The sequence below is a fragment of the Streptomyces platensis genome (genome assembly GCF_008704855.1).
GTDB lineage: Bacteria > Actinomycetota > Actinomycetes > Streptomycetales > Streptomycetaceae > Streptomyces > Streptomyces platensis.
The window spans coordinates 8,067,579-8,125,249 of the sequence record NZ_CP023691.1 but is presented as its reverse complement, the minus strand read 5'-3'; the positions used below and the strand labels follow the sequence as shown (position 1 = coordinate 8,125,249).

At 70.9% G+C, this 57,671-nt stretch carries 49 protein-coding genes and 1 pseudogene (2 of these 50 cut by a window edge); 18 read left to right on the top strand and 32 right to left on the bottom strand.

Annotated features, from left to right (window positions below; all coding sequences use genetic code 11):
- On the bottom strand, window positions 1-12 hold the 5' portion of the coding sequence (locus CP981_RS35925) for a L,D-transpeptidase family protein (RefSeq protein WP_085926574.1). The gene continues 720 nt to the left of window position 1, outside the view; 12 of the gene's 732 nt are visible here — the first part of the coding sequence; it begins with the start codon at window positions 10-12; its stop codon lies off the left edge, out of view.
- A gap of 298 nt (window positions 13-310) precedes the next feature.
- Here CP981_RS35925 and CP981_RS35920 point away from each other — a divergent pair, with 298 nt between their 5' ends.
- From CP981_RS35920 to CP981_RS35910, 3 genes are all read left to right on the top strand, one after another.
- On the top strand, window positions 311-832 hold the full coding sequence (locus tag CP981_RS35920; RefSeq protein ID WP_085926573.1) for an EF-hand domain-containing protein: 522 nt from the start codon (window positions 311-313) through the stop codon (window positions 830-832).
- 31 nt (window positions 833-863) lie between these two features.
- A complete protein-coding gene (locus tag CP981_RS35915; protein WP_085926572.1) occupies window positions 864-1,745 on the top strand; it encodes an LLM class F420-dependent oxidoreductase in 882 nt (293 codons plus the stop codon).
- Window positions 1,746-1,838: 93 nt separating this feature from the next.
- On the top strand, window positions 1,839-2,495 hold the full coding sequence (locus CP981_RS35910; protein WP_085926571.1) for a histidine phosphatase family protein: 657 nt from the start codon (window positions 1,839-1,841) through the stop codon (window positions 2,493-2,495).
- A gap of 45 nt (window positions 2,496-2,540) precedes the next feature.
- Here the strand turns inward: CP981_RS35910 and CP981_RS35905 are convergent, their stop codons facing one another.
- The 4 genes from CP981_RS35905 to CP981_RS35890 form a co-directional block, all read right to left on the bottom strand.
- Window positions 2,541-3,902 carry an aldehyde dehydrogenase family protein gene (locus tag CP981_RS35905; protein WP_085926570.1) on the bottom strand — a complete coding sequence of 454 codons (1,362 nt, stop codon included), beginning with the start codon at window positions 3,900-3,902 and terminating at the stop codon, window positions 2,541-2,543.
- Entirely contained in the window at window positions 3,902-4,960 is a 1,059-nt protein-coding gene (locus CP981_RS35900; RefSeq protein ID WP_085926569.1) for an AMP-binding protein, read from the bottom strand. The genes CP981_RS35905 and CP981_RS35900 overlap by 1 nt, the downstream gene beginning before the upstream one ends.
- Window positions 4,961-5,223: 263 nt before the next feature.
- Window positions 5,224-6,336 carry an NAD(P)/FAD-dependent oxidoreductase gene (locus tag CP981_RS35895; RefSeq protein WP_085926568.1) on the bottom strand — a complete coding sequence of 371 codons (1,113 nt, stop codon included), beginning with the start codon at window positions 6,334-6,336 and terminating at the stop codon, window positions 5,224-5,226.
- A complete protein-coding gene (locus CP981_RS35890; protein ID WP_085926567.1) occupies window positions 6,333-7,301 on the bottom strand; it encodes a cucumopine synthase-related protein in 969 nt (322 codons plus the stop codon). The genes CP981_RS35895 and CP981_RS35890 overlap by 4 nt, the downstream gene beginning before the upstream one ends.
- Window positions 7,302-8,963: 1,662 nt before the next feature.
- Here CP981_RS35890 and CP981_RS35885 point away from each other — a divergent pair.
- Window positions 8,964-9,656: a LysM peptidoglycan-binding domain-containing protein gene (locus tag CP981_RS35885; RefSeq protein WP_085926566.1), complete on the top strand. Its 693-nt coding sequence runs from the start codon at window positions 8,964-8,966 to the stop codon at window positions 9,654-9,656.
- Window positions 9,657-9,991: 335 nt separating this feature from the next.
- On the opposite strand, the gene CP981_RS35880 is transcribed toward CP981_RS35885, so the two are convergent.
- Window positions 9,992-10,426, bottom strand: a complete 435-nt coding sequence (locus CP981_RS35880; RefSeq protein WP_085926565.1) for a CBS domain-containing protein — start codon at window positions 10,424-10,426, stop codon at window positions 9,992-9,994.
- A 169-nt stretch (window positions 10,427-10,595) separates the two neighbouring features.
- Here CP981_RS35880 and CP981_RS35875 point away from each other — a divergent pair, with 169 nt between their 5' ends.
- The gene (locus CP981_RS35875) at window positions 10,596-12,638 is read left to right on the top strand and encodes a M3 family metallopeptidase (protein WP_085926564.1); all 2,043 of its coding nucleotides are present in this window, start codon (window positions 10,596-10,598) and stop codon (window positions 12,636-12,638) included.
- A gap of 86 nt (window positions 12,639-12,724) precedes the next feature.
- On the opposite strand, the gene CP981_RS35870 is transcribed toward CP981_RS35875, so the two are convergent.
- A complete protein-coding gene (locus CP981_RS35870; protein ID WP_085926563.1) occupies window positions 12,725-13,342 on the bottom strand; it encodes a maleylpyruvate isomerase family mycothiol-dependent enzyme in 618 nt (205 codons plus the stop codon).
- Window positions 13,343-13,439: 97 nt separating this feature from the next.
- Here CP981_RS35870 and CP981_RS35865 point away from each other — a divergent pair, with 97 nt between their 5' ends.
- On the top strand, window positions 13,440-14,432 hold the full coding sequence (locus tag CP981_RS35865; RefSeq protein WP_085926562.1) for a LysR family transcriptional regulator: 993 nt from the start codon (window positions 13,440-13,442) through the stop codon (window positions 14,430-14,432).
- Here CP981_RS35865 and CP981_RS35860 read toward each other — a convergent pair.
- The 3 genes from CP981_RS35860 to CP981_RS35850 form a co-directional block, all read right to left on the bottom strand.
- Window positions 14,411-15,871 carry an SDR family NAD(P)-dependent oxidoreductase gene (locus CP981_RS35860; RefSeq protein ID WP_085926561.1) on the bottom strand — a complete coding sequence of 487 codons (1,461 nt, stop codon included), beginning with the start codon at window positions 15,869-15,871 and terminating at the stop codon, window positions 14,411-14,413. The genes CP981_RS35865 and CP981_RS35860 overlap by 22 nt on opposite strands.
- Window positions 15,872-16,077: 206 nt before the next feature.
- Window positions 16,078-18,735, bottom strand: a complete 2,658-nt coding sequence (locus CP981_RS35855) for an MFS transporter (protein ID WP_085926560.1) — start codon at window positions 18,733-18,735, stop codon at window positions 16,078-16,080.
- Entirely contained in the window at window positions 18,732-19,283 is a 552-nt protein-coding gene (locus tag CP981_RS35850; protein WP_085926559.1) for a MarR family winged helix-turn-helix transcriptional regulator, read from the bottom strand. Before CP981_RS35850 ends, CP981_RS35855 begins: the two co-directional genes overlap by 4 nt.
- Window positions 19,284-19,530: 247 nt before the next feature.
- Between CP981_RS35850 and CP981_RS35845 the strand changes: the two genes are divergently transcribed.
- Window positions 19,531-19,923: a PPOX class F420-dependent oxidoreductase gene (locus CP981_RS35845; protein ID WP_085926558.1), complete on the top strand. Its 393-nt coding sequence runs from the start codon at window positions 19,531-19,533 to the stop codon at window positions 19,921-19,923.
- A gap of 69 nt (window positions 19,924-19,992) precedes the next feature.
- On the opposite strand, the gene CP981_RS35840 is transcribed toward CP981_RS35845, so the two are convergent.
- From CP981_RS35840 to CP981_RS35825, 4 genes are read right to left on the bottom strand one after another with little or no spacing between them, the layout of a single operon-like run.
- A complete protein-coding gene (locus CP981_RS35840; RefSeq protein WP_085926557.1) occupies window positions 19,993-21,363 on the bottom strand; it encodes a nucleotidyl transferase AbiEii/AbiGii toxin family protein in 1,371 nt (456 codons plus the stop codon).
- Entirely contained in the window at window positions 21,360-22,088 is a 729-nt protein-coding gene (locus tag CP981_RS35835; RefSeq protein WP_244329947.1) for a hypothetical protein, read from the bottom strand. The genes CP981_RS35840 and CP981_RS35835 overlap by 4 nt, the downstream gene beginning before the upstream one ends.
- Before the next feature lie 19 nt (window positions 22,089-22,107).
- Entirely contained in the window at window positions 22,108-22,323 is a 216-nt protein-coding gene (locus CP981_RS35830; RefSeq protein ID WP_208853032.1) for a hypothetical protein, read from the bottom strand.
- Window positions 22,324-22,376: 53 nt separating this feature from the next.
- The gene (locus tag CP981_RS35825) at window positions 22,377-23,300 is read right to left on the bottom strand and encodes a DMT family transporter (RefSeq protein ID WP_085926556.1); all 924 of its coding nucleotides are present in this window, start codon (window positions 23,298-23,300) and stop codon (window positions 22,377-22,379) included.
- A gap of 466 nt (window positions 23,301-23,766) precedes the next feature.
- Here CP981_RS35825 and CP981_RS35820 point away from each other — a divergent pair, with 466 nt between their 5' ends.
- The 6 genes and pseudogenes from CP981_RS35820 (at window position 23,767) to CP981_RS35795 (ending at window position 30,485) form a co-directional block, all read left to right on the top strand.
- Entirely contained in the window at window positions 23,767-24,891 is a 1,125-nt protein-coding gene (locus CP981_RS35820) for a PP2C family protein-serine/threonine phosphatase (RefSeq protein ID WP_085926555.1), read from the top strand.
- Window positions 24,892-25,083: 192 nt separating this feature from the next.
- On the top strand, window positions 25,084-25,335 hold the full coding sequence (locus CP981_RS35815) for a hypothetical protein (RefSeq protein ID WP_042158299.1): 252 nt from the start codon (window positions 25,084-25,086) through the stop codon (window positions 25,333-25,335).
- Between the two features lie 239 nt (window positions 25,336-25,574).
- Complete coding sequence (locus tag CP981_RS35810) at window positions 25,575-25,865, top strand: hypothetical protein (protein WP_085926554.1); 291 nt, start codon at window positions 25,575-25,577, stop codon at window positions 25,863-25,865.
- Between the two features lie 44 nt (window positions 25,866-25,909).
- Window positions 25,910-26,739: pseudogene (locus tag CP981_RS35805) on the top strand (IS5 family transposase).
- Window positions 26,740-27,348: 609 nt separating this feature from the next.
- Window positions 27,349-29,154: a M4 family metallopeptidase gene (locus CP981_RS35800; RefSeq protein WP_085928711.1), complete on the top strand. Its 1,806-nt coding sequence runs from the start codon at window positions 27,349-27,351 to the stop codon at window positions 29,152-29,154.
- Window positions 29,155-29,285: 131 nt separating this feature from the next.
- Complete coding sequence (locus CP981_RS35795) at window positions 29,286-30,485, top strand: MFS transporter (RefSeq protein WP_085928710.1); 1,200 nt, start codon at window positions 29,286-29,288, stop codon at window positions 30,483-30,485.
- Between the two features lie 44 nt (window positions 30,486-30,529).
- Here CP981_RS35795 and CP981_RS35790 read toward each other — a convergent pair whose 3' ends face one another.
- Window positions 30,530-31,774 carry a cytochrome P450 gene (locus CP981_RS35790; protein WP_085928709.1) on the bottom strand — a complete coding sequence of 415 codons (1,245 nt, stop codon included), beginning with the start codon at window positions 31,772-31,774 and terminating at the stop codon, window positions 30,530-30,532.
- A gap of 166 nt (window positions 31,775-31,940) precedes the next feature.
- Entirely contained in the window at window positions 31,941-32,615 is a 675-nt protein-coding gene (locus tag CP981_RS35785) for a TIGR03086 family metal-binding protein (protein WP_085928708.1), read from the bottom strand.
- Between the two features lie 52 nt (window positions 32,616-32,667).
- On the opposite strand from CP981_RS35785, the gene CP981_RS35780 reads away from it, so the two are divergent.
- Window positions 32,668-33,168, top strand: coding sequence for a MarR family winged helix-turn-helix transcriptional regulator (locus tag CP981_RS35780; protein WP_085928707.1), 501 nt, complete (start codon window positions 32,668-32,670; stop codon window positions 33,166-33,168).
- 102 nt (window positions 33,169-33,270) lie between these two features.
- Here CP981_RS35780 and CP981_RS35775 read toward each other — a convergent pair whose 3' ends face one another.
- The 6 genes from CP981_RS35775 to CP981_RS35745 form a co-directional block, all read right to left on the bottom strand.
- Window positions 33,271-33,531: a hypothetical protein gene (locus CP981_RS35775; RefSeq protein WP_085927601.1), complete on the bottom strand. Its 261-nt coding sequence runs from the start codon at window positions 33,529-33,531 to the stop codon at window positions 33,271-33,273.
- A gap of 251 nt (window positions 33,532-33,782) precedes the next feature.
- Window positions 33,783-35,099, bottom strand: coding sequence for an MFS transporter (locus CP981_RS35770; RefSeq protein ID WP_085927600.1), 1,317 nt, complete (start codon window positions 35,097-35,099; stop codon window positions 33,783-33,785).
- Complete coding sequence (gene pdxA / locus CP981_RS39035; RefSeq protein ID WP_244329946.1) at window positions 35,096-37,516, bottom strand: 4-hydroxythreonine-4-phosphate dehydrogenase PdxA; 2,421 nt, start codon at window positions 37,514-37,516, stop codon at window positions 35,096-35,098. Before pdxA ends, CP981_RS35770 begins: the two co-directional genes overlap by 4 nt.
- Window positions 37,517-37,628: 112 nt before the next feature.
- Entirely contained in the window at window positions 37,629-38,441 is an 813-nt protein-coding gene (locus tag CP981_RS35755) for a DeoR/GlpR family DNA-binding transcription regulator (protein WP_167536186.1), read from the bottom strand.
- Between the two features lie 127 nt (window positions 38,442-38,568).
- Complete coding sequence (locus CP981_RS35750; protein ID WP_085927598.1) at window positions 38,569-38,967, bottom strand: SHOCT domain-containing protein; 399 nt, start codon at window positions 38,965-38,967, stop codon at window positions 38,569-38,571.
- Window positions 38,968-39,017: 50 nt separating this feature from the next.
- On the bottom strand, window positions 39,018-41,747 hold the full coding sequence (locus tag CP981_RS35745; RefSeq protein WP_085927597.1) for a SpoIIE family protein phosphatase: 2,730 nt from the start codon (window positions 41,745-41,747) through the stop codon (window positions 39,018-39,020).
- A gap of 461 nt (window positions 41,748-42,208) precedes the next feature.
- Here CP981_RS35745 and CP981_RS35740 point away from each other — a divergent pair, with 461 nt between their 5' ends.
- A complete protein-coding gene (locus CP981_RS35740; protein WP_085927607.1) occupies window positions 42,209-42,547 on the top strand; it encodes a hypothetical protein in 339 nt (112 codons plus the stop codon).
- A gap of 57 nt (window positions 42,548-42,604) precedes the next feature.
- On the opposite strand, the gene CP981_RS35735 is transcribed toward CP981_RS35740, so the two are convergent.
- Window positions 42,605-44,056, bottom strand: coding sequence for an APC family permease (locus tag CP981_RS35735; RefSeq protein ID WP_244329945.1), 1,452 nt, complete (start codon window positions 44,054-44,056; stop codon window positions 42,605-42,607).
- 341 nt (window positions 44,057-44,397) lie between these two features.
- Entirely contained in the window at window positions 44,398-46,482 is a 2,085-nt protein-coding gene (locus CP981_RS35730) for a SpoIIE family protein phosphatase (RefSeq protein ID WP_085927596.1), read from the bottom strand.
- A gap of 502 nt (window positions 46,483-46,984) precedes the next feature.
- Between CP981_RS35730 and CP981_RS35725 the strand changes: the two genes are divergently transcribed.
- The gene (locus tag CP981_RS35725) at window positions 46,985-48,532 is read left to right on the top strand and encodes an AMP-binding protein (protein WP_085927595.1); all 1,548 of its coding nucleotides are present in this window, start codon (window positions 46,985-46,987) and stop codon (window positions 48,530-48,532) included.
- Between the two features lie 55 nt (window positions 48,533-48,587).
- On the opposite strand, the gene CP981_RS38280 is transcribed toward CP981_RS35725, so the two are convergent.
- The 3 genes from CP981_RS38280 to ligD all read right to left on the bottom strand — a co-directional run bounded on the left by CP981_RS38280 (window position 48,588) and on the right by ligD (window position 50,231).
- Window positions 48,588-48,920 (bottom strand): hypothetical protein, encoded by a 333-nt coding sequence (locus tag CP981_RS38280; protein WP_190837276.1) that lies wholly within the window; start codon window positions 48,918-48,920, stop codon window positions 48,588-48,590.
- Window positions 48,921-49,022: 102 nt separating this feature from the next.
- Window positions 49,023-49,205, bottom strand: a complete 183-nt coding sequence (locus CP981_RS35715) for a hypothetical protein (RefSeq protein ID WP_143659026.1) — start codon at window positions 49,203-49,205, stop codon at window positions 49,023-49,025.
- A 12-nt stretch (window positions 49,206-49,217) separates the two neighbouring features.
- Complete coding sequence (ligD, locus tag CP981_RS35710) at window positions 49,218-50,231, bottom strand: non-homologous end-joining DNA ligase (RefSeq protein WP_208853031.1); 1,014 nt, start codon at window positions 50,229-50,231, stop codon at window positions 49,218-49,220.
- Between the two features lie 93 nt (window positions 50,232-50,324).
- Between ligD and CP981_RS35705 the strand changes: the two genes are divergently transcribed.
- The gene (locus CP981_RS35705; protein ID WP_085927593.1) at window positions 50,325-51,386 is read left to right on the top strand and encodes an ATP-dependent DNA ligase; all 1,062 of its coding nucleotides are present in this window, start codon (window positions 50,325-50,327) and stop codon (window positions 51,384-51,386) included.
- 17 nt (window positions 51,387-51,403) lie between these two features.
- Here the strand turns inward: CP981_RS35705 and CP981_RS35700 are convergent, their stop codons facing one another.
- From CP981_RS35700 to CP981_RS35685, 4 genes are all read right to left on the bottom strand, one after another.
- Window positions 51,404-52,390 carry an MASE1 domain-containing protein gene (locus CP981_RS35700; protein ID WP_167536270.1) on the bottom strand — a complete coding sequence of 329 codons (987 nt, stop codon included), beginning with the start codon at window positions 52,388-52,390 and terminating at the stop codon, window positions 51,404-51,406.
- A 63-nt stretch (window positions 52,391-52,453) separates the two neighbouring features.
- Window positions 52,454-53,287, bottom strand: coding sequence for a PP2C family protein-serine/threonine phosphatase (locus CP981_RS35695; protein WP_085927591.1), 834 nt, complete (start codon window positions 53,285-53,287; stop codon window positions 52,454-52,456).
- 196 nt (window positions 53,288-53,483) lie between these two features.
- Window positions 53,484-55,124 (bottom strand): APC family permease, encoded by a 1,641-nt coding sequence (locus CP981_RS35690; protein ID WP_425282193.1) that lies wholly within the window; start codon window positions 55,122-55,124, stop codon window positions 53,484-53,486.
- A 331-nt stretch (window positions 55,125-55,455) separates the two neighbouring features.
- On the bottom strand, window positions 55,456-55,935 hold the full coding sequence (locus CP981_RS35685; protein ID WP_085927590.1) for an acyl-CoA carboxylase epsilon subunit: 480 nt from the start codon (window positions 55,933-55,935) through the stop codon (window positions 55,456-55,458).
- Window positions 55,936-56,224: 289 nt separating this feature from the next.
- Between CP981_RS35685 and efeB the strand changes: the two genes are divergently transcribed.
- Window positions 56,225-57,478, top strand: a complete 1,254-nt coding sequence (gene efeB, locus CP981_RS35680) for an iron uptake transporter deferrochelatase/peroxidase subunit (protein ID WP_107429587.1) — start codon at window positions 56,225-56,227, stop codon at window positions 57,476-57,478.
- Window positions 57,479-57,538: 60 nt separating this feature from the next.
- Here the strand turns inward: efeB and hypE are convergent, their stop codons facing one another.
- Window positions 57,539-57,671, bottom strand: partial view of a hydrogenase expression/formation protein HypE gene (gene hypE / locus CP981_RS35675; RefSeq protein WP_085927603.1) — the end only. It continues 923 nt past the right edge of the window; only the last 133 of its 1,056 coding nucleotides appear in the window; its start codon lies beyond the right edge, outside the window; its stop codon occupies window positions 57,539-57,541.

Genomic DNA, 57,671 nt, shown 5'->3' with positions numbered 1-57,671 from the left:
TCGTCTTTTCATGCCCCGTAGGACTGTTTGCCCGACCCGCCGGTTGCAGGCGTGACCGACCCGAAATATCTGGTACGCGAAACCGTGCCCCTGGTGGACGGAGCGGCGTCCGGTCCACCAGGGAAGCGGGACCGCCTACAGCACCGAGCCCTTCTCGGGGCAACGGACCGAGACGCCGAACACACCCCTCCCGATAACCCTTCGCTGTCACATAACCACTTAATGTGCTCATGGCGGACGTCGCGGCACCCGCGGACGGCCGCCTTCCCGGGCTCCGTCAGGAGCCACCCCCGCCCAGAAGGGACGACGCATGATCACCGATCCAGTGCGCGCGGAGTACGAGCACCGCTTCGCCATGTACGACACCGACGGCGACGGCTATCTGACCGCCCAGGACTTCACCGACCGGGCCCGGCTGCTGACGGACGCCGTGGGTGAGCCGGCGGACTCCCCCAAGGCGCGGGCGCTGGATGCGGGGATGCGCCACACCTTCGAGCAGCTCGCCGCGCTGGCGCAGATCGACGCCACGGGGCGGCTGAACCGGGAGCAGTTCGTCGCGGCGTTCGCACGAGCGGGTACGTCGGGGACCCTCGGCCAGGTCGTGGGACCGTCGATCGCCGCGACCGTCGCCCTAGCCGACGCCGACGGGGACGGTGTGGTCAGTCGGGAGGACTTCGCGGTGGTGCACCTCGCGGCCGGGTACTCGGCCGCACAGGCGGCGGAGGCCTTCACGGCACTGGACCGGGACGGCGACGGGCGGCTGCTGGTCGAGGCCTGGGACGTAGATCAGCTGCCCCCGGAACGGGGCCACGGTCGCCACCTCGACCGATGACGGGAAGATCATCGTGTGGTAAACAGACACAATGCCTTTACAGCGCCCCTTCCGCTTCGGTGTCAACATGTTCGTTCCCGGTTCGCGACGCGAGTGGAGCGCGAAGTGCCGAAGAGCCGAGGAACTCGGTTTCGATGTTGTCGGAGTGGCCGATCACCTGGAATTCTCCGCTCCGTTTCCAGCAATGGTGCTCGCAGCCGAAGCGACCGAGCGGGTACGGCTGAGTACGTTCGTGTTGAACACGCCGTTCTACAACCCTGTCCTTCTCGCGCGTGATGTGGCGAGCACCGATCAATTCATCGACGGGCGTATGGAACTCGGGCTCGGCGCAGGCTATGTGAAGGCCGAGTTCGACACCGCGGGGATACCGTTCCCCAGCGGCGGAAGGCGAGTTGAGCAGCTGGAACAGACTGTCACCACGTTGCGTGGTCTGTTTGCGGACACGGAATATCAGCCGCGTCCAGCCCAACCATCCGGACCACCACTGCTGATTGCGGGCTGGGGCGACCGGCTGCTGCGGCTGGCCGCGGCACACGCCGACATCATCGCCTTCCCCGGAGGCTGGGCCAGCACCACCGGTGACGAACTCCATCTGGCCGGAGTCGCGCAGATGGAAGAACGTCTCGCCTACGTGCGCGGCCTGCTCGGTGACCGCGCCGACGCTGTGGAGCTGAATATCCTGGTGCAGCAGGTGATTCCGCCCGCCGAAGCCTCCGCAATGCCCGACAGGTTCGCGCCGCTGTCGCCCGACGCACCGCACAGCCCCGAGGAGCTGCCCAGTGTATTGATCGGCACCCCGGCGGAGATGGCGCAACAAATCAAGGAACGCAGCGAACGCTACGGCTTCACCTATTTCACGGTCATGGAATACAACATGGAGAACTTCGCGCCGGTCATCGCCGCGCTCCGCTGAACTGGCCGTGATCGAAAGGGGCGAAAGAATCGAAGGATCGAAAGGGGTGTCCCGATGCGTATCTGCTCCAGAGCCAGTCGTGAAACGGTCGGCGTGAATCTCGCGCTCGCCGACCAGGGCACCTCCACAACCCTTTTGCTGCTACGCCACGGTGAGACGGCGCTGACACCGGAGAAGCGGTTGTCCGGCAGCGGCGGCTTTGATCCGGCGCTGTCGGAGACCGGGGAGCGGCAGGCCGAGGCCGCCGGGAGGAGGCTCGTGGCACGCGGCGCGGTGCAGGCGGTGGTGTCCTCACCGATGCGCCGGGCCCAGCAGACGGCCGAGGCAGCGGCACGACGGCTGGGCCTGGAAGTCCACGTCGATGAAGGGCTCCGTGAAGCGGATTTCGGTGCCTGGGAGGGACTGACGTTCGCCGAGGTGCGCGAACGCTACCCGGACGAGATGGCAGCGTGGCTCGCCTCTCCGGCGGCGGTGCCGGGCGGAACCGGGGAGACCTTCACCGCGGTGGCGCGCCGGGCCGCGCGCTCGCGGGACCGGCTCCTGACGCGGTACGAGGGGCAGACGGTGCTGGTCGTTTCGCATGTCGGGGTGTTGCGGACGCTGGTTCGGCTGGCGCTGGGCGCACCGCCCGGGTCGCTGTTCCGGATGGAGCTGGCGGCCGCCTCGCTGTCGGCCGTGGCCTATGACGGGGAGGGGCATGCGTCGGTGCGACTGCTGAACGACACCTCGCACCTGGCGGACCACCGCTGACCTCATAAACCGTGGGGGCCGTGCTCGGCACGGCCCCCACGTCGGTCAGCATCGAATCGTCTTGGTGCGCATGAGGAATTCAGCGAGATAGCCGTCGTGCGGCAGTCCGTGCCCCATCCACGGTGTCGGATGGTCACCGACGTAGACGTTGGCGATGGTCGGCTCGGCCACCAACTCGTCGATCAGGTTCGCGTCGGTGGTGACGGCAGTGAGGACGAGGGTGTCGCGCAGCGGCCGGACTCCGGCGTCGCGGTCCCACGGTGCCACCCACGCACAGGGGAAGCCCAACTCCATCCCGAGCTGTTCGGCGAACGGGCTGTCGAGCTGGTGCACCGCCGGCCGGAGCACCGCGGAACCATCGCCGAGATCGTCGGCGATACCGTCACCGCCGAGCCACGCCTTGGCACCCGCTGCCCGCTGCCGCAGATGCTTGTCCCACCGGCGGGCGGGATCGACGGGCATCACGGGCAGAACTGCGCGTTCGTCCGTCGCGGGCAGGCTGGGCAGCGCGGCGAGGCGTTCGGCGATCGCCGCGGCCACGGGGGCGGGGTCGCCCTCGACCAGTACGCCGGTGGCGTTGACGCAACCGACGCCCGCACCACTGCTGATCGACTCCACGAGGGTGTCGACGATCGGCTCCCACTCGGTTTCGGCGGTGATGAGGACCTTGGAGCGCCCGGGGCCCTGCGGAAGAATGCGTGGATCGCCCGCGTACTTGGCCACGACATCCGCGCCGCCGTACACCATCCCGAAGTCGGCGTGCCGGAGGATGTCACCGGCCACGTGGTGGTCGGTGGGCAGCAACACGACTCCCTCGTCGCCGAAACCGGCCTCGCGCAGGGCAGTGACCAGCCGATGCGGGGTGAACGGCTCACGACGGGAGGGACGCACGGCAACGCGATAGCCGAGCGCGAGGGCATCGAGCCAACCCTGGTGCACCGCAGGGTGATTGCCCGCCGCATGGACGGCGAATACCTCACCACGCCGGGTCCAGACCGCCGCACCGTCCCGGGCCTTCGGATCGCGCCACGAGCGGACCGCACCGGCCGGCCGTGCGTTCTCCACGTTGAGGTGGATCCGCTCGGCGGCCCGCGCGATGTCGTCGGTGGCATTGCGCACCACCGTGATCGGTATCCCGGTGACCGCGCTGACGGTGTGCTGATACTCCTGCGCCGTCAGTCCCGCGATCGTCTGCGTGGCGAAAGCCCGGCCCGCCTGTGCGAGCGCCGCGATCCGTGTGTCGACGGGTAGCGCAGGCGCTCGGCGCAAGGCCTTTATCGCGCGGGTGACGTAGAGCGAGGGCGCGAGACTCAGTGTCGCGGCCGGCTTTCCGGCCAGATCTCGAATGGTCTCCTGGCGCCGGGACCGATAGGGGCCGCCGGGGCCGAGGACATCCAGGGACGGCATCAGTACACGCCCTCGACCACGGCCGTGTCGCCGAAGGACGCCACGGGTGCGACATCCGCGACCGCATCACCGAAGCCGCCGTCCACCGGTGCGATCCGGGTTGCGTAGTCCCGCTCGATGTTGTTGACCAGCAAGGCACTTCGGCTCATGTGATGCAGAACGATCTGCCCGCGCTCGCCGTACGGAACAACCCGTCCGGTGTCGGGGTCGACCACCCGGAACGTGGTGTACGGAGCGAAGGAGTCGAACACGCACGGCTCGTCGGCACCGAGGCCGGGTCGCTCCACCGATGTCCCCAGCATCATCGTGCCGCCGTACCCGCCGACGAACGTGGCGCTTGCGAACACCTCGTCGCGCAGCAGATCCCGGGTGTCGGCGTCCAGATGGGTGCCGCCCCAGATGATCGCGCGGACCTTCCGGTTCACCAACTCGACCAGGTCGTCGTGCTGCGCGAGGCGCTCCAGCATCGGCGGGGTGGCGAAGAGGACGCCCACATCCTGGCTGGCCAGGATGTAGCCGACCTGTTCGATGAGATGGTCGGTGTAGGCGCTGGCCATGTCCGTATTGCCTTGCCCGATCAGCTTCTTCACCCAACGCGGGTCCAGATCGATGCTGAAGTTCAGACCGCCCCGCAGCATCGCGGTGTCGACCGCCATCGCTCCGACATTGTGCGGCCCGGTGGGAACCGCACTGAGCCAGTCGACATTCCGGGGTACGCCGTGAGAATCCAGTCGCTCACTGAACCATTCGACGCTGCGCCGGTGCCACTCCGCGCTGTACATCACACGCTTGGGCTGTCCTGTGGTGCCGCCGCTTTCGTAGACGGACGCTCCGTGCTCGTCACCGTAGCCACGGGGAATCAGTTCACGGACGCCGACATCGCGCAGCTCGTCCACCACGTTGGGAAACAAGCCGAGATCGCCGAAATCCCGCACCTCGGTCAGCGGATCAAAACCGAGGGTCTCGGCCCGTTTCAGCCAGAACGATGACCCGGTCTCCGGACTGAAGTGCCACCGCATCATCTCCCGGACGAACTCTCCGTCAGTGTGCTCGACCATGGATTTTCCTCTCGAAGAATGGAACAAATGCCTGGAAACTGCTAGATCGATGACGTGATCCGCTCAGGCCCGGATCGGTGAACTCGATTCGCAGAACGCGGAGTTGAAGCGGCGCTCGCCGCACGATCGCGAGGCGGGCCGCACCGACAACCCCGCCCCGCCGCCACCGGGCGGAAGGAAACCTTCGCCCTCCGCCCGGTGGACCGGCTCACCCGGCGCCGCGACGATGTCCTGGCCTTTTCCCACGGCCTCGCGGAGCTTTCCTACCCGGCCTCGACCGACCCACTGAGGCAGCGGGCCGCGGAGAGGCCGGCCGTGTCGGTCCAGGATTTCTTGTCGAGCACGAGGTTGCGGATGATCTCTCCGGCGGCAGGTGCTTGGCACAGCCCCTGACCGGAGAATCCAGCCGCGTAGAGGAACGGGCGGGAGGGATCGCGGCCGATGAATGCCATCCCGTCCGGACTGACATCGAGGTCTCCGCTCCACCCGTATTCGAGGCCGTCGCCGGCGAGGGCCGGGAAGGTCGTGCCGAGGTGGTGTGACACCCGTTGCAGCCAGGACTGTCGGGTTTCGTCCGGAGCGGGGCGGCCCATTCCGACGAGGATGCGGTCTCCCCAGCTTCGAATCCGCAGGCTGGACGGGTGGATGGTCATCGGCAGAGCGCTGCGCGGGGCACTGTCGGGGGTGTCGGTCAGCAGCATGTCGACGGGGTAGGTGGTCACAGGAAGGTGCACGTCGGCCATGGCGGCGACCGTTCCCGCCCAGGGGCCTGCCGCGCAGACGATGGTGTCGGCGCGGATGCTGCCCGCAGGCGTGTGGACCCGCCCATCCGGGTCGATGCCGGTGACGGGTGTTTCCGTGCGCAGGATGGCGCCGGCCTGCTGGGCGGCTGTCGCATAGCCGCGCACGATCGCGGCGGGATCGCAGGCGTAGGCCTCGGGCGACCAGGCTGCCGCCAGGATGGTTCGCTCGTCGGCCAGCGGGTTGAGCCGCACCGCTTCAGCAGCGGTCACGAGTTCGACGTCCACTCCAGCTGCCTGCTGGGCAGCTTGGGTGTCTCGGAAGTCCTGCACCTGGTGCTCGTCGGTGAACAGCACGAGCAAGCCGATACGCCTCAAGCCGAGGTCGGTTCCGGTCCGTTCACTGAATGCGTGGTAAGCCGCCAGGCTCCGGACGGCAAGGCTGCTGATGAGAGGGTTGCCGGGAAAGTAGGTACGCACCACGCCCGCAGTGGTCCCGGACGATCCCGATCCGAGCGCACCACGCTCCAGCAGGACGGTCCCGACGCCTGCCTCGGCGAGCTGGCAGGCTATGGAGTTGCCGATGACGCCCCCGCCGATGACGACGACGTCCGTGCGTTCGGGGAGTTGGCTCACGACTGGCGGACCGTCTCGTTGGCGCACAGTTGGCGCAGGTGGTCTCCGGAGTCCCACGGGTACAGGTGGAGATTCCAACCGCCCAAACAGTTGACATAGAGGGCCAACTGGCTCACCACACTCAGGAAATCGTCGCGATCGAGCTGGTCGAGGCAGGACAGGAAGCGCTGGGTGAAACTCCAGAGCTGCTCCAGGCCGCAGTAGCCCAGAAACTCGGCCGGAAGACCGACCAGCAGGCGCGTCATGTGACGCAAGGAATCCATCGGCATGCCCTGGACCGCGGCCCGGACCAGACCACCGTAGGTGGCATACCCGAGCGGGCGGGTCTCACCGTTGACGAACAGCAGAGTGGGCAACACCGTCTCAAAACTGCCTGCCCCGGAAGGGATCACCCCCGCGTGGAGATCAGCGAGCTCCTGGGGTTCGGACAGCCAAGCCCGATCGGTCGCGGTGTACACATCGTGGATGAGGCGGTTCGCGTCGGGATCTGCGGCGGTCAAATGCGGAATACGGTGGCCGCCTTCGGTGCCCGCTTTGCGGACCTCCGCCAGGATCGGCTTCTTCGTCGAATAGACCGAATCCCAGACCGCCTGCCCGGCCTCCCGTAGCGCGGGTATATCACCCTGCCGGATCTGGCCCACCGGGGATGCCGGCATCGGTTCGGTTAACGTGCCGTACTTGATGCCTAAATGCTGTAGCGCGGAGCAGAAGACGGTCCCATCGGGCGCCTCGCGTCGATCTGCGATCCGAGTGGACGCGGACAGATGCAGCAGCGACGGGATCGGTGCCGCGTGATAGAGATGCTGTCCCGCCACCAGCGCGTGTCCCTGCAAGCTCTGGTACGGCAACGCCTCCCACAGCGCGTCGGCAAGTTCAGCGTTGCGACCGTCGAGTTCCGCGGTCACGGTGATACCCAGGTCGGGCCAGGCGATCTCGATATGCCGACCGGAAAACGTTTCAGTCAAGACTTTCCCCTTCGTTCAGTGAGATGTCGCAGCCGCTGATTCTCTGCGAAAGAGTCACGGACGGAGTCGGTTTGTGTGTGCAATCCGCTCACGTCGGGGTTGAGGGCGAGGAGCGCGTGCAGCAGGACGGTGACCCGTCCGGGGCTGATGCGGATCTTGTGCAGCGCGCGCCGGCACTTGAGCTCGGCGAAGGGCCACTCTGCGGGGGTTCGCAGGCGTGCACTCCCCACGTCCTGCTCGGCGGCGGACTCGATGATGCCGTCGGTGCGAGAGGCGGTCAGGCCGTGCGAGAAGCCGGCCCGCGCCTCGCCCAGGAATGGCGCTGCACCAGCCTGGCCGCCGAGGCCACCCGGATCCGCTCTACCAGGCCAAATACCGCGAAAACGGCATGCTGCCGCTCTCCCCGGAGGCGGCGAGGGCGTCGGCCAGGTTATTCAAAGGCGCCGCCCATGGCGAGGAAGGCCAGCAGTGCGAGCGCGTGGTTTTAGTCCTGCATAAATGGCGGACTCTACAAAATTATTAGCAAAATCTTCAAGAAAATCATCGCGCATACCGGCATCGCAAATAGCGCCGAAATGCCCCTGCTCCAGATTATCTGGGCGTATCTTTAGGTGATCACCTCTCCGGCGCATCAAGGGAGGAGTAAGTAATTCAACAGCTACGCGGTAATGGGCGGACCCCCTGATGGAATCAGGTACCCCCCGAAGGCAAGCCTTGCTGTAGATATGTCCACTGACGGTGACTGGAACGCGAACTTGTAACTGCCGACCGAACCGGTCTAACAAGGATCCCTCCGAGATCTGCCGGGGTCTTCCTAATCGATGCCGTCTCTCAATTAGAGAATACATGCCAAGAACAACTGGTCAACCCTTCGCATCGGAATCGGCCTAAGGTGCTCATGCAGCGCTGGTGGATGTCCGGAAGCCGTCCGGCAGGCCGATGCCGTGACCGGGTCGGTGCAATCCAGTAGCGGGAGCACGCGGGGTCCGTAATGCTCCAGGAAGCGGTGGCGGTGGGTCTGCCGGGCGGGGGCGCCGTAGGGGTAGCTCGGCGGCCGTCTGATCAGGAACCGGTGGGCGATCAGTTCGCCGACCTTGGCGCAGACGGTGCGCGCATCGGCGTCCGGGGAGACCTCCGCAAGGTGGCGGGCCAGGTCCCGGTGGAGGACGGGGGGTGCCGGCCATCTCCAGGGCGGCGCGTACGGCTGGGGTGTGGCGCAGGGAGATCCGGGCCCGCCCCTCCCCCGACTGACGGGCCGTTACACCGCTCAGGACCCGTGCGCGGTGCATGCGTACCTGCGCAGCGCGTGCATCAAGTGCGCCGGTTGCGCTCGGCGGACACCCCTCGGCCGAGCAGGTGATCGCCATGCTTCTGAAGGTCATGCGCCCACGGCCTGAAGGGTGCGCCCCCGCCCGTCTGAACAGGTGCGCCGCGTGGAGGCACGGCCGCGCGCCGACGGCAAGGGGGCAGGCCGGTCCGCGGCGGCGCTACCGCGCGCTCTGCCGATAACAACTCGGGGCGTGGTTGTCTCTTCCCCGTCGAATTCATGGCGCCGTGCGGAAATCGCAGTTCGAGCACCATTCGAACGCGATACGCCGCACCGGCGCCAGGTTTCCTGAATGACTGCCAGGCAACTGCGCGGCGAGCGACGGGAGTAAAGGCATGCAATTTCCTCAGGTATCGGAATCGACGACCCGGAATGAATTCCGGGGCTATGGGGCTCGGGGCATCACGGCAGCAGCCGTCCTGCTGGCGGCCGGTGCGCTGAACGTGGTCACCGAGCAGCCCGCCGAGGCCCGGGCCGGCGGGACCTGGGACCGTCTGGCCGGCTGCGAGAGCGGCGGGAACTGGCGTATCGACACGGGGAACGGGTTCTCCGGAGGGCTTCAACTCGCCCACGGGACCTGGCACTCGTTCGGTGGCGGCGCCTATGCGTCACGGGCTGCGCGGGCGACCCGGTCCCAGCAGATCCAGGTGGCGGAGCGGGTGCTGGCCCGTCAGGGCTGGGGTGCGTGGCCGGCCTGCGCGGCCTCGCTGGGGCTCAACTCGGCCACCGCGCACCGCACTCCACGGAGCACCCCGGCCCGCCCCGCGCCGCAGCGGCACGCCGCTCCGTCGTCCCGCGACCGGGTCCGGCATCCCCAGTCCCATGAGAAGCGCTACAAAGTGGGGCGCCATAGGAGTACCGGCGGCTCGGTCGTCGTCAACGCCGGAGACACGGTGAGCGGAATCGCCTACGCACACGGTTGTGGCTGGCAGGAATTCTACCGGCTGAACCGCCGCGTGATCGGGGCGAATCCGCATCTGATTTTCCCCGGCACACGACTGGCCGTGCCGCACTCCGGCACCCGCTGAGCGCCTTCCCGAATTCCCGGCACGGCATGACGCAGGCCCCGGGGAATTCCGCTGAAACTCCTTACCCACACCGCGAGATGGCCCGCCGGAGGGGACGGGCCGGCGCGGAAAGGGGTGACGACGGCCGGGTGTGGTGATCCGCCGCCGGGAGTGCGGGGGTACGGTCCGTCCGCGGCACCGCGGACGGGCCTTCCGCATGCCGGACGCGTGGACGGTCCTTCTGCACGGCGGACGCGGGGACGGCGGTGACGCCTTCCGTGCCGTTGTGCGTCGTCACCGCCCGTCCGGCAGTGCGGTCCGGCGCAGGCAGACGGCTCCGCGTTCAGCCGCCCCCGCTACGCGGTCGCGTACACCTTGTTGGCGAACTCCGCGATCTCCGCGTCGCTGAGGTTCTTCGCGAGGTTGGCCTCGGTGATCATTCCCACCAGACGGTGGCCGCCCTTGACGTCGATCACCGGCAGCCGCTTGATGTGGTGCTGCTCCATGGTCTGGAGCACGTCACTGGCGCTCGCGTCCGCGTCGATCCAGTGCAGCGTCCCGCCCATGGAACCGGCCTGTACCGTCGCCGGGTCGATCCCTTCGGCACAGCAGGCGATGACGATGTCACGATCGGTGATAAGGCCCATGAGCCGGTTGTTGTCACCACAGATGGGCAGGCAGCCGACGTCCAGATCCCGCATCATCTTCGCCGCGTCGTGCAACGATTCGTGTGCACCCACACAGTGCGCTCCGCCGGACATGATGTCTCGGGCTCGCAACTTGGTGGCCATGATTCCTCCTGTCTCAGGAGTGTGCTTGCATGCCTCGCCTTCGATCACATCACGGATGACCCCGAGACGCTCACCGGGACGGCCCGGAACGCCGAGGTCGCGGCGGGGCGGGGCCGCCTCCTGCGACGACTGCCGGACCCGGCGCCTTCTCCGGGCGTAGTGTCAGTCCGTGACGACGTCGAATCCTTTCTTCGAGCCGAGTGACCTGCCGTACGAACTGCCGCCTTTCGCGCGGATCCGGAACGATCACTTTCTGCCCGCGTTCACCCGCGGCATGGCCGACCAGCGGGACGAGGTGGCCGCGATCGGCGCCGGTGTGGAGCCGGCGACCTTCGAGAACACCGTGGAGGCGCTGGAGCGCAGCGGTGCGGTGCTGGACCGGGTGCGCCGGGTGTTCTTCAACAAGGTGTCGGCGGACACCGATGAGGAGATCCAGGCGCTCGAGGTCGAGATCACGCCCCGGCTGGCCGCCCATGACGACCTGCTGCTGCTCGACCCCGCCCTGTTCGGCCGGCTGGACGCGCTGTACGAGCAGCGCGGGAAACTCGGGCTGGACGAGGAGCAACTGCGGCTGCTGGAACGCCACCACACCCACCGGGTACGGGCCGGTGCCCGGCTCGCCCCCGAGCAGCAGCGGCGGCTGCGTGAGCTGAATGCCGAAATCGCCGCGCTGTGCACCGAGTTCGGGCAGAACCTGCGGGTGGACACCGCGGCCGCCGCGCTGGTGCTGGACCGGGCCGAGGAGCTCGCCGGTCTGCCCGCGGACCAGATCGCGGCCGCCGCCGAGAACGCCCAGGCGCGCGGCCACCCCGGCAAGTTCGTGCTCGCCCTGAAGAACTTCTCCTGCCAGACCGAACTCGCCGCGCTGGAGGATCCGGCGCTGCGCGAGCGGCTGCTCGCCGCCTCCCTCGGGCGCGGTGTCGACAGCAACGGCCCGATCGCCGTGTCCCTGGCCGGGCTGCGGGCCGAGCGCGCCGCGCTGCTCGGCTACCCCAGCCACGCCGCCTGGGAGGTCGCGGACCGGACGGCCGGCACCACGGCGGCCGTCGAGGAGCTGTTCGGCCGGCTGGCCGCCCCCGCCGTCGCCAACGCCGAGCGGGAGGGCGCGGCGCTGGCCGAAGCGGCCGGGGTGACGGAGATCGGGGCGGCGGACTGGCAGTACTACTCGGAACGGGTGCGCAAGGAGCGGTTCGACCTCGACGCGGCGGAGCTGCGGCCCTACCTGGAGCTGGAGACCGTGCTGCACGACGGTGTCTTCCACGCCGCCGGGCTGGTCTACGGCATCACCTTCACCCGGCGCCCCGATCTGGTCTCGTACCACCCGGACGCCCGCATCTACGAGGTGCACGACGCCGACGGCAGCCCGCTCGGCCTGTATATCGGCGACTTCCACGCCCGCGAGTCCAAGCGGGGCGGCGCCTGGATGGACTCGCTGGTGGCGCAGTCGAAGCTGCTGGGGCAGCGGCCGGTGGTGGTCAACAACCTGAATGTCGCCAGGCCGCCGGCGGGCGAGCCGGTGCTGCTGACCTGGCGGGAGGTCAACACGCTGTTCCATGAGTTCGGGCATGCGCTGCACGGCCTGTTCTCCGATGTCCGCTACCCGCTGCTGTCCGGCACCCGCGTGCCCCGCGACTTCGTCGAGTTCCCCTCGCAGGTGAACGAGATGTGGGCGGACTGGCCCGAGGTGCTGGCGCATTACGCCCGGCACCACCTCACGGGTGAGCCCTTGCCGGCCGAACTCCCGGCCCGGCTGCGTGAGGCGGAGAACTTCGGCGCGGGCTTCCGGATGGTGGAGCACCAGGCCGCCGCGGTGCTGGACTGGGCCTGGCACACCCTTACCGACGGCGAGGTGCCGGATGCGGACGCGGCGGAGGAATTCGAGGCGGCCGCGCTGGAGCGCTACGGGCTGGCGATGGCCGCGATCCCGCCGCGCTACCGCACCGGCTATTTCGCCCACATCTTCAACTTCGGCTATGCGGCGGGGTACTACGGCTACCGCTGGGCCGAGGTGCTGGACGCCGACACCGTGCGGTGGTTCCGGGAGAACGGGCGCACCATCCGGGAGAGCGGGGAGATCTTCCGCCGGGAACTCCTCGGCAGGGGCGGCAGCGTCGACCCGCTCGCGGCGTTCCGCGCAGTGGTCGGCCGCGACGCGGAGATCGGGCCGCTGCTCGACCGGCACGGGCTGACGGCTGACGGACTGGCGGACTGAACCCCCGAGCTCCCTGGCGCCCGGCTGATCATGGAGGGCGGCGCGCTTCGTCGCCGGCTGAGCGGGCCGTCGTACCCCCGCCCCGCTCAGCCGGCGACGAAGCGCGGGTGCGGCTCCCCGTGGAGGCGGCCGGGCGGGAGCTTGCGGCCGTAGGCGACCAGCAGCAGGTCCTGGGTCGAGCCGTACAGCGGTGTGCCGGTGCCGAAGGACCAGTCGAGGTCGTCGGCGCGGAGCTGGATGCCGCGGACTTCGGCGCCGAAGAACCTGGCCGTCCCGGGGGTGATCTTCTCCAGGAGGAGGCGCACCCGGTCTTCGGGGACGCGCCGGTCGAGGCCCAGGGCGACGGTGATGTCCAGGCCGTGCACCACGTCGTGCCCCAGGGCCGCCGCGATGCCGCCGACCGGCGGCTTCCAGGGATGGTGCGCATGCTCGCGGAGGAAGCCGGCGAGTTCGCTGGTCGACGCGGCGGCCGCGTCCCTGCGGGCGCACCGGTCGGTCATCCGGTGGAGATTGCCTCCCGCGCGGACGAGTTCGGCGACCGTCTTGGGGAGCGAGTAGCGGAACCCCATCGACATATGCGCCACGACCTCCCGTACCCGCCACCCCGCGCACAGCGTCGGTGCGTCCCACTGCCCGGCCGGCAAGCCGTCCAGCATGGCTGCCAGTTCCCGGCGTTCGGCCGCGATCGCCGCCTTGATGTCCATCGGAGTTCTCCTCTCGAACCGCCCCTGGTTCCAAGGGTCTTGGCACCGTCGCCATAAGTCCAAGAGCTGGTGGTTCTGCTCTCTAGAATCAGCGGTTATGGAACTTCGACAGCTCCAGTACTTCGTCACGGTGGTGGAGGAGGCCAACTTCACCCGCGCCGCCGCCCGTCTGCATCTGGCGCAGCCCGGGGTGAGCGCCCAGATCCGGCAGCTGGAACGGGAGTTGGGGCAGCCGCTGCTCGACCGATCCGGCCGGTCGGTGACCGTGACGGAGGTGGGTGCGGCGGTCCTCGCCCATGCGCGGGCCGCGCTCGCCGCCGCCGAAGGGATTCGGCAGACCGTGGACCAGTTCAGCGGGCTGCTCCGCGGCCGGGTCAGAATCGGCCTGCTCTCGGGCGCCGCCAGTAACCGGTTCGACATGGCCTCCCTGCTGGCCGATTTCCACGACGCCCACCCGCAGGTCGAGATCTCGCTCACCGAGGACACCTCGGAGCGGATGCTCGGCGAGCTCCAGCACGGTGCGCTCGATATCGCCGTGATCGGCCTCAAGGACGAGGAGCCGCCGCCGGGTACGTCCTGCCAGATCGTGGTGGACGAGCCCCTGGTCGCCGCCGTCGCACCGGACGACGCCCTCCTGACGGCGGGCGCGGAGCGGACGGGCATCCCGCTGACCGCGCTCCGCGACCGTGCGTTGATCAGCCTGCCGCGCGGTACCGGACTGCGCGGGGTGCTCGAACGCGCCTGTGCGGAGGCGGGGTTCCGGCCCCGGGTCGCCTTCGAGGCGGCCGCCCCGCACGTCCTGGCCCGGCTCGCGGCCCGTGGCCTCGGGGTGGCCGTCGTCCCGGCGCTGCCGGCGGACGAGGCGGCCGCCGCGGGTCTGCGGACGCTGGAGATCACCGCACCGCGGCCGCGCGGCCGGGTCGCCCTGGCCTGGCGGGCGGCAGGCCCCTCAGGCCCCGCCGCCCGGGCCCTTCTGGGACGGTTGTGCGCCGCGCTGCCCGCGGTGGGGAGCGGTGGCGGGACAGCGGGCACCAGGAACGCCCGGCAGCCCGCCGCCACCGCCCCCGATCACCAAGCCGTCGGCGCGTAGTCCTTCAGGAAGCAGCCGAAAAGATCCTCACCGAGTTCGCCGCGGACGATCGGGTCGTACACCCGGGCCGCTCCGTCGACCAGGTCGAGCGGGGCGTGGAAGCCCTCGTCGGCCAGCCGCATCTTGTCGGGGTGCGGGCGCTCGTCGGTGATCCAGCCGGTGTCCACGGCGGTCATGAGGATGCCGTCGGTCTCCAGCATCTCCCGGGCGCTGGTGCGGGTGAGCATGTTCAGCGCCGCCTTGGCCATATTGGTGTGCGGGTGGCCGGCGCCCTTGTAGCCGCGGCTGAACTGGCCCTCCATGGCGGAGACGTTCACCACGTACTTGCGGCGCGCCGGGGCCGCCGCCATCGCCGGGCGCAGCTTGCTCACCAGCAGGAACGGAGCGGTCATATTGCAGAGCTGGACTTCCAGCAGCTCGACCGGGTCGACCTCGTCCACCTTCTGGATCCAGCTGTTGGTGGCGTGCAGATCCGGTACCAGCCCACCCGCGTCGATCGCGGTGCCCGCCTCGATCCGGGCGGGCGTGGCGGAGCCGGTGGTCAGGGCGAGGGCGGTGAGGTCGGCCGCGGTCAGCGCGCCGGACGTGCCCGCGGCGGCGGGGAGGGCCGCGGGGGCGCCGCTGCCGAAGTGCCCGAGGACGACGGAGGCGGGCAGTTCCCCGGCGGGCAGCGGGGCGGACTCGGCGGCGATCAGCTGCCCGTACGCCTCGGGTGACCGGCGGACGGTCTGCGCGGCGTTGTTGATCAGAATGTCGAGCGGGCCTTCGGCGCTCACCGTGTCGGCGAGCGCGATGACCTGGGCGGGGTCCCGCAGATCGATTCCGACGATCTTCAGCCGGTGCAGCCAGTCCGCGCTGTCCGGCATCGCCTTGAAGCGGCGGATGGCGTCGCTCGGGAAGCGGGTGGTGATGGTGGTGTGGGCGCCGTCGCGCAGCAGCCGGAGCGCGATATACATGCCGATCTTCGCCCGGCCGCCGGTGAGCAGCGCGCGCCGGCCGGCGAGGTCGGTGCGGGCCTCGCGGCGGGCCCGGTTCTCCTTGGCGCAGGGCGGGCAGAGCTGGTGGTAGAAGGCGTCGACCTCGACATAGCGGGACTTGCACGTGTAGCAGGACCGGGGCCGCTCCAGGATGCCGGCCAGCTCCGTGCTCACGGAGCTGGCGAGGGCCAGGCCCTGGGTCTCGTCGTCGATCCGGTCGGGCGCGCCGGTGGCCGTGGCCGCGGTCACCGCCTTGTCGTTGGCGCTCTTGGCCGCCCGGCGTTCCTGCCGCCGCCGCTGCTTCACCTTGCGGTAGATGCCGGCGGTGGCGCGCCGTATGGTGATCGCGTCCGGGTGGTCGACGGGCAGCTCGTCGAGCTCCTCCAGCACGCTCAGGCAGACCGCCATCCGCTCCGAGTCGATACCCGTGCCATCGGCCCGGCCTGTTTCGGTCACCGTCATCGCCGCTGCCGCTTTCCTGGGATCGTGTGTTCTATTCAAGCTTCGGCGGAACTGTACTGAGCCGCGGCTGTTGTTCCAAACCCGGTGGGGCGCACTCGCGCTGGTGAGCGTGGCCATGACCGGTGGAGCGGCGCCCCACCGGTCATTGGCCGAGGGCCCGGCGTCCGCGTGCGCCGGGCCCTCGGCCTGCCGTGTTCCCGCGGCCGTCAGCGCACCGGGTCGTGCCCCAGCTCGATGTCGAACTCGCCGTCTCCGGCGGCCGCCACGTGCAGCGGGGTGGCCACCGGCGGGTAGCCGCTGGCGATCAGGGTGTACTCACCGCTGTCGAGGTCGGTGAAGACATACTCCCCGTCGTGACCGCTGGTGGCGGTGCCCACCACGTTGCCCGCCGGGTCCAGCAGGGTCACCCGGGCGTCGTCGACCGGGCTGCCGTGCACCGTGCGGACCGTGCCGCGGACCTGGGCGCCGGGCGTCAGCCGGACCTCGTACCAGTTGCGGTCGCCGGTGGTGACCTCAACCGGGAGGGCGGACGGGCGGTGGCGGGCGGCGCTGACGGCCAGGGTGTAGCTGCCGGGGGCCAGTTCACCGAACGCGAAGCTGCCGTCCTGGCCGGCCACGCCGGACGCCACGACCTCGCCGGTGACATCGGTGGCCACGACGAGCGCGCCGGGCACCGGGTCGTCGCCCTTCTCGTCGCGGACCTCGCCCTCAAGACCGGCCGCGCCGCCGAGGGTCAGGTCGTACGAGACCGGCTCGCCGCCCACCACTACGGTGACGGCCTGCGGCTGCCGGGTCCCCGCGGAGCCGATCAGCACATAGCTGCCGGCGCCCGTCGTGGGCAGCGCGTAGCCGCCGTCGGCCGCGGTCGAGGTACGGCCGAGCTGCCGGCCGTCGACGCTGATCAGGGTGACCGCGGCCCGGTCCACCGGCCGGCCGTCACCGTCCCGTACGGTTCCCCGGATCTCCGGCCCGGTCGCGCCGATGCCACGGTCCACGGCGGGTGCGGAGGCCGCCGCCAGGGCCGGTACGGCGTCGGCACCCGGAGCACCGACGGGCTCGGACGGACTGGACGACTCGGACACCTCGGACGGCGGTGACGTGACCACCGCCTCCTCGGCACCGTTCGCCGCCCCGTCGACGGCGTCCACCGCGCCGCCGGTGGAATCCGCCGCGGCCGCGGCCTCGGCGTCGGCCTCCGCACGGGCCTGGAGGCCGGAGATCTGCCGCAGCGGGACCTCCTTGATGAACCACATCAGCAGGAAGGCCAGCGCGACGACGATCGCGCCCATGAGGAAGACCGTGTGCATCGACTCCGCGAAGCCTCGCTTGAACGGCTCGGCCAGCCGCGGGTCGAGGTGCTGAATGAACGACGAATCGCTCAGCACGCCCGAGGAGTTGCCGTTGCCGGGGTGCTTGAGCATGTCCAGCACGGGCTTGTTGGCGGGGTCGTGCAGCACCGCGGGGTCGCGCAGCGCGGCCTGGAAACGCTCGGTGGACGCCGCGTCCTTGAACGCCGCGGCGATCTTGTCACCGACCGTGCTGAACAGCACCGACAGGAAGATCGCGGTACCGGCGGTGGCGCCCATCTGACGGAAGAAGGTGGACGAGGCGGTGGCCACCCCCATGTCCCGCGGCGGCACCGCGTTCTGCACCGCCAGCACCAGGGTCTGCATACAGCCGCCCAGGCCGAGGCCGAAGACCAGCATGTAGATCATGGTTTCCCACAGCGGGGTGTCCCACTGGACCCGGAAATGGAAGAGCAGCATCGCCGCGATCATCAGCGCGGTGCCGATGATCGGGAAGATCTTGTAGCGGCCGGTCTTGGCGGTGATCTGGCCCGAGGCGATGGAGGCGATGAACATGCCCGCCATCAGCGGCAGCATTTCCAGACCCGAGGTGGTGGGGCTGGCGCCCTTCACGATCTGGAGGTACTGCGGGATCATCAGCATCCCGCCGAACATGCCCATACCGATCAGCACGGACAGCACACTGGTCTTGCTGAAGGTGCCGTTGCGGAACAGCCGCATCGGGATCAGCGCGTCATCACCGATCCACCGCTCGACGAAGATCCAGGCGATGATGCCGACGCCGCCGATCGCATAGCAGGCGATCGACCGGGAGGAGTCCCAGCCCCACTCCCGGCCCTGCTCCGCGACGAGCAGCAGCGGCACCACACCGACGGAGATGGTGAGCGCGCCCCACCAGTCGATGCGGTGGTCGCGCCGGGTGTGCGGAATGTTGAGGACCTTGGCGACCACGAACAGCGCGATGATCCCGATCGGGACGTTGACCAGGAAGACCCAGCGCCAGCCGGTGATGCCCAGCAGCTGGTCCTGCCCGGCGAGGGCCCCGCCGATCAGCGGCCCGGCCACACTGGAGGTCGCGAAGGTGCCCAGCATGTAGCCCTGGTAGCGGGCGCGTTCGCGGGGCGGGACGATGTCCCCGATGATCGCCAGCGCCAGCGACATCAGACCGCCGGCGCCCAGGCCCTGCACCGCCCGGAACGCGGCGAGTTCGGTCATCGAGGTGGAGAAGGTGCACAGCACCGAGCCCGCGACGAAGATGGTGATCGCGGCCAGGTAGTACGGCTTGCGGCCGTACAGGTCGGACAGCTTGCCGTAGAGCGGCGTGGCGATCGTCGAGGTGATCAGGTAGGCGGTGGTCGCCCAGGCCTGCTGGCTGAGGCCGTGCAGATCGTCGGAGATGGTCCGGATCGAGGTGCTGACGATGGTCTGGTCGAGCGCGGCGAGGAACATCCCCAGCATCAAACCGCTGAGGATGGTGAGGATCTGACGGTGACTCAGGACTCCCGGTCCGGGTATCTCCCCGGCTCCCGCCCCGGGCGGGGAGGTGGCGGTGCTCATGTACGTAGCTCTCCCTGCTCCACGGTGGCGCCCTGGTCTCCCCCGGGACCCAGCCGTGTGTGTTGTCGTTCTGCCATGTCCTCGTTGAGACGGCCGAGCAGCCGGATCAGGTCGGCCCGGTCCTGGGGCGACCACGGTTCGAGGAGGGCGGCCAGTTCCGCGTCGCGCTGACCGCGGTAGTGCGCGAACGCGGCACGCCCCGCCTCGGTCGCGGCCAGCAGCGACCCGCGGCGGTCCTCCGGGTCCGGGCGGCGGGTCACCAGGCCCCGCTCCACCAGCGAGCGCACCTGCCGGCTGACGGTCGACAGATCGAGGAACGCATCGGCGGCCAGATCGGTCGCCCGCTGATCCCCGCCGACCACCAGCCTGGCCAGCAGCACCCGGTCGGCGGCGCCGCCGTCACCCTTGGCCCGCTGCTTCCAGGCCGCGATCAGCCGTGAGAAGCGGACGATCTCCGTTCCCAGCCCGGCGGCGGCGTCCTCCAGCCCCGACGAGGCCGTGACCTCAGGGGCAGCCCGGTCGCAGTCATGGACCGTGCCCTTACTCATCGTCGTGATCCTTCGCGGTGCAGTCGTCGGCCCGTGGATACCTTGCTTGTATCCAGCAAGCATAGCGGCTGGAATCACCCGCTCCGCACCGCCCAACCCCGGGGTACGGGCGCGGTGATGGGGGTGCGGAGGCAAGGGTCCGGCCCATATATGCTCCGCCACGCCCCCTGTACGAGCGGCGCACGTACACCCAGTGGCGTACGGAAAGCGGACAGACCGCCGCCCATCCGACCGGCCGGAGACCGTTGTGCACCTTCCCCCTGAACTTCTCGCGCTGCTGCGCCGGCCGAGCCCCTGCTTTCTGGCCACCTCGATGCCCGACGGCTCCCCGCAGCTGACCCAGACCTGGGTCGACACCGACGGCGAGCATGTGCTGATCAACAGCGTCCGGACCCATGTGAAGACCCGGAACATCGCACGCGACCCCCGGGTGGCCGTCGCCGTCTCCGACCCGGACCACCCCGCGCGCTACTTCCAGGTGCGCGGCCGGGTGATCGCGACCACGACCGAGGGCGCGGCCGAGCACATCGAGCAGCTCGCCCAGAAGTACCTCGGTAAGCCCTATCCCTGGTACGGGGGCCGCGACGAGGAGCGGGTGCTCTTCGTCATCGCGCCGGAGAGCATCAGCGGCACGGGGTAGGGGAGGCCGGAGGAGGGACCCGGGGCCGGGCGGCGCGCGGGCCCCGCGCGGCGCGCGCCCTGCCCGGGGCTACGTCCCGGTCCCTTCCTCGCCGAGCTGCCGCACCGTCTCGTCCGGGTCGGCGAGCAGCCAGGGCCGCCGGTCGAGCGACGGATGGTCCCGGCGGAACGCCTCCACCACGGCCGCCGCGTCCCGCAGGGCACAGCGGTCACGGCCGGCCAGCTCCCGGGTGATGACGACCGCGTTCTCGAATGCCACCCAGCGCTCCACCAGCAGGTTCTGCACCGCCCCGATGCCCCGCTCGGCGCGGATCTCCGCGCACTCCGCGGTGAGCGACGCGAACCAGGCGGCCCGTTGCCGGTATGCGGCGGACTCGCCACTGCCGTCCTCCAGGGCGAAGGTGGGCGCCAGCGCCGTCACCAGACGCTGGATGTGCCGGTGCTCCACCCAGGGGTCCGGGTCGGCGATCCCGCCGCGGTCCGGGTACTCCTTGCGGAGCTCGGACCATTCGCCGCCGAACCCGTAAAGGCTCTCCAGCAGCACCGGATGCCGGTCGAAGGAGCCCCCGTCCACGCCCCGGAACACCTCGCGCAGCAGGGCGTGGGGCAGCTCGGTGGACTCCGCGAGCAGGACGGCGTCGTAGAGGTCCTTGGCCTCCGGGTGTGCGTCGCTGACCAGCCAGAGCACCTTCCAGGCGAGGGAGAGCGCACGGGTCGCCGCCTGGATCACCACCGGTGCGGTGCCCGGCGGCCCGCTGATCTCGGCCGGCTCCGCGGGCGCGGGCAGGCGCTCGGTGAAGACGAAGTCGAGCTGCACGCTTCCGCCCGGTACGCCCTCGGCCTCGGCGGTCCACGGGATGACCAGCCGCCGGCCCGGGACCCGGTCGTAGGACCAGATCTCGTCGCGGACCGCGGCCGGTGCGTCCAGCCGTACCGGACCGCCGCGGTGGGACAGTGCCCCGGCCGCGGCGGCGATCCCGTCCAGCATCTGCTCCGTACGCTCGTCGGTGAGCTGCCAGGTCTCCGGCACCACGACGAAGTCGAGATCGCCCGGCTCGCGCGCCGCGTCCCCGAACCACGACTTCAGCAGCATGCTGCCGCGCAGGACCAGATGCCCGGCCCACGGGGACTGCGCGAGGGCGGTCAGCACATGATGCAGGGCGTGCCGCCGTGCCTCGTACCAGCGCGCGCCGACCGACGGGTCCGCGAAGCTCGGCTCGCCCAGGCGCATCCCGAAGGCATGATGGGTGGCCGCGGGGTCGAACACCGGGCGCTGCACCACCCCGTCGTCCGGTACGGGCAGAAGGGTGGCCGGCAGATCCATGTCCGCGCGCGTCGCCTCATCGGGCCGGGCCCGGGGCACGACCACCGTGTCCTCCCACGGTCCGTAGCGGATCGCCCGCCACTGTGCCCCCGTATCCGTCTCCTCGGTTCCCGTCATGCGCCGCTGAGCTCCCCCGTCACCGTGTTCTGCTCGTCCAGCCAGCCCGCGTCCAGCGCGATGTTGCCGTCGTGGACCACGAACTCCCGTTCCACGGAGGCTATCCGGTGTCCGGCGCCCCGCAGCTCCGCCGACAGCGCGTCCAGCCGCCGGTCCGCGGTCGCCCGGCCCACCAGGCGGCACCGCTGGGTCACAAAGCGCTCCAGCCGGCCGTCGGACCGCACCCGGCGGGCGTTGCGCGAGAGGTGCGCACCATGCCCGGTGGCGAGCGTGAGCAGGGGGCCGACAGGAGCGGCGGGCGCCAGTACCAGCTTGAGGTGATGCTCGAAGTAGTAGTCGGGACCGAGCGCCACGGCCTCCCCGTCCGAGCCGGGTACGCCCGCGCTCCACGGGGTGGCCTCGATCTTCGTCCGCACCACGGAGAATCCCGCGGCCCGCAGCCCGTCCGCCGCCGCGGCGGCCTGCGACCGGATCTCCGCGTACGTGCCGGTCCCGTGCAGCGTCAGCATGGGCTGCGAGGGCACCGCCCCCTGTTCCAGCAGGATGTGGACATACTTCATGCGGTGCGCCGCCGCGTGGGCGGCGAGTTGTCCGGCCATCTCGGGGGCACCGTCGTCCCGGACGGTGAGATGTACCTCGAACTCCCCCGCGAAGGCCGGGCTCCTGGCCTCCGCCGTGCGGTCCTCGGTCTCCGCCGCCCCACTCCTCCTGCTCATCCTGCTCATCCGGAAATGATCACATGGTTCAGATCTCCGGGAAGCTGTCGGGGACGCCGAGCGTTCCCGCCACCGCCCGCCGGATGGCCGCTTGCGCGGCGGGGAGGTCGATCTTGGGGTCGCCCAGGATCAGCCGGATGCCGAAACCGTCGCTCAGGGCGAGCAGCAAGGTGCTGGTCGCCTCGTGCAGGAGGAGATCTTCGGTCCGGTTGGCACGGTGCAGAGGGCGGCGGCTCCCGGGCACGGGCGGGCCCGGGAGCCGCCGGGCCCGGGAGCTCCGGGCGGCGTGCGGCGTGCTCAGATGTCCGCCGGCCCGGGCCCCGTACCCTCGCGGACGGCTGTCGGCGCCTCGTCCTGAGTACCTGTCAGGTCCCGGGCCAGCGCCACACGGGAGAGCAGCATCGCGCCCCACAGGACCAGCGCGACGCCCACCGCCTCGGGCAGCAGCCACCAGCCGGTCCGTACCCGTTCGTCGAAGAGGGTGACGCCCAGCGACAGGCTCAGCAGCGCGTCGCCGAGCGTGAGGACCGGCTGCGAGGCGGTCAGCGGGCCCGACTGCATGGCGTTCTCCAGCAGGAAGATGGCCAGCACGCCGGTCAGGGCGAAGCCATAGGTCTGCCAGGTGCTGAAGAACGCGGCGGGGCCGCCGGTCTGCCAGGCATGCGTGGCGTCCTTCAGCATGGCCGCCGTGAGGGCGTAGCCGACCGCGGTCGCCCCGGCGAAGCAGGCGGCCCGTACACCGCCCGCCCCGCGCCGGATCGCGGCACCGACGGCCGTGACGATCACCGCGGCGCAGACCGCCAGCGCGGGCACCCAGCGGTCGAAGGGGGCGTGGGTGGTGCCGATGGTGGGCGCGGCGGCGGCGAGGGCGGAGCCGAGACCGACGACGAGCAGCGCCACCCCGACCCAGCCGGAGCGGGGGATCCGTCCGCCGAGGAGGACGCGTCCGATGAGCAGGGCGAGGGGCAGTTCGAGGACGAAGAGCGGCTGCACCACCGACAGCGCCCCCTGGGACAGCGCCAGCGCCTGGAAGCAGGCCGCGGCGACGACCGCGAGCATCCCGCCGAGCCAGACGGCCCGGTGCAGCAGGTCGACCAGCAGCCCCAGGCGCAGTCCGGCGGAGAGCGGGACCGTACGGGCGGCCCGGCGCTGGAGGACCGTGGCCAGCGCGTTGCTGGCCGCCGCGAGCAGTGCGAACAGTACGGCGGGCCACGTGGTCACGGCCTACCTCCTCGTCGGCCACCCGGCACCGGGGGCCCGCGCCGTGGTGGCCGGGCAGCGGCGGGGCGGCGCTGTACTGGGCTTCGACGCTATCCGGCGGCCAACGGGACGGCCCGGCGACACGGGCGCCGGAGGGCCTTATTCGCTGAGCCGGACGGATGCCTCCCGGGTGCCGGGGTGGCTGCATCCCGCTCGCCGACCTGCTGCGCCACCAGGTGCTCGGGGGCGATTCCCCGGCGGCGCCCTGCCGCACGAGGAGGTGACCGGCGCGGACCACGGCATGTCCCGCTGCCCCCGGCCCCCCGGCTCCTCGCCCCCCGCCTCCCACCTCCCCGCAACCCGTGTACCGCGGGTAGCCCACGCACCGGCCGCGACGGCGTGTGCCGACCACCGCACCCCCGGTATAAAACTTCCGAAAACAGGCATATTCCTGCTAGCCGACATGGACCGCTGGTCAGGAATGCCTATGCCCTCCCTCGCCCCCCGATGGCCCCGATACGTCGAGTTCGCTCCGAGCGTCCTGGTCGCCGGAGGGCTCGTCTGGGACGCGTTCTCACCGGCCGACTACTGGGGCGACCCGATGCTGACGGCCGCCAGCGTGATGGCCGGTGCGCTGCTCTCCCTGCGGCACACCCTCGCCATCGGCGCCGCCATCGTCGGCGGCGTCTTCGCGCTGACCGTGAAGGATGGCACAGCTGGCGACATCGTGGGCTATCTGGAGCTCATCAACACCCTCTTCGCCGCGCTCATGGGGGTCGGCGTCAACCGGGTGATCGCCCGCCACGGACGCCATCTGGACGTGGTGCGTTCGGTGGCGGAGGCCGCCCAGCGTGCCGTGCTGCCCGCACCGCCGGAACGTATCGGCCCGCTGGCCGTCGCCGCCCGCTACCAGGCCGCCCAGAGCGAGGCCCGGATCGGCGGCGACGCCTATGCCGTCCAGCGGACCCCGTTCGGCGTCCGGCTGCTGATCGCCGATGTGCGCGGCAAGGGGCTGGGCGCGGTGGGCGCGGTGTCGGTGCTGCTGGGCGCGTTCCGCGAGGCCGCCGAGGAGGAGCCGGACCTCGCGACGCTGGCCGACCGGATGGAGCGCGCCCTGCTGCGGGAGAGCGAGCACACCTCCGAGGAGGACCGGCTGGAGGGCTTCATCACGGCCCTGCTCTGCGAAGTCCTCCCGGGGGCCGCGGGCCTGCGGATGCTGAACTGCGGCCACCCCTCGCCCTACCTCTGCCACGACGACGAGGTACGCGTCCTGGAGGCCGGTGATCCGGGGCTGCCGCTGGGGATGGGCACGCTGGGCGTGGACCGGACCCTCCCGGCCGACCGGCCGTTCCCGGCGGGCAGCACCCTGCTGCTGATCACCGATGGCGTGACGGAGGCCCGCGACGCCACCGGCCGCTTCTACGATCCCGCGGCACAGCTGGCGGGCCACGGCCCGTTCCGGGGGCCACAGGACGTGATCGACCGCTTGGTGCGGGACGTCGAGCGCTGGACCGGCGGCCCGCGCGACGACGATATGGCGGTGCTCGCGGTCACCCGGCAGATGGCGGGCGGGATGCGGGCCCCGCACAGGGGGAGCAGCCCCGTCCGCTGATGTGGCGGCGCGACGGCGGGGCGCGACGCCGGGCGCAACCGGGCATCCATTCGCGGACGCAACCGCTCCACGGCGTCCGACGCCCGGCATAACTCCCCGTCATCACTCCCCGGCCGCCGCCACATCGCGGCTTTTCTCCATCCCTTGGGGAATTTCGTCGTGTGCTGCCGAAAATTCCGGAAGGGAGATGAGATGATCAGTCAGAGCATCAGCATCCGCACCGAGCGACCCTTCGCTCCCGCGCAGATCGGAGTTGATGTGTCCGACAACAGATCAACCCTGCTGAGTCAGCGCGCCGCCGTGATTTTCCTCCTCGGCGCCCTCACCGCTATCGCCGCCGGGGTGCTCACCTTCTTCAACGGCGGCACCCCGGCCTCCGCCACCCTCGTCGGCGGCGCCGCCTTCGGTGCCGCCGTCACCTTCTTCCATACGGTCATCGACTGATCTTCCCCACGGACCTGCCGGGTCTGCCGCTTGGCTCCGCCCGGCCGGACGCTCAGGCACCGGGCCCACACCTGCACGTTCTTCCTTCACATAGCTTGAGGTTTCCGGGCCCGGCCCGGTCTCGGCACCTCAGGCGGAATCCGTGGCACCGCATGCGGTGCGCTGCCGCACCTCAAGTGCCAAACTTGAGTCACCGCGCCCGGCCGCCGGCCGGGGCCCTTGTCGCCGAGGGGAACATCATGACCTGGGCATCTTGGACCACTGTGGGGATCCACGCCCTACCTGGCGCGGTTCACACCGCGGAGATCGGCGTGATCAACGGTGACCTGACCATTCACACGACTTGGTCGGAGAACCTGGCCCACGTAGCTGTGCAGTACACCGGGGCGTCGGAGTGGTACACCATGGCCGGCAGCCCCGTCCCATGCGCTTCCGAAGAGGCCAGCCGCACCTTCCATCAGGCCGTCGTCGAAGCCGTACGCGGCGGAGAACGAGCCGACGCCTCTCTCGAGGAGCTGTTTCACCCCTAGGGGGTGTCTTCAAATGATCTCGGGTGGTGGATCATGGTCGGGTGATACGTCGCCATGAACTGTCTGATGCTGAGTGGGAGTTCGTCCGACCGCTGCTGCCTGAATCGTTGCGGGGGCGGAAGCGGTTGGACGACCGCACCGTGCTCAACGGGATCGTGTGGAAGTTCCGGACCGGCACGGCCTGGCGGGACGTGCCCGAGCGATACGGCCCGTGGGCCACGCTGCACACCCGTTTCCGCCGGTGGGCCCTGGACGGCACCTTCGAGCGGATGCTGCAGGCCGCCCAGGCGAGGGCGGACGAGGCGGGGGACATCGACTGGCTCGTTTCCGTCGATTCCACCGTCGTCCGCGCCCACCAGCACGCCGCCGGGGCCCGAAAAGGGGGCTCCAAAGCTCCGGACTCGGACGCTCCCGAGGCGGTCTGACCAGCAAGATTCACCTCGCCTGTGACGCCGTGGGCCGCCCGCTCGCTTTCACCGTCACCGGCGGAAACAGCAACGACTGCACCCAGTTCACCGCTGTGATGGAGGCGATACGGGTGCCCCGCATCGGCCCAGGACGCCCGCGGGTCCGGCCCGCCCACGTACTGGGCGACAAGGGCTACAGCTCCAAGGCCATCCGCACCTGGCTGCGGCGACGGGGCATCGGCCACACCATTCCCGAACGGGCCGACCAGATCCGCAACCGGCTTCGCCGCGGCAGCTACGGCGGACGCCCGCCGGCCTTCGACAAGCAGCTCTACAAGCGGCGCAACGTGGTGGAGCGCTGCTTCAACCGTTTGAAACAGTGGCGCGGCATTGCCACCCGGTACGACAAGACTGCCGAGTCCTACCAAGCCGCCGTCACCCTCGCATCCCTGCTGATGTGGGCGTGACATTTGAAGACAACTCCTAGGGCATCGCCCTGGACCCGGCCGCCCCCTGACCCGGCCGTCCCCTGGCCCGACGAGCGGCGCCGGGCGGGACGGCCGCGCCGTGGCACCGAGCCTCCTCGCGCCACCTCTCCGTAGCCTGCCCCGCTCCTTTCCGTAGCCGGGCCCGCTTCTTTCCGTAGCCGGGCCCCGTCCCTCTCTTCAGTCGGCTCCGCCGCATCTCGGACCGGATCACGGCGCGGCCCAGATCGTCGCGATCTTCACGGAATGAGAGCGCTCCCCCATGCCAACGGCCCCGCACTGAGGGCCGTTTGACGCAGGCGAGACCGCCCCCGTAGCAGCCCGCAGTTTCACTCATCTTCCGAGCAACCATTTCGCGCCACCGCATGTCTCCTCAGGTGGACCACAGTTGGTCACCTGCTGGCTACTTAATGCTGACCAATTGTTAAATTTCGTCCACGAAACGCGATTCCTGATCATTTCTCTTTACATGCCCATGCCAGACATACCAGGGTTTGCGCGGGGCCTCTCGGCCCCCGTGGTGCACAACAGCACCGCGCGTACGGGCGGTTGGCGAGTCGACCGCCCCCGCAGCACTAAGGATCCACATCAGTGCGTAGACCCCACATACGCAGACACCGCCTGGCCATCGCGGTCGCCGTCACGACGGCCGCCACCCTGACAGCGGGTGTGGCGGGCAGTGCCTCCGCGACCCCGCCGGCCTCGCCGGTTGCTGCTTCCTCCGCAACTCCCGCTCTCCAGAAGGTCGTTGACGCGGCACGCAACGCCTCCTACGCGCACGCCTCGGCCACCGGAGTCAGCAAGAAGGACACTCTCAAGGCCACCGACACGCTCGTCGACCCGGACGGCCGGCAGCATGTCCGCTTCGTCCGGACCCACCGCGGGATGCCGGTGCTCGGCGGTGACCTCGTCGTCCACCTGACGGCCAAGTCGGCGTACGAGGGCGTGACCCGGGCCTACCGTCATCAGGTCGACATGACCGGCACGGACCCGAAGCTGTCGGCCGGCGAGGCGCGGACGAAGGCCGCCACCGTGGGCAAGGGCCAGGCCGGCGACGCCGAACTGGTCGTGGACGCCCGCAACGGCCGGACGACGCTGGCCTATCAGGTGCAGGTGACCGACAGCCGCAGCGCCGAGTCCGGTGGCGCCCGTACGGTCGTCCTCGACGCGGCGACCGGTGCGGTGCTCAGCAACGTGCAGGCCGACGACTCGTTCCTGTCGCCCGCCCTCCAGCGCAAGCTGCGCGCGCGGGGCGAGCGGCTGAACCCCTCGACCGGGCTGGCCACCCCCGCCCCGACCGCCGCGGGTCAGACGGCGACGTCCGCCGGATTCCCGGCCGCCGCCAAGGGCACCGGCGCGTCCTTCTTCGTCGGCAGTGTGCCGCTGTCCACGACCCAGACCGCGAAGAAGTCCTTCACCCTGAAGGACTCCACCCGCGGCAACACCGAGACCCGGGACGCCGGCGACAAGGAACTGGAGAAGTTCGCCGACGGCAAGGCGTTCACCAGCACCACCAACCGCTGGGGCAACGGCACCACGAGCAACCGGGCCACCGCCGCCGTCGACGCCCAGTACGGCGTCGCCAGCACCCTGGACTTCTACAAGAAGACCTTCGGCCGCAAGGGCATCAAGAACGACGGCCGTGGGGCCCGGGCCCTGGTGCACTTCGGCAAGAAGGTCGGCAACGCCTTCTGGTCCCCCAACTGCGGCTGCATGCTCTACGGCGACGGTGACGGCCGGACGTTCGCCAAGCCGCTGGTCGTCCTGGACGTCACCGGCCATGAGCTCTCCCATGGCGTGGTCGACGCGACCGCCAACCTCCAGCCCACCCGGGTGGACATCGAGGGCAACCAGTTCGGTGAGCCCGGCTCGCTCAACGAGTCGCTGGCGGACATCTTCGGCAGCGCGGTCGAGTTCGCGACCAACAACCCGAAGAACCCGCCGAACTACCTGATGGGCGAGAAGCTCGGTCTCGACCAGAAGTTCCTGCGCCGCCTGGACAAGCCGTCCCTCGACAAGCTCGAAGGCACGGTCGACTACTGGTCGAAGGCGTCCTACGACACCGAGGTGCACGCCGGTTCCGGCGTCTCCTCGCACGCCTACTACCTGCTCGCCGAGGGCAGCGGGAAGAAGACCATCGGCGGGGTCGCCTACAACTCCCCCACCGTGGACGGCTCCAAGGTGACCGGCATCGGCCGGACGAAGGCGACGGCGATCTTCTACCGGGCACTCACCCGGTACATGGTCTCCACGACCGACTTCCACGACGCCCGGACCGCGACCCTGCGCGCGGCCAAGGACATGTACGGCGCCAAGAGCACCGAGTACAAGACGGTGGACAAGGCCTGGGCGGCCGTGAATGTGAAGGCTTCCAACAAGCCTTCCGGCAAGCACTGATCCGTCCCGGACCGGGCCCTGCGTGGTGCCCCCGCCGACCGCGGGGGTACCACGCTCGGATTTTTCCCGCTCCCTGAGGTCCCTCCGGTGGGTCCTCGACGGGGTGGCGGCGGAAGCCTACGTTTGACGCCATGATCATCGATCGCACGAGCGGTACTCGGCGGCTCGGCTATCCGGCAGCGGCGGGTGTGTTCGCCGTCGGCATGGCCGGGACGACCCTGCCCACCTCGCTGTACGGGCTCTACCGCGCCCAGCTCGGCTTCTCCGAGCTGATCGTGACCGTGGTCTTCGCCGTGTACGCCCTCGGGGTGATCACGGTGCTGCTGCTCGCCGGCAATGTCTCCGACGAGGTGGGCCGGCGGCCGGTGTTGCTGTGCGCGCTGGCGCTGTCGGCGGCGAGCGCGCTGTGTTTCGTGTTCGAGGGCGGGCTGCCGATGCTGCTGCTCGGCCGGGTGCTGTCCGGCTTCGCCGCCGGGTTGTTCAGCGGCGCCGCCACCGCGGCCGTGCTGGAGCTCGCCCGGCCCGGCCAGGAAGCGCATGCGGGGTTCGCCGCCACCGCAGCGAACATGGGCGGCCTCGGCTGCGGCCCGTTGCTGTCCGGGCTGCTGGCCCAGTACGCGCCGTGGCCGCTGGTGCTGCCCTTTCTGGTGCATCTCCTCCTGGTGGCCGGGGCGGCCGGGGTGACCTGGTTCCTGCCGGAGACCGTCGGCACTCCGCACCGCCTCCACCGGCTGCGGCCCCAGGGCCTGCGGCTCCCGCCCGAGGTGCGGGGCGTCTTCACCCCCGCGGCCGTCGCCGCGTTCGCCGGCTTCGCCCTCCTGGGACTGTTCACCGCGGTCGCCCCGAGCTTCGTCGCCGATACTCTCGGGGACCACAATCTGGCCGTTGCCGGGTTGATCGTCTTCACGGTGTTCCTCGGCTCCACCGCCGGACAGTCGCTGACGGAACGGATCGGCGTCCGCCGAGCGCTGCCGGGCGGCTGCCTGGTGCTGGTGCTGGGCCTCCTGCTGGTGGCCACCTCGCTGGCGGTGACCTCCCTGCCGCTGCTGGTCATCGGCGCGGTGTGCGGCGGCGTCGGCCAGGGCCTGGCGTTCCGGGCCGGGCTGACCGCGGTGGGCCGCGCGGCGCCGCCCGCGCACCGCGGCGGCACCATCTCGGCCTTCTTCCTCGTCGCCTATCTCGGCATCTCGCTGCCCGTGGTCGGCGTCGGTGCCCTCACCCTGGTGCTCGGCCTGCGCGGCGCGGGCCTGACCTTCTCCGCCTGTCTCATCGTGCTCGCCGTCGCCGTCGGCCTCTACGTCCTGCGGCACCCGCCGGCCGACGAGAACTGACCGGCGCCGGGTACCGGAACCTCACCGCCCTTCCTGGCGGACCGTCAGCCCTCGCTCGCCCGGGCCCGGTCGTCCGCCGGCACCAGCCGCACCCGCAGCTGCTCCGGCCCGCGGGTGAAAACCCCCGCGTCGGTGGGCGGCGTACCGTCCGCGAAGTCCATCGCGGGGAACGCGTCGAGCAGCTGATTGACGGCGATCTCCACCTCGGCCCTGGCCAGGAGCGCACCCACGCAGAAGTGCCGGCCGAGGCCGAAGGCGACGTGCTGGGCGGCGGCGCTGAAGGCGGTGGTGGGCGTCAGATCGTCGCGGAGGACATGGAAGGTGTCCGGCGCGGTGTAGTGGCGCTCATCGCGGTTCGCGGAGCCGATCAGACAGGTGACGGTGGCGCCCGCGGGGATGGTGCCACCGCTGAGGGATACTTCGGCGGCGGTCTGACGCATGATCATCTGCACCGGTGGTGTGAAGCGCAGCGTTTCGGCGAAGGCCGCGGGGATCAGCGACCGGTCGGCGCGTACGGCGGCCAACTGGTCCGGGTGGCACAGCAGATTGCGGAACAGCGCGGCCAGGGCCTTGTCCGTGGTCTCGCCGCCGGCCGAGAGCAACAGGCTGACGAACGCCGTGATGTCCTGGTCGTTCATCCTGGTGCCCTCGACCTCGGCGGTGCAGAGCATGGAGAGCAGATCGTCGCCGGGGGCGGACCGCCGTTCGTGGATGACCGGGAGGAGGTAGTCGGCGAGCTCCCGGCCGGCGCGCAGGCCGGCCTCCGCGATCTCGGGGTCCTGGGCCAGATTGGCCAGGAAGCCGACGACGGAGCCGTACCAGTCGTGGATGCGGTCGTGGTCGGCCCGGTCCAGCCCCAGCATGTCGACGATGACGTTGATGGGGAAGCGGGTCGCGAACCGCGCCACGAGATCGGTCTCCGCCGCGTCGCGGAAGGTGTCGATCAGCTCCCGTGCATTGCGCTCGATGACCGGCAGAAACTTCTCCCGCAGCTCCCGGCCCCGGAAGGCGGGGGCCACCAGGGCCCGGCGTACGGCGTGCTCACGGCCGCTCATCTGGGGCAGCGTCCGGCCGCCGTGCGCCGGTTCGAGCTGCCATTCGTAGTTGTCGCCGGTGAACACCGGATCGCGGAAGGCCCGGGACACGTCCTCGTACCGCGAGAGCAGAAAACTGTCGGTGCCCGGGTCGTGAAAGACGGGGTAGTGCTCCCGCAGAACGCGGTACGCGGGGTAGGGGTCCGCCGCGAAGTGCGGTGACAGGATGTCGGGCGGCTGCGGGAGAGTGGTCACAACACGTCCTCGGCTTCTCTGAGCGGCGATCGGGCTCGGACGGTGGTGCACGGGGCCGGCGGTTGACGCTAGAGCACGGTCCGGTGCCCGTCCAGAGCGCACCGCCCGCCCGGCACCACCCGCACCGCCCGGATGCACGGCACCGCCGTTCGCCACTCGGTCGCCTTCAGTGGCGGCCGACGCCGTGAGCGACCTCTCCCCGCTCCGGGCCGCGCCAGCGCGGCGACCGGCCGAGTGCCGCCAGGATCTGCTCCAGCGTGTCCGCATCCTCGTCGGCGGTCAGCCCCGGCCGGAAGGCACTGCCCGGGGCGAGCCGGGAGTCGTCGTTGGGGACGGCGCGGGCTATCGGCAGGGCGGCCCGCAGGAGTTCCGGGGCCGGCGTGTACGCCAGGCCCAGGGTGCGGGCGACGTCCCAGCTGTGCACCACGTAGTCGATGAGGTGAAAGCCGATCGCGCGGGCGGCGCGGAAGGTCCGGCCGGCGCTGAATTCCGGGAGGGCGAACGCTTGGTCCGGGCCCTCCACGATCGCGAAGGCGGCAATGACTTTCCCTGCCGCGGCGGTGTACTCCCCTACGGGGTCCGTGCCGAGCGGCCGGACCGCCCAGTGCACCGACTCCCGCCCCTCTCCCCGCGCTGCCGCCGCGAAGCCGTGGTGCTGGGCGGTCATATGGGCGAGCAGATCGGCCAGCGTCCATGCCGAGCAGGGGGTCGGCCGGGACAGATCGCCAGAGGTCACCCGTTGGACCAGGGTCACGCTGTCCCGGACCGCCTGGGCGTGGAGCCGCCTGAGGTCGGCGAAGTCTGTGTGCGGTGCGGACGCACCCGCAGGATTCGTATGCATGTGCTTACGATCAGCTCAGGCACATGAATTGTCAACGGGTATTTTCGTGACCATGGCCGAGAACGCAGCCGACAAGGACGCCCCATCCGAAGGGCGGCCACCCCGTCCCGACCTGGCGGCGATGGTCGTGCCCTTGGGCCGTGCGCTGATGGCGGCCGAGCAGCCGGTCCTTGACGCACACGGTCTGACGATGTGGGCCTACGCGGTCCTGCTGCACCTCGACGAGACGCCGATCCGCACCCAAGCGGCGCTGGCCGAGGCCATCCGGGCGGACAAGACCCGCATCATCGCCGTCCTGGACGACCTGGAGCGCCGGGAGCTGATCCGGCGTCAGCCGGATCCGGCGGACCGCCGGGTGCGCCTGCTGTCCCTCACTGCGGAGGGCCGGCGGCTGCGGGACGCGACACAGGCCGCGATCCAGGAAGGCGAGGAACGACTGCTCGCCCAGCTTCCGCCCGCCGATCGCGCCGCCCTCCTGCGGGCGCTGCACACGCTCTACACATCGCCGGAGCTGACGGCGCGGAAGCCCGGCCGGGGGTCGTCCCGGACCTGACCCGCCGGGCGGGCGGCGCAGCGCGGCCCGCACATGCCGACGGTGCCGGCCGAACGGACTTGTGGGTCCGTTCGGCCGGCACCGGCCGGAAAAGCTCAGCGATCAGCGACGGCGGCCGTCGTCGCCGCCCCAGCCCCAGCCGCTGCGCTCGCAGCCCTCGCTGAAGACCGGCCCGACATGGTCGAGCACACCCGCGGAGAGCCAGCAGGACGCGTGGTGGCCGTGGCCGTGGTGGTGCTTGTAGTGGTGGTGGTGACGGTCCTTCTGCACCTTGCCCATGTTGCAGGCCAGGGCGGCGCTCGCACCGCCCATGACGATGGTGGTGGCCAGGGCGCTGGCTGCGATCGCGGCGCGGATGCGCATGTCTGCTCCTCGAGAGGATCAAAGGGGTATATCGACCTTTTCAGGATGCACCTTTACGGAATCTCCCAAAACCTGACACGTCGTGAATTGGGCGAGTTGGAGTAATTGATCAACCCGCCGCCCCTCCCTCCCGTGTACGGGTACCGCTGGCAACGGAGAGAAGGCAGCGCCCCCGCCGGCGATCCCGGCGGGGGCGTCGTACACGAGAAGCCTGAACAGACAGAACTGCTGAGAGGGCACGCGATGGTTCGTCAGGCCCCTTCCGCCGCCTGGTCGGACAGTCGGCGTACGGGGCGGGTGCCCGTGCGCAGGCCCAGCGTCACCAGTGCCACGGCCACGGCGAGGAAGCCGGAGAGTACGGCGAAGCCGGTCACGCTGGAGCCGGTGGCGTCGGTCAGCCAGCCGACCAGATACGGGCCGGCGAAGCCGCCGAGATTGCCCAGGGCGTTGATCAGGCCCATGGCGACGGCCACCACCTCGAAGCGCAGCAACTGGCCGGGGATCGCCCAGAACGGGCCGTACGGCGCGTAGACCGCCGCGGCCGTCACACACAACAGCAGCATCCGCGGCAGGGCGCCGTCCACGGCCTGCCCCAGCAGCAGGGCCACGATGCCCACGACGAGCGGGACGGCCACCGCCTGGCGGCGTTTGCCGGTGCGGTCGGACCAGGCGGCGTTGGCGATCATCACGCCGAGGGCGACGGTGAACGGGATCGCGGTGAGCAGCCCGACCTCGGTGGACGAGCCGTTGTGGGTCAGCTCCTTGATGACCGAGGGCAGCCACAGATTGAAGCCGTAGAAGCCGGTGATCCAGAAGAAGTAGACGCCGATGAGGACGAGTACGGACTTCTGCCTGACCGCGTCGAGGTACGAGCCGCTGCCCGCCGGTGGTTTCGCGGCCTCGTCGGCGGCGATCGAGCGCTCCACGTGGTCGGCCTCGGCGCGGGAGATCCACCGGGCCTGCGCCGGCCGGTCGGCGACCGCGAACCACCAGACCACCGCCCACACCAGAGGCGGCACCCCCTGGAGCACCAGCACCCAGCGCCAGCTCGCATGGTCGAGCATCCACCCCGACAGCGGCGCCATGAGCACCGAGGAGAGCGGCAGGCAGGCCATCCACAGGGCGTTGGCACGGGCCCGTTCGCGCAGCGGGAACCACGAGGCGAGCAGGATGAGTACGGCCGGCCAGACACCGCCTTCGAAGAAGCCGAGCACGAAACGGGCCGCGTAGAACTGCGACTTGGTCTGCACGAGACCGGACAGCGAGGCGGCCAGCCCCCACGCCACCATGAGGATGACGACGGTTTTCCGGGCACTCCAGCGCTGGGCGAGGATCGCGGCCGGGATCTGGAGGAAGACATAGCCGACGAAGAAGACGCCGCCGACCAGGCCCTTGTCGGCGTTGGACAGCTCCAGATCGCCGTGCATGTAGGGGAGGATGACGGAGACATTGTTCCGGTCGAGATACGCCAGCATGTACATGATCGCGGCGACCGGAATGACGTATGCCCAGCGCTTGGCGGGGGTCGCGGGGGAGGACGGCTGCGGGATCGGGCGGGCTTGCGTCACCGGGCGGCCGCCGTTCCGTATGCGGCCCGGATCCGGTCGGTGCAGCGGCTGAAGCCGGCGGCGGCGCGGAAGGCGGCGGCCATCGTGCCGTGCGAGGCGCGGCCGCTGCCCGCGATGTCGAAGGCGGTGCCGTGGTCGACGGAGGTCCGCAGGATCGGCAGCCCCACGGTGACGGACACGGTGCCGTCGAAGTCGACGGTTTTGGCGGGGATATGGCCCTGGTCGTGGAAGTGCGACAGCACGCCGTCGAAGCGCCCTTCGAGGCCCTGGTGGAAGACCGAGTCGGCGGGGATCGGTCCTACGACGCCGAGCCCCTCGGCGGCTGCTTTCTCCACCGCCGGGCGCAGGACGGTGATCTCCTCGTCGCCGAAGTGGCCGCCCTCGCCACCGTGCGGATTGATCGCGGCGACGGCGAGCCGGGGCTCGTCATGGCCGAAGACGCGCAGTGCGGTGGTGGCGTGCCGGATGCTCGACGCGACCCGCTCCTCGGTGATCTGGTCGAGGGCCTTGCGCAGGGCGAGATGGCGGGTGGTGAAGAAGATCTTGAGGCCACGGACCACGAACATGGTGTCGAAGTGGGCGGCACCGGTGAGTTCGCCGAGCATCTCGGTGTGGCCGAGGTGCTCCGAACCGGCCGCCCAGATGGCCTCCTTGTTGATCGGCGAGGTGACGATGCCGTCCACCTCACCGGCCAGCGCGGCGCGGGTCGCGGCCTCGATCGCGGCCACGGCGGAGCGGCCCGCCACCGCGTCGACGGTGCCCCAGGGCAGGTCGGCGGGGGCGATCCCGAGGTCGAGCACATCGATGGTGCCGGGCTCGAACCGTGCCTCGCCGGGCGCGCCGACGGCGTTGACCTCGACGTCCAGACCGCAGACGGCGATGGCGCGGCGCAGTACGGCGGCGTCACCGACGGCGAGTCCGCGGCCGAGTGCGGTGGTCGCGGGGTCGGCGAGGGTGCGCGCGGTGATCTCGGGGCCGATGCCGACGGGGTCGCCGAAGGTGACGGCCAGGAGCGGCAGCGGGCCGTCGGCATCCGGACGGTGACGGTCCGCCCGGGGGCCGGTCGCGGGCTGAGGGTCGGTCATGGGATCGCCTTTCGGGGTGCGGTGTTCACTTCGCGCTGAACGTGGGGCCGGGGGTGTGCCGGGCGCAGGCCGCGCGCAGGCCGCGCGCAGGTGTTCCAGGCAGTCGCGGGCGGCGTCGGGGCCGCCGATCAGGCCGCCCTTCGTGGCGAAGAGCAGTCCGTCGTGGGGGCCGCCCACCAGGTGTCCGGCGATGGCGAGCGGGAGCACCTCGGTCTCGATGGCGAAACCGTCGGCGCCCAGTGCGGAGGTGACCGCCGCGGCGACGTCGCCGCCGGAGGCGTACAGCCCGCCGGGGCGCAACTCGACGACCGCACGGTGGGCGACCTCGGCCAGCGCGCGCAGGAGGCGGGCCGCGGTCCGGGGATCTTGTACGGGGGCGGAACCCGCGGCGGTCGGCGGTTCGGAGGCGACCCGGACGCCGAGCACCGTGGCGCCCTCCCCCGCCGCCGCGCGCAGTGCCGTCAGCACCCGGTCGGGGTCCGGGGCGGCGGGATCGAGGTCCGCCCAGCGGGCACCGAGCGCGGTTTCCGTGCGGGCGAGCTGGGTGCGGGTGCGGTCCGTGACGCTGCCGACGACCGCCAGGACGGTGGCGGGGGCGCCGCCTTCGGTCCGCAGGCCCATCTCGGCGGCGAGGGCGGCGCCGAACGGTCCGGAGTCCAGCGCGACCCAGCGGATACGGTCCTCGGCGGCAAGGCGGGCCGCGGCGGTCGCGACGGTGCGCAGATGTGCGTTCTCGGTGGCGTCGCAGACCACGATGTCGGCCGGGCTCTCGCGCAATGCCGCGGCCACCGCGCCGGGGCCCCGTTCCACCACGTCCAGGGCCAGTTCGGCCGTGCTGCGCCCGCTCTGGGCGCCCAGTACGGACGCGACCCGGGCATGCCGGACCGGGTCGAACGGGTCGTGGGCCACGGCCGTACGGGTCAGCGGTACGCCGTCGACGAGATGCAGACCGCCCACCGTGGTCCGGCCGGCGTCGGGGAAGGCGGGGACGGCCAGGGTCCGGATCCGGGCCGCGGGCTCACGGGCGGCGAGGGCATCCACCACCGCGTCGAGTTCGCTGCCGGGATTGCCGCGCAGGGTGGTGTCGACGCGCTTGACGATCAGCGGCGCCGGACCCGCGGTTTCGGCGGCGGCCCGGACGGCCGCGTAGGCGCGGGCGGGGCTCCAGTGGCGCGAGGCGGTGTTGACGATGAGGACGTCCACCCGGTCCGCATAGTGCGTGACGCGGTCGAGGTCGCCGACGGTGACGGCCCGCAGGCCCTGTCGCGCATAGAGCGCACCGGTCGCATTGCTGCCGGTGAGGTCGTCTCCGATGACGAGCACCTGGGCCACCCGGTCTCCTCCCGTCGGCTCCGGTGTCGCCACCGACCCCGAAGTGACCGAACCACGCATTTTTTGTTGCGCGGTTCATGCAATTCAGAGTGGCGACTCGCCGAACGGGCTGTCAAGAGGTGTGCAGCGGGGCGCCCCCGGCGCCGTCCGCGGGGCTCACCGCGGACGGGTGCACCGACCATCCCGCGTCCGTGAACGCGGCCAGCTCCCGCTCCCCGCCCCCGGAGATCAGGCCGGTCCCCGCCGGCATCGGCGCCCAGTAGGGGAAGCCCCCTCCCCCGCCGAGCTTGGAGTGGTCGGCGAGCACCCAGGCGGCCCGGGCGCACCCGGCCATCGTCTCCTTCAGCGCGGCCTGCTCCGGGTCCGGGCAGTTGATGCCCCGCCCGGGGTCGAGACCGTCGACACCGAGGAAGGCGATGTCCGGCGTGAGCCGGCGCAGCGCCTGTTCGGTCCGGGTGCCCAGCAGCGACTCGTTGGGACGCCGCAGCCGGCCGCCGAGCACCACGACCTCCACCTCCGCGTCCGCCAGCTCGACCAGGGTGGACAGGCCGTTGGTGACGACGGTGAGGTCGCCGCGGTCCCGCAGTTCATGCGCCAGCCGGGCGACGGTGGTGCCCGCGTCGAGGAGGACGACATCGCCGCTGCGGACCAGCGCTGCCGCGGCGCGGGCGATGGCGTCCTTCTCGCCGCGCTGCTCGTGCTCCTTGTCGTGCCAGGACCGCTCGGCGGCCCGGTGATCGACCGCGCCGCCGTACGTGCGCGTGATCCGGCCGAGGGCGGCCAGTGTCGCCAGGTCGCGGCGGACGGTGGACAGTGAGACATCGAACTCCGCCGCGAGATCGTGCACGCTGATGTCGCCGGCGCCCAGCAGCTCCACCATCCGCTCGCGCCGTCGCCGGGTGGCCGAGCGTTCCCCACTGGTCACGTCACTGCCCGCCTCTGCCTGCCGTCGCTACCGGCGTCCCGAAGGACCTCTCAAGTTGCGTGTTTCGCGCAATTCGAGAGTAGCAGCCGCGCAGGCAGCGGCGGGCGCCACCTCAGGGGCTGGGCGGTCAGGCGAGAACCTTCGCCTTGGCCTTCTGGTACTCCTCCTCGGTGATGTCGCCGTGGTTCTTGAGCTCGGCGAGCTTCGCCAGGGAATCCGCATGCCGGCTCGCCTCGTCGTCACCGGTCGCCATGGTCTTCCGCAGATAGTCCTGCATCTGCTTCTGCTGCCGTTCGGCCTGGGCGATCTCCCGGTCGCTCATCCCGTGACCGCGGGCGATCACATAGACGAAGACGCCCAGGAAGGGCAGCAGGATCACCAGGACGAGCCAGCCGGTCTTGCCCCACCCCTTGAGGTCCTGGCTGCGGAAGATGTCACCGATGATGCGGAACAGCAGGATCAGCCACATAACCCACAAAAAGATCAGGCACATGGTCCAGAACGCGTTGAGCAGCGGGTAGTCCATCACGGCCTCCTATGGCGCTGGGAGCCCCCGAGCTCATCCATTCCGTCAGCTCAAGGATCCTCGCCGTCGGCCTCGACCGCGACCACATCCAGGCCGGTGAGGGCCTGTTCCGTCCAAATGACCTTGCCGCTGGTCGTGTAACGGGTCCCCCACCGTTCGGCCAATTGGGCGACGAGGAAGAGCCCGCGGCCGCCCTCGTCCGTGGTGGCGGCCTGCCGCAGATGCGGTGAGGTGCTGCTGCGGTCGGAGACCTCGCAGATCAGGGAGGTGTCCCGGATCAGGCGTACGCGGATGGGCCCGGCGGCGTACCGGATGGAGTTGGTGACCAGCTCGCTGAGGATCAGCTCGGCGGTGAACGCCTCCTCCGCCAGGCCCCACTCGATCAGCTTGCGGACCGCCGCGGCCCGTATCTGGCCCACCGCCGAGGGGTCGGGCGGCACGTCCCAGTCGGCGACATGCGCGGTGTCCAGCACCCGGGTGCGGGCGACGAGCAGCGCGATGTCGTCGCTGGGCCGGTCCGGGAGCAGCGCACCGAGCGCGGCCTCGCAGGTCTCGTCCGGTGTCCGGCCGGGGTGATCGGCCAGTGTGCGGCTCAGCAGCGCCATGCCCTCGTCGAGGTCCCGGTTCCGGTCCTCGACGAGGCCGTCGGTGAAGAGCACCAGACGGCTCTCCTCGGGCAGTTGCCGCTGCCAGGTCTCGAAGGGCAGACCGCCGAGCCCGAGCGGCGGGCCGCCTGGCACGTCGGCGACCTCGGCGGTGCCGTCAGGACGCAGCAGGACGGGCTGGACGTGCCCGGCGCGGGCCATGGTGCAGTGCCCGGACGCCGGGTCGTAGATGGCGTAGAGGCAGGTGGCCCCGGTGATCGAGCCCTCGGCCTCCTCGGCGCCCTCGTCCTGGTCGATGCGGGTGACGAGCTCGTCGAGGTGCCAGAGGATCTCGTCGGGCGGCAGGTCCAGGTTGGCGAAGTTGTGGACGGCGGTGCGCAGCCGGCCCATGGTGGCGGCGGCATGCAGTCCGTGGCCCACGACATCGCCGACGACGAGTGCCACCCGGGCGCCGGGCAGCGGGATGATGTCGAACCAGTCACCGCCGACGCCGCCGAGTCCGCCGCGGCCGGCCTGCGCGGGCAGATAGCGGTAGGCCGCCTCGACGGCGTTCTGTTCCGGCAGGGCGCGGGGCAGCAGGCTGCGCTGGAGGGTGACCGCCATGGTGTGCTCGCGGGTGTAGCGGCGGGCGTTGTCGATGCTCACCGCGGCGCGGGCGACCAGCTCCTCGGCGACCGAGAGATCCTCTTCCTCGAAGGGCTCGGGCTCGTTCGAGCGCCAGAAGATGGCCACGCCCAGGATGACGCCGCGGGCGCGCAGCGGCACCGAGATCCTGGAATGGATACCGTGCTGGACGATCTTCCTGGCGCGTTCGGGGCTCTGAAGATGCCAGCCGGCGAACGCCGAGAGATCCGCTTCCAGGGCCGCTTTGCCGGTGGTGAGGCCGGCGCCGAGGGCGGTGGCCGGCTCGAAGCGGATCAGCCTGCCGACGGGGTAGAGGCCGCTGTCCGGCGGGGCGCCTCTGGACGCTATCCGCCGCATCTCGACGGTCGCGCCGCCGGGCGACGTGGGTTCCTCTCCGATCAGCACGTCCTCGGCCAGGTCGACCGTGACGATATCGGCGAAGCGGGTGGCGCCGAACTGTGCGAGCTCCTCGCAGGTGTGCACCACGTCCAGAGTGGTGCCGATCTCGGTACCGGCGTCGTAGAGGAGCTTCAGACGGCCGCGGGCCACATCGGCGCGGCCGGTCAGCGCACGGAGCTCGGTGGTGTCGCGCAGCGTCGTGACGCTGCCGGGCGGCCCGCCGGCCTGGTCCGTCGAGCGCTGGTTGACGGCCAGCAGCCGGTCGCCGACCGGGTGGACCTCGTCGGTGACGACCCGGCCCGAGGCCAGCAGGTGGGCGGTGGCGGGGTCGAGCCCGAGATCGGCGACCTGGCGTCCTTCGACGTCCGGTGACAGGCCGAGCAGCCGGCGCGCCTCGTCGTTGGCGAGCAGCAGACAGCCGTCGCCGCCCACGATGATCACGCCTTCGCGTACGGCGTGCAGCACCGCGTCGTGGTGCTCATACATCCGGGTCATCTCGGCCGGGCCGAGGCCGTGGGTCTGACGCCGCAGTCGCCTGCTGACCAGCGCGGTGCCGCCGGTGGTCAGCGCGAGGACGCCGGCCGCGGCGCCGAACAGCAGCGGAAACTGGTCATCGACGACACCGCTCACGCGGTTGACGGTGATCCCGGCCGAGACCAGCCCGATGACCTTTCCCTTGTCCGGGCCGCTGTGGCTGAAGACCGGCACCACGGCCTGGACGAGCGGCCCGATGGTGCCGGTGATCTTCTCGGTGACCACCCCGCCGGCCAGCGCCGGTTGCAGTGTGCCGACGAACTTCTTGCCGATCCGGTTGGCGATGGGGTGGGTGTAGCGGATGCCCTGGGTGTTCATCACGACGATGAAGTCGACCTCGGAGCGCTTGCGGGCGGCCTCCGCCCGCGGCTGGAGCACGGTGGTCGGGTGGGCGCTCTTCAGCGCCGCCTCGATGCCGGGCGCGTTCGCGAAGGCCTCTGCGACGGCCACGGACCGGTTGCGGGCTTCACGGTCTCCGTCGGCCCGGGATTGCAGCACCAGTGCTGCGATGGCGGCGGCGACGAGCAACACCACGATCGCCACCTGCAGGAGAAAGACCTGACCTGCGACAGTTCGCATCCTGAGAACCGAACGCGGGCGGCCGTAGCGTCCGGCCATGTCCTCTTTCTACACCTCCCGCATACGGTGGGCGAGCCGCGCGATGCGGAGCGCAGCAGCCACCAGGGCATGTCCGCGAGGTCCCGTCCCGCCGGGTGGCCTCACGGCTTTTCCGAGGATGATCCCGTGATCCGTGGCGGGGCGCCAGAGGGCGGGAAGACCCCCGGGTAGGTTTTCCTGCTGCACACATGCGAACCTCTCCGACTAAGGGGACATACCCGGCCGCGGCCGGGCGCCACCACATCGGGAACAAATCGCCCAAGGCACCGGGGGTTCATGTAACTCTTGCCACAGGCCCGGCCGCTTGCCTGATCGGGCTCTGCCGGTCGGGTGAGCTCAGCGCCGGCGCAACATGCCTGGTCAGCATGGTTCACCAGGAACCCGGTGGCGGCCCGAGGACGGACCCGGGGGCACCCTTGCTCGCGCACTCGCCGTCGGGACGGTATGAGACGTTCGTGGGCATGCATGTTCCCGAGGAGATCCGAGCCGAGGCGGCCGCACTCATCGACCACCACGCGCTCGGACTGTGGAAGCCGAACGATGCCGACCGGCGTGCCGCCGTGGCGTTGTTCCACTTCCTCGAAACCGGTCTGCCGCTCACGAGCGAGCAGATCCGGTCCGCCCTTGCGCACACGGAACCGGCTGCCGACCTGACCGGGCGCCTGCTGGACCTGCTGCGGGGAACCGCCGGGCTGCTCGATGACGCCCCGGTGGCCGAGAGCCCCGCCGGGCGGGACGCCGTCGACCACGTATGCCTCCTCCTGGACGCGCTGGCGCTCTCCCGGCTCACCGGGCGGTAACAAGAAGGCCCGCCCGGGCACGAAGCTCCGGGCGGGCGGTTCTGCGGCTTCTACGTCCTATACGGGCAGCGAGGCGGGCTTCTCGGGCGGGGCCTGCTCATCCTCGGGTACCGAGATCACCCAGTGCGTCTCCTGGCGCGGGCGGAGATAGCACGCCCAGTACAGCGCGGCGGCGGCCACGATGCCGCCGGTGATCACCAGGCTCTTGACGCTCTGCTGGCAGAGCACCCACGCCAGCACCATGACCAGCAGCGCCGGAACCGCCGGCCACAGCGGCATCCGCCAGGCCGCCCGGTGCTTGTGCTTACCCCGGCGCGAGACCAGGGCTCCCAGGGCGACGAAGACATACATCGCGGCGACGGCGACACCGGTGACCTCGCTCAGGGTGTCGAGGTTGACGAAGCACAGCGCCGCGCCGGGGACGCCCACCGCGAGGGTGGCCGCCCAGGGGGAGCCGAAGCGCCGGCCCACATGCGAGAAGACGCGGTTGACGGCGGCCGGCCAGGCCGCGTCGCGCGCCGAGGAGAAGACCACGCGGGAGTTCTGGATCACCATCACGATCGCCGCGTTGATGATCGCCAGGGCGATGCAGAGGCTGACGAAGGTGCCGATGCCCGAGTTGCTCCAGTCCTGCACCATGCCGGCGACGTCACCGGCGCCGAGGGTCTTCAGGTCGGGGGCGCCGAGGGTGATCGCGACCACCGGGATCAGGACGACGGCCACGCCGATGCCGAGCGTCCACAGCACGGTGCGGGAGACATTGCGACGCGGGTTGTCCATCTCTTCGGCGAGGTACACGGCCGTGGAGAAGCCCTGGAGGATGAAGAGCGCGGTGGCCAGCCCGGTCACGATGAGCCCGGCGGTGACGGCGGTGCTGTGGCCGCCGCCGGCATCGATCACGGGGTGCACGAGGACGGACGCGGAGCGCTGGGTGTGGGTGAAGCCCAGGAAGGCGACGACCGCACAGGCCACGACCTCCAGCACCAGGAAGATGCCGGTGATCCAGGCGTTGGCGCGCAGGTCGAGCAGGCCCATCGCGGTGGCCAGCAGCATCACGGCTGCGGCGGTGTACTGCGGATCCAGGTGCACGATCGGCGCCAGATAGTCGGCGGTGCCCAGGGCGATGATGGGCGGCACGATCATGACGACGATCAGCGAAAGCACGAAAACCAGCCACCCGGCGAGGCGGCCCATGAGCGTGCCGACCATGGCGTACTCGCCGCCCGAGCTCGGGATCAGCGTGCCGAGTTCGGAGTAGGTGAAGGCCACTCCGATACACAGCAGGGCCGCGACGGCGATGGTCAGTGCGGTGCCCGTGCCCAGGCCGGCGAAGGAGTCCGGCACGATCACGAAGAGCGAGGACGCCGGGGTCAGACAGGACAGCGTGAGCAGGGTGCCGCCGACGACACCGATCGACCGGGTGAGTTTGGGGCCGGTGGAGGTGTCACCCTCGGTCGCGCTACGGGTGTCCCGCTCGGGTGCTGCGGGGGCAACAGGCGTGTAGGGCATATCGGTATCCGTATCCCATCGGTGCTGGCGGCATGAGGGGTGGCACTTCGGGGGACGAGCGCCGCAAAACGGTGCGGACCCGGATTCCCACAGGCCCCGCTTTGGTGACCGAATACAACCCCTGCCGACGACTCACGTCAAGGTCTCGTTAAGGCCCGCGGACAACGAAATCCGTAGCTAGAGGGGACTCCCGGAACGCTTATCCATGATCCATCATGGAATTCAAGCGGATTTCGCGGCCGGACGGAGGGTGCGGATTCCCGCGGGCCGCCGCCGGATCCGTTGCCGGTCTCGCGGCCCGGCGGCCGGTCCGGCCGGCCCCGCGCCGCCCGTCCGCCCCGTCAGTCCTTGTGCGTATGCGGGCGGGCGATGAGCAGCGCGACATCGTCGTGGTCGTGCTCATCGCGCAGGGAGCGCAGGAGGCGATCGCACAAGCCCTCCAGATCCTGCTGGGGCTCGGCCAGCAGCTCCAGCAGGGTGTCCAGGCGGGCGTCGATGGGCTGGTCCCGGGTCTCGATCAACCCATCGGTGTAGAGCACCAGTTGGTCGCCCTCGCGCAGCGCCACCGTGGTCTGCTCGAAGGGGACGCCACCGACCCCGAGCGGCGCCCCGGTGGGCAGATCGAGCAACTCGGGCGCCCGGTCCGGCCGTACGACGACGGGGGGCAGATGCCCGGCGACGGCGATCCGGCACTCCATGCGGTGCGGGTCGTACACGGCGTACAGGCAGGTGGCGAAGGCCGGGTCGAGGCCGACGGCGATGTGGTCGAGATGGCGGAGCACTTCGGCGGGGTCGAGGTCGAGGTCGGCCAGGGCGCGGGCGGTGGTGCGCAGCTGGCCCATGGTGGCGGCGGCGTTGATGCCGCTGCCCATCACGTCCCCGACCACCAGCGCGGTCTTGTCGCCGGCCACCGGGATGGCGTCGAACCAGTCGCCGCCGACCTCGCTGGCCGCCTGGGCGGGCTGGTAGCGGTAGGCGATCTCCATCGCCGTGGGCTGCGGCGGCCGGTGGTTCATCAGATGGCGCTGGAGGGTGAGCGCGGTGCGGCGTTCGCTCTGGTACGAACGGGCGTTGTCGATGCACACCGCCGCCCGGGCGGCCAGTTCGACGGCGAGCACCGCATCGTCCTCGTCGAACGGCTCCGGGTTGCGGACGCGGTACAGCGACAGCGCGCCGAGGACCTCACCGCGGGCGATCAGCGGCACGGCGAGGTAGGAGTGCAGTCCGGCCTTGCCGAGGAGCGCGGCGCCCTGCGGGTCGGCGGCGATGTGCGGCAGGTCGCCCTCGCTGACCTGGGGGACGAGCACCGGACGGGCCTCGGTCACACAGCGGGTGATCAGCCGGTCGGCCTCGTAGGAGGCGATCTGGCCGGTGGGGTCGGCGGCCCGGACGGCTTCGGTGGAGTAGGCCGCCGCTACGGCGAGCGCCCGGAAGCGGGCCGGGCCGCCACGGGAGAGCGAGGTCGGGCGCCGGCCGTTCAGTACGGCGTCGAGGACATCGACCGCGGCCAGGTCCGCCAGCTCGGGCACGATGACGTCGGCGAGTTCGTGCGCGGTCTGGTCGACATCGAGGGTGGTGCCGACGGTGGCGGAGGCGTCGGCGATGACGGCCAGCCGCCGGCGGGCGCGGGCCGCCTCGGTGGCGGACCGGTGCTGCTCGGTGACGTCCACGACGGAGGTGGCCAGCCCCAGCACCCGGCCGTGGGCATCCTCCAGCCGGTAGTACGACACCGACCAGGCCCGCTCGGCGTGCGGGTCGGCGGCGGTGCGGCCGACGGTGTACTGGTCGAGCAGTGGCGTGCCGGTGTCGAGGACCGCGCGCATGCTGGACACGATGGTGTCGGTGTCCAGGAACGACAGCGTCTCCCGGACATCGTGGCCGATGTGCTGGTCGGCGGGCAGATCGTTGATGCGCTCCAGCGCCGGGTTGACCATCACGAAGCGGAGCGAGGTGTCCAGGACAGCCAGGCCGATCGGCGACTGGGCCACCAGGCGGACGGACAGCGCCAGGTCCCGCTCGACCCGCCGCAGCACGGCCTGATCGGTGGCGATGCCCAGGGCGTAGGACTCACCGCGCTCGTCCAGCAGCCGCATATTGCGGAATTCCACCAGGCGGGTGCTGCCGTCCTTGTGCTGGACGGGGAAGACGCCGGCCCAGCTCTCGCCGCCCGCCATGACCTGGGAGAACAGGCCCAGGACCAGATCGAAGTGCTCCGGTCCGACCAGCAGCTGCGCGGCGGACCGGCCGAGCGCTTCCTCCGCGGTCCAGCCGAACAGCGACTCGGCCTGCGGGCTCCAGAGGGTTATCCGTCCGTCCGCGTCCAGCATCACCGCGGCGACGCCCAGCACGTCCAGCAGGCCGCCGGGTTGCCCGGGTGTGGCCCCCACCTGGGCAGCACCTTCGGGGAACGCGTCGGTCGCACCCATCCAGGCACTCCTTCCATCGGTCATCGCAGACCGACAGCCGTGGCGCTCTCCGTACATCGGCCGGTTCTCGCTGTGCTTCCGTTGCTCCCCATCATCCCTCGACACGGGACGGACCCGCAGGGAGAGCGAGATCCGCAGGGTGTCCGCGCCCCGTGCGCGAGGGAGCATTATCCGACGCGGGTTCCCAGGTCGGCGACCACGTTGACGATATTCGGGGCGATGATTCCGGACGGGTTCCGAGGGGGCAGCCGGGACGGTGACCGTCCGTCGTGCGGCCGACCGCAGTCAGTGATCACCGGGCGCCGGAGGCCCGCCGCGACCGGTGACCACCACGCACCGCAAGGCAGGCCGCGGCGGCCCGTGACCGGCGCTCGCCCCGTACCCGGCAGCCGACTTGGAGATGTCGATCTCCAGCGACTATTCTGACTTTGGTTGCCTCTAGCAACTAAACACCCCGGCGTACGTGCCCGCACCCGCCGGCGTCAGGAGGAAGCCCTACATCATGCCCATCGCCGCCCGGACATTCCGTACCTACGTGGAGGAGAACCTCGATGCGCTTAGCGCCGACCCGGCGCGCGAAGCCCTGGTCCACCAGGGCCGCCGCGTCACCGCGGGCGAACTCCGCTCACTCATCCACCGCTTGGCCCGCGCCCTGCGCGCCCGGGGCGTCGACCGCGGAGCGACCGTCACCCTGCTCAGCGGCAATCTCCCGGAGACCCTCGCCGCCCGCTACGCCGCCAACCTGATCGGCGCCCGGGTCAACCACCTCTACAACAAGCTGTCCGCCGAGTCTCAGGCCGCCATCGTCCGCGATGTCGAGACCCGGGCCCTGATCGTCGATCCGCGGTATGCCGAACGGGCCGCCGAGGTCACCGAGTTGGCGCCGGTGCCGGACGTCCTCACCCTCGGCCCCGCGAAGACGGGCGCGGATCTGCTGGAACTGGCGGCCGGACAGTCGGACGAGCCGTTCGCCAGCCGGGCCCGGCCCGGCGATGTGTGCACCATCCGCCACACCGGCGGCACCACCGGCCACCCGAAGGGCATCTGCACCACCTTCGAGCAGGCGCGCTGGTTCCACGGAGTGCTGCCGCAGCAGCCGGAGTTCGAGCGCCGGCAGCTGGTCTGCACCACCCTCGCGCACGCCGCCGGCGCGATGGCCGACAGGACTCTGCACGTGGGCGGCACGATCGTCCTGCTCGACGACTTCGAGCCCGGCACCGTGCTCGCCACGCTGGCACGGGAGCGCATCAGCGAACTGTTCCTGCTGCCGCCGCTGCTCTATCAGCTGATGGACCACCCGGACGCCCCGCACACCGACACCTCCAGTCTGCGGATGCTGACGTACGGCGGCTGCCAGGCCTCCCCGGCCCGGATAGCCGACGCGGTGCGGATGTTCGGGCCGGTGCTGATGCAGGGCTACGGACAGAACGAGGCCGGCGGCATCAGCGTGCTCACCCAGGAGGACCATGACCCGCAGCGCCCCGACCGGCTGCGTTCGGCGGGGAAGGTGCTGTCCGATGTCGAGGTGGAGATCCGCGACGAGTCGGGCCGTCCGCTGCCGGCCGGTGAGCACGGCGAGGTCTGTGTGCGCTCCGCCATGATCATGAAGGGGTACTGGAAGCAGCCCGAGCTGACCGCCGAGGTCCTGCGGGACGGCTGGCTGCACACGGGGGACATCGGATTCCTCGACGACGAGGGGTACTTGACCATCGTCGACCGGCTCAAGGACATGATCGTCGTGGTCGGCGGCCATGTGTACACCACGGAGCTGGAGGACCTGCTGAACTCGCACCCGCAGGTACTTCAGAGCGCGGTGTTCGGTGTCCGGGACGCCGACCGGATGGAGCGGGTGCACGCCGTGGTGGTGCGGGCGCCCGGCAGCGAGGTCGACGGGGAACAGCTGCGGGCGAAGGTCCGCGCGGAGCGCGGTGCGATGTACGAGCCGCACCGGATCACCTTCGTCGAGGCGCTGCCGCTGACCGATGTGGGCAAGCCGGACAAGAAGGAGCTGCGCCGGCAGGCCGAACAGGAGGCCGGCACCCTGGCATGACAGCGACGAGCCGCCGCAGCCAAGGGCTGCGGCGGCCTGTCAGTGCTACTGCCGGTCAGAGGATGCCCAGCAGGCCGAAGGGGAAGCCCCCGAAGCCGTAGCCGTAGTTGCCGTAGCCGCAGCCGCCGAAGCCGTTGTAACCGCCGAAGCCGTTGAAGCCGCCGAAGCCGCCGAAGCCGCCGAAGCCGTTGAAGCCGTTGTAGCCGCCGTGGTGGTGGCAGTGGTGCCCGTGGTGATGGTGACGACCATGGTGGTGACGACCGTGGTGGTCGCCGTTTGACGATGTGGCCGGCGCCTGCGGGGTGGCCGAAGCCATGCCGGCGAACGGGAGGACGGTAGCGGCGGCAAGGGCCGCGGTGGCCACGGAGCGGCCTATGTACTTGCGCATTGCGTTTCTCCTGTGTGGCAGGAAATCTGACATTCGATGAGTACCGCGCCTCACCCAAAACCCCGCAGACACGGCGGAGAGCCACTCCAACGGCCCCAAGAATTACTCCAGTCGCGGCAATGAATCAGTAAAGCGAGCTGGTGAACGGGCTGGGCGGCCGGTCGCCCGGTGCAGCGGTTCGGCGGTGCCGTCCGGGTGCGGCAGGACCGGGGGCAGCCACCGGACCACGAGCAGCACCGTCCAGGCGAGCAGCATCGCCACCGCGACCGGCAGAGTGCCGGACACCACCAGGGCTGGTCAGCGCTTACGGGCCCGGCTCGGCTGGACCCGGGACGGCTCGCCCGGCATCTTCGGGTGGTCGGGCGGATAGGGCAGATCGCCGAGCCCCTCGTCCACCGCCTGCCGGCTCGCGAGCTCCAGGACGGATTCCAGGCCGAAGGCGTGGTCCGCCATGTCCGCGTGCACATCACCGAGTTCCGCGAACCGCGGCGGGACCGTGCGCAGATCGAAGTCCTCGGGGGCGGCGTCGGACAGCTCGTCCCAGCGCAGCGGGGTGGAGACGGTCGCCCGGGGCCGGGCGCGCAGCGAGTAGGCGGAGGCGATGGTCCGGTCCCGGGCCATCTGGTTGTAGTCGACGAAGACCTTCTCGCCGCGTTCCTCCTTCCACCACGCCGAGGTCACCAGATCCGGCGTCCGGCGTTCCAGCGCCCGCGCCAGCGTGATCGCGGCCCGTCTGACCTCGGTGAAGGTCCAGCGGGGCCGGATCGGCACATAGACGTGCACTCCGCGGCCGCCGGACGTCTTGGGCCAGCCGCGCAGCCCGTGCTCGGCCAGCAGCTCGCGCAGGTCGAAGGCGACCTTGACGGCGTCCGCGAAGTCGGTGCCGGGCTGCGGGTCGAGGTCGATCCGCAGCTCGTCGGGGTGCTCGGTGTCACCGCGGCGGACGGGCCAGGGGTGGAACGTCAGACACCCCAGGTTGGCCGCCCAGAGCACGGCCGCCGGTTCGGTGGGGCACATCTCGTCGGCGAACCGTCCGCTCGGGAAGGCGATCCGGGCGGTGGGCAGCCAGTCCGGCATGCCCTTGGGCGCCCGCTTCTGGTAGAAGAACTCGCCCTCGATGCCGTCGGGAAAGCGCTGCATGGTGGTGGGCCGGTCGCGCAGGCCCCGCAGTACCCCGTCGGCGACGGCGAGGTAGTACTGCGCGACGTCCATCTTGGTGAAGCCGCGCTCCGGGTAATACGTCTTGTCGGGGTGCGACAGGCGCACCTTTCGCCCCGCGACATCCAGTTCCACAGCTCCCGCTCCGGCCATGGCTCCACGTTAAATACCGTGCGCCGCCGCCGCGCGCCGGAAGGGCCGCGGGCCCGGCGCGCGCGATGTGTCCGCAGCCCGCAGGATCGGGACATGGACCTGCCCGTCATGCCCCCGGTCTCCCCGATGCTCGCGAAGCTGGTGGCCGAGATTCCCGCCGGTATGCAGTACGAGGCCAAGTGGGACGGCTTCCGCGTCATCGTCTTCCGGGACGGCGAGGACATCGAGATCGCCAGCCGTACCACGAAGTCCCTCACCCGCTACTTCCCCGAAGTGGTCGAGGCGGCCCGTGCCGAGTTGCCCAGGCGGTGCGTCATCGACGGCGAGATCGTGATCGCCCATGACGGCCGGCTGCACTTCGAGGAGCTGCTGGAGCGCATCCACCCGGCGGACTCCCGGGTCCGTACGCTCGCCGAGCGGACGCCCGCCTCGCTCGTCGCCTTCGATCTGCTGGCCCTCGACTCCGCCGCACTGCTGCACGAGCCGCAGTCGGCGCGGCGGGAGGCCCTGGTCGAAGCACTGCGGCCGGCCCGTCCGCCGGTGTACACCGCGCCCGCGACGCGCGACCAGGAGCTGGCGCGCAGCTGGTTCACGCAGTTCGAAGGGGCGGGGCTGGACGGAGTGGTCGCCAAGCCGCTCGATCTCCCGTACCGGCCGGGCGACCGGGTCATGTACAAGATCAAACATGCCCGCACCGCCGACTGCGTCGTCGCGGGATACCGGCTGCACAAGAGCGGGCCGGTGGTCGGCTCCCTGCTGCTCGGTCTGCACGACGACGCCGGGCAGCTCCAGCACGTCGGAGTGTGCGCCTCGTTCCCGATGGCCAAGCGGCGCAAGCTGGTCGAGGAGCTGGCGCCGCTGCGGATGGAGGATGCCGCGGGCCATCCGTGGGGCGAGTGGACCGACGAGGCGGCGCATGCGGCGCGGCGGATGCCCGGCGGGCCCAGCCGCTGGAGCGGCGGCAAGGATCTGTCGTGGGTGCCGCTGCGCCCTGAGCGGGTGTGCGAGGTGGCCTATGACCACATGGAGGGCAGCCGCTTCCGGCACACCGCCCAGTTCCGCCACTGGCGTCCCGACCGTACGCCGGAGAGCTGCACCTATGCCCAGCTGGAGGAGCCGGTGGGCTACGACCTGGGGGAGCTGCTGCGGAGCTGACCGTACCGGGGGGCGGGTCAGCTCTGCTCCCCCTCCGGCGGCCAGCGGCGCCGGCTCTCCCCGGGAGCGAGCCGGTCCACCACGTCGGCCAGTTCGCGGCAGGCCTGCTCGACCTTGCGGCGGATGCTGTTCTGCTCGGTGACGACGGCCGACAGCAGCAGCGCGGTGAGCGCCGCGGATGCGTTGAGGGCCTGGAGGTTGACCATCGCCTCCAGCAGGCTCTGGCCCTCGAACGGCCCGGTGCGGCGGGTCGCCGCCGTGATGGCCAGGACGGACACCAGCAGCACACAGGGCGCCGCCCCCGCGAGCTGGAAGCGCAGCGCCGCCCACACGATCAGCGGAAAGACCAGGAACAGCAGGGAGAGCTCGCTGGTGACCGCCACCCACGCGACCACGACCGAGGCGACCAGCAGGACGGCGGCCTCGGCCCACCGGTAGGCGGGCACGCCCGTCGGCCACCGGAGCTTGCGGCAGGCGAGGAGCAGCGGGGTGACGACGAGAACCCCCATGGCGTCGCCCACCCACCACGCCGCCCAGGTCCGCCAGAAGCCGCCGGGCGGCAGCGCCCCGCTGAGCAGGAGCGTCGTGCTGCCCACCGTCGCGCTGACCAGCATTCCGGCGAACGCGCCCAGGGCGACCAGCGCCACCCCGTCGCGCAGCCGGTCCAGCCCGGCACGGAAGCCCATCCGACGGAGCATCAGGAAGGCGCACACCGGGGCCAGGGTGTTGCCCGCCATGATGCCGAGGACCGAGACATCGAGCGGGCTGAGGGAGGCGACGACCAGCAGGGTGCCGAGGGCGATGCCCGGCCAGGTCCACAGGCCCAGGAGCAGCAGACAGCTCAGGGAGATACCCGTAGGGGGCCACAACGGTGTGACCCTGGCGCCCGCGATCACCACCTGGTCCAGCAGCCCGATCTGCGCGGTGCCGTAGTAGACGCCGGCGAGCACGAGGATCGTCAGGGCTGCTGGTGCGGGACGGCGGAGTTCCTCGGTGCGCACCACATCAGCCATCAGACAACGCGGACGCCCGGGCACCGTCCGCGACACGCGCGCCCGGGCCGCGCTTCACCCGGCTCTGGGCGCGGCCGCGTCGAAGCGCAGCACGAGCACCGCGGAGTCGTCGGTGTGCCCGGTGAACTCGGCCACGCTCATCGCCACGTCCGCCACGGTGGCCGGATCGCCGTCGGCGTTGGCGCTGACGAGCCGGGTCACCTGGCTCAGTCCCGCCTCTATCGGGAACGATGGCCCTTCCACGACACCGTCGGTGAGCAGGACGAACGCCCCCGCCGTGGCGAACCGGTGGCGGGTGACCGGATAGCTCTCCCCCCGCACGATGCCGAGCGGCAGGCCCCCCGGGTCGTCGGCGATGCCGGAGCGGCCGTCGGTGGTGGCCCAGATGCCGGGTACATGGCCGGCGCGGGCGCTGGTCAGCTCCCAGGCGACCGGGTCGAAGCGGACGAAGGTGCAGGTCGCGAAGAGCCCGCAGTCGACGGAGAGCAGCAGGTCGTTGGCCCGGCTCAGCACCTCCCCCGGATCGGCGGCGTGGCCGGCGACGGCGCGCAGCCCGAAGCGGATCTGCCCCATGAAGGCGGCCGCCTCGACGTCATGGCCCTGGACATCGCCGACGCAGAAGGCGAGCGAGCCGTCGGGCAGCGGGAAGCCGTCGTACCAGTCGCCCCCGATGTCCAGGCCGTGCCGGGCGGGTGCGTAAGTGGCGGCGGCGCGCAGCCCCGGTGTCCCCGGCAGTACGGCCGGCAGCATCTCCCGCTGGAGTGCCTCGGCGAGTTCGACCCGGGCCCGCTGCTTCTCGGCGCCTTCCCGCGCCTGGGCGGTCAGTCGCCCGAGCGTGGTCAGCAGATCGTCCGCGCTCGCCGACCGCGGGGGACGACGCCGAAGCATGGGCCGCTCCCAGGTGCGTCGGTGCGGAGGCCACCGCGGGCGGGCTCGTACGTCTCCGCGCTGGCCGCCGGACCAGGCCTCATGGGGGCTCTCGGGGAGCCCGCCTCTCCCGGTTCATCATATTTCTGCGGGGTGACTTCCGCTTGACGGCGCCGACGCGGCCCGGCCCGCTCCCCTCGCCCGCAGTGGCCGCGGCTCAGGCGGTCACGGGACGGGCCACCTCCAGATGCTGGACGCCGGACCGCACGGCCCAGAAGAAGACGGCGAACGCGAGGGCGGCCACGGTGACCGAGTCGTACGGGGCCGGCAGCCGGCCGGAGCCCTCGAAGGTGCCCAGCCAGGAGAGCACCGTCAGGCCGGCCAGGTAGGCCACCATCCAGGCGCCGGTGCGGAGTTCCGCGCCGAGCGAGCGGCTCGGGCCGGCGCCGTCGCTCTCCACGGCGGCCTTGTCGCGGGCGCCGGGGCGGCGCATGGCCAGGAAGATCAGCAGACCGCCGAGTACGAGGGGCAGGGCGAGGCGCAGGTCGTGCCAGCCCGACCAGTAGACGAACTCGCTGGCCACCACGAAGCTGAGCGGCGCGATCCAGCCCAGCCCCGGGACCCAGCCGGCGGTGCGGCCGCCCGGTTCGGCGCGGAAGACGGCGACCGCGACCGCGGAGGCCGCGTAGATCAGCAGATACATGTCGCCCATGACACTGACGATGTCCTGCCAGCCGCCGAACGGCAGCAGGAAGACCATGATCACGACGAGGTTGATCGCCAGCGCCCGGCGCGGGATGCCGAACCGCTCGTTGACCTTCATGAAGTACCGGGGAATGGTGCCGTTCTTGGCGAGCGCGTAGGTGTGCCGGGCGTTGAGTGCCACGCCCACGTACGCCGAACCGCCGGGCGAGATCACCGCGTCCGCGTACAGCAGGCTGGCCAGCCAGTGCAGGTTGAGGATCAGCGCGAGCTGGCCGAAGGGCGACTCGAAGGAGACTCCCTTCCAGCCGTGGCCGAGCAGGTTCTCGGGGACGGTGAAGAGGAACGCCACCTGAAGGGCCAGGTACATGAGGACGGCGAGGCCGATGCCGGTGAGCACCGCGGCGGGAATGGTCCGGCGGGGGTTGCGGGTCTCGCCCGAGAAGTCCAGTGGTGCCTGGAAGCCGTTGACGGAGTAGACGATGCCGCCGCCGGCCAGCGCGGTCAGGCAGGCGACATAGCCGTACGGGGCGAAGCCGCCGTGGTCCGTCAGACGGCCGGAGTGCCAGCCGGAGGCGATCAGCGCGATCACGGTGACCACCGGCACCACGATCTTGAACACCGAGATCAGGTTGTTGAGCTGGGCGAACATCCGCACCGCGAACCAGTTCAGCGCGGTCAGCAGGACGCTGAGTGCGGCGGCCAGCGCCAGCCCGCCGAGGGTGAGGGTATGGCCGTTGTAGATGCCCGGCAGGTAGTGCCCGGCGTACTGCATGATCGCGCTGATCTCGGCCGCGGTACCGCCCACCGACAGCAGCGTCGACCAGCCGATGAGGGTGCCGACGAGCCGGCCGCTGGCGAACAGTGGCCAGCGGACCGTGCCGCCGCCCTCCGGCCGGGTCGCGCCCAGCTCGATCATGACCAGGGCGACCAGCCCGCACAGCAGACCGGCGCCGACCCAGGAGAGCAGCGCCGCGGGGCCGGCCGTCTGGGCCGCGTACAGCGCGGCGAACAGCCAGCCGGAGCCGACGATATTGGAGAAGCCGATGCCGGTCAGTCCCCAGAAGCCCAGGTCACGGCGCAATCGGCGCTCCTGCGCCTGCACTTCCGGGACCGCGGCCCCGTCGCCCCCACCCGATACCTGACGCTCCGTCACGAGAACGGCCTCCTTGATTCACTGTTCCGGCTCGCCGGACCCTACTCGACGATCACCGAAGAGGAATTTCGCGTTCCACCAGCGGACACTTCCTGCACACAGCGCAGCGTCGGGGCACGGAGCGTACAGAGCGGTACCCAGCGCTCACGCCTGGTCAGCGGGGTGTGCGGCCGGTACCTCGCGGTGGTCAGCGGCGCCGCGGGGTTCCGCACCGCAGCGTGCTGCTCCGCTCAAGGGACGGGCGCGCGTCGTTCGTGGAAGGCGGGCAGGAGACCCGCGGGGGGAAGCCGCATCGGCTCGGCCGACCACCCGTCGGGCCGGCCGCAGCGGCTCAGCCGCAGCTCCAGCAGCCCGACCAGCAGGCCGAGCGGTGCGGCGGATGACGCCGTCCCGGAGGCGGTTCCGCGGGCCGGCCGTCCTCGGCGAGGGCGTGCAGTCCGGCGAGTTGGGCGCACAGCACGACGCTGATCGCCGCGATTTCCTCCGGCTCGGCATGGCCCTTCTCGATCCGCAGCCAGGAGACGGGCTGATCTTCCCCGGGCGCGCTCCCGTCGACGGCCGTGCGCTCCTCAGCGACCAGGCCCCCGCCCCCTCCGGGCGGTGTGCCACCGGCGGCCACGCTCCCGTCCGGGGCCCCGCCCGCGTCGGCGACGGTGTCCTCCTCGACCGCTACGGGTGGCGCCCCGGTGACGGCGGGGCCCTCGCCGAGGGAGACGGCGGCGCCATCGGCTGCGCGCTCGTCCAGGGTGGTGCCCTCACCGAGGCGGGTGGCCTCGCTGAGGACGGTGCTCGCGTCGGTGGATGTGCTCATGTGTGGGGGTCCATGGGCTCGGCGGTGGGGCGTGCTGCATGACCTGCCGCCCGACGGTGCAGGGGGAGAGTTCGGGCAGGTCACAGGGCCGACGCTAGAAGCGCTCCGGGGCGCTGTCGCGCGCTGGGCCCGTCGACTGCGCCATTCGGACGACCCGCCGGGGGCCCAGGCGTGATATCCGGGGCCGGGGCCGTGTTGCTCCCGGTCCTCGCGTCGTGGGCGGCGAGCATCGCGCACAGGCATGTGCAGGCACGCGGCTGCCGGATGACGCAGTCAGGATGGCGGGACGATGAGACGTGATCAGGCCGAGGACGAATGTGCCGCTCCGCGGCACGACGGACGCCGGGGGTTTCTGAAGTGTGCGGCGGGGATCGCGGGGGTGGCCGCCGCGGGGATCGGCGGGCCGGCGGCCGCCGCGGCGGACCGGCCCGTGGGCGGGCTGCGCGACGGCGGGCTGCTGCCCGACAAGGTGCCCTTCCACGGTGACCATCAGGCCGGCATCGTGACCCCGCAGCAGCTCTTCGCCGGCTTCGTCGGCTTCGATGTACTGGCCCAGGACCGCGACGGCCTGATCTCCCTGTTCCAGCGGCTCACCAGACGCTCGCGGGTGCTGGCGGCCGGGGTGAAGCCGCAGGACGAGCAGGTCGCCTCGGAGGAGCCCACCCCCGACTCCCTCAGCATCACCCTCGGTGTGGGCGCCTCCCTGTTCGACGACCGCTTCGGCCTGTCCGGGCACAAGCCCCGGCACCTCAAGGCGATGCCGGCGTTCCCCGACGACCGGCTGGAGCCGGCCCGCTGCCATGGCGATCTGTCGTTGCAGGTCTGTGCCCAGCACCCGGACGCGGTCGTCCATGTGCTGCGCGATCTGGCGCGGGAGACGGAGGGGCTGCTGCGGCCCCGCTGGCGTGCGGACGCCTTTCTCAACCCGTCGCGGCCCTCGGGGTCGCCGCGTACCTTCGTCGGTTTCAAGGACGGGATCGTCAATCCGGACACCGGCTCGGCGCGGGAGATGGACCGGCTGCTGTGGGTGACCCCGCCCTGCGGGGAGCCGGACTGGGCGCTGGGCGGCAGCTATCAGGTGCTGCGGCTGATCCGCTTCCAGATCGAGAAGTGGGACAAGGTGCCGCTGGCGCGCCAGGAGAAGATCTTCGGCCGGCGCAAGGCGAGCGGTGCGCCGCTGGACGGCACGCGCGAGTCGGATGTGCCGCGGTACCGCGAGGACCCGCACGGCAGCAAGATCCCGCTCAACTCGCACATCAGGCTGGCCAACCCCCGCACCGAGAAGACCGAGAACTCCCGCTTCCTGCGCCGGAGTTACAACTACGACGCCGGTTACGACAGCAAGGGACAGATGGACCTCGGGCTGGTGTTCTGCGGCTACCAGCAGGACCCGGAGCGGCAGTTCGCGACCGTGCAGCGGCGCCTCCGGCACGAGCCGCTGTCCGAGTTCATCACGCCCATCGGCGGCGGCTACTTCTTCATCCTGCCCGGGGTACGGGACGCCGATGACTGGTTCGGGTCCCGGCTGCTTCAGAAGACCTGAGCGGGTAAGACCGCACGGCACGAGGGCGGCGCCCGTTCCGGCGCCGCCCTCGTGTGTGACTCAGCAGATCCGCGGCAGCTGCTCGCCCAGCGGCAGATCGACGACCCGGGTGCCGCCCAGCGGAGTGCGGGCCACGACCATGCCGGGGTGGGTCTCGACGGTCTCCCCGATGATCGCGGCACCGGCGCCCAGC

Bases quoted from the DNA above. Each gene is read 5' to 3' on its own strand.
- CP981_RS35920 (WP_085926573.1), top strand. From the start codon at position 311: ATGATCACCGATCCAGTGCGCGCGGAGTACGAGCACCGCTTCGCCATG.
- CP981_RS35915 (WP_085926572.1), top strand. From the start codon at position 864: ATGCCTTTACAGCGCCCCTTCCGCTTCGGTGTCAACATGTTCGTTCCC.
- CP981_RS35905 (WP_085926570.1), bottom strand. From the start codon at position 3,902: ATGCCGTCCCTGGATGTCCTCGGCCCCGGCGGCCCCTATCGGTCCCGG.
- CP981_RS35900 (WP_085926569.1), bottom strand. From the start codon at position 4,960: ATGGTCGAGCACACTGACGGAGAGTTCGTCCGGGAGATGATGCGGTGG.
- CP981_RS35885 (WP_085926566.1), top strand. From the start codon at position 8,964: ATGCAATTTCCTCAGGTATCGGAATCGACGACCCGGAATGAATTCCGG.
- CP981_RS35880 (WP_085926565.1), bottom strand. From the start codon at position 10,426: ATGGCCACCAAGTTGCGAGCCCGAGACATCATGTCCGGCGGAGCGCAC.
- CP981_RS35870 (WP_085926563.1), bottom strand. From the start codon at position 13,342: ATGGACATCAAGGCGGCGATCGCGGCCGAACGCCGGGAACTGGCAGCC.
- CP981_RS35865 (WP_085926562.1), top strand. From the start codon at position 13,440: ATGGAACTTCGACAGCTCCAGTACTTCGTCACGGTGGTGGAGGAGGCC.
- CP981_RS35860 (WP_085926561.1), bottom strand. From the start codon at position 15,871: ATGACGGTGACCGAAACAGGCCGGGCCGATGGCACGGGTATCGACTCG.
- CP981_RS35855 (WP_085926560.1), bottom strand. From the start codon at position 18,735: ATGAGCACCGCCACCTCCCCGCCCGGGGCGGGAGCCGGGGAGATACCC.
- CP981_RS35850 (WP_085926559.1), bottom strand. From the start codon at position 19,283: ATGAGTAAGGGCACGGTCCATGACTGCGACCGGGCTGCCCCTGAGGTC.
- CP981_RS35840 (WP_085926557.1), bottom strand. From the start codon at position 21,363: ATGACGGGAACCGAGGAGACGGATACGGGGGCACAGTGGCGGGCGATC.
- CP981_RS35835 (WP_244329947.1), bottom strand. From the start codon at position 22,088: ATGAGCAGGATGAGCAGGAGGAGTGGGGCGGCGGAGACCGAGGACCGC.
- CP981_RS35820 (WP_085926555.1), top strand. From the start codon at position 23,767: ATGCCCTCCCTCGCCCCCCGATGGCCCCGATACGTCGAGTTCGCTCCG.
- CP981_RS35815 (WP_042158299.1), top strand. From the start codon at position 25,084: ATGATCAGTCAGAGCATCAGCATCCGCACCGAGCGACCCTTCGCTCCC.
- CP981_RS35810 (WP_085926554.1), top strand. From the start codon at position 25,575: ATGACCTGGGCATCTTGGACCACTGTGGGGATCCACGCCCTACCTGGC.
- CP981_RS35795 (WP_085928710.1), top strand. From the start codon at position 29,286: ATGATCATCGATCGCACGAGCGGTACTCGGCGGCTCGGCTATCCGGCA.
- CP981_RS35785 (WP_085928708.1), bottom strand. From the start codon at position 32,615: ATGCATACGAATCCTGCGGGTGCGTCCGCACCGCACACAGACTTCGCC.
- CP981_RS35780 (WP_085928707.1), top strand. From the start codon at position 32,668: ATGGCCGAGAACGCAGCCGACAAGGACGCCCCATCCGAAGGGCGGCCA.
- CP981_RS35775 (WP_085927601.1), bottom strand. From the start codon at position 33,531: ATGCGCATCCGCGCCGCGATCGCAGCCAGCGCCCTGGCCACCACCATC.
- CP981_RS35750 (WP_085927598.1), bottom strand. From the start codon at position 38,967: ATGGACTACCCGCTGCTCAACGCGTTCTGGACCATGTGCCTGATCTTT.
- CP981_RS35745 (WP_085927597.1), bottom strand. From the start codon at position 41,747: ATGGCCGGACGCTACGGCCGCCCGCGTTCGGTTCTCAGGATGCGAACT.
- CP981_RS35740 (WP_085927607.1), top strand. From the start codon at position 42,209: ATGCATGTTCCCGAGGAGATCCGAGCCGAGGCGGCCGCACTCATCGAC.
- CP981_RS35735 (WP_244329945.1), bottom strand. From the start codon at position 44,056: ATGCCCTACACGCCTGTTGCCCCCGCAGCACCCGAGCGGGACACCCGT.
- CP981_RS35730 (WP_085927596.1), bottom strand. From the start codon at position 46,482: ATGGGTGCGACCGACGCGTTCCCCGAAGGTGCTGCCCAGGTGGGGGCC.
- CP981_RS35725 (WP_085927595.1), top strand. From the start codon at position 46,985: ATGCCCATCGCCGCCCGGACATTCCGTACCTACGTGGAGGAGAACCTC.
- CP981_RS38280 (WP_190837276.1), bottom strand. From the start codon at position 48,920: ATGCGCAAGTACATAGGCCGCTCCGTGGCCACCGCGGCCCTTGCCGCC.
- ligD (WP_208853031.1), bottom strand. From the start codon at position 50,231: ATGGCCGGAGCGGGAGCTGTGGAACTGGATGTCGCGGGGCGAAAGGTG.
- CP981_RS35705 (WP_085927593.1), top strand. From the start codon at position 50,325: ATGGACCTGCCCGTCATGCCCCCGGTCTCCCCGATGCTCGCGAAGCTG.
- CP981_RS35695 (WP_085927591.1), bottom strand. From the start codon at position 53,287: ATGCTTCGGCGTCGTCCCCCGCGGTCGGCGAGCGCGGACGATCTGCTG.
- CP981_RS35685 (WP_085927590.1), bottom strand. From the start codon at position 55,935: ATGAGCACATCCACCGACGCGAGCACCGTCCTCAGCGAGGCCACCCGC.
- efeB (WP_107429587.1), top strand. From the start codon at position 56,225: ATGAGACGTGATCAGGCCGAGGACGAATGTGCCGCTCCGCGGCACGAC.